The sequence below is a fragment of the Cloacibacterium rupense genome, from assembly GCF_014645495.1.
Taxonomy (GTDB): Bacteria; Bacteroidota; Bacteroidia; order Flavobacteriales; family Weeksellaceae; genus Cloacibacterium; species Cloacibacterium rupense.
This window is the reverse complement of record NZ_BMLV01000006.1, coordinates 1-57,671: the sequence shown is the minus strand read 5'-3', so window position 1 is coordinate 57,671 and position 57,671 is coordinate 1. Positions and strand designations below refer to the sequence as shown.

General features: G+C 34.0%; 48 protein-coding genes (1 of these 48 running past the window's edge). 28 read left to right on the top strand and 20 right to left on the bottom strand.

The genetic code is table 11. The annotated features are described in order from the left end of the window. Positions 1–197, top strand: the 3' portion of a protein-coding gene (locus IEW40_RS12125; protein ID WP_188618375.1) for an efflux transporter outer membrane subunit. 1,210 nt of this gene lie to the left of the window's left edge; 197 of the gene's 1,407 nt are visible here — the last part of the coding sequence; its start codon lies off the left edge, out of view; its stop codon occupies positions 195–197. Between the two features lie 720 nt (positions 198–917). On the opposite strand, the gene IEW40_RS12120 is transcribed toward IEW40_RS12125, so the two are convergent. After that, on the bottom strand, positions 918–1,631 hold the full coding sequence (locus tag IEW40_RS12120) for a fibronectin type III domain-containing protein (protein WP_188618374.1): 714 nt from the start codon (positions 1,629–1,631) through the stop codon (positions 918–920). Between the two features lie 6 nt (positions 1,632–1,637). After that, positions 1,638–4,199, bottom strand: a complete 2,562-nt coding sequence (locus tag IEW40_RS12115; RefSeq protein WP_188618373.1) for a S8 family peptidase — start codon at positions 4,197–4,199, stop codon at positions 1,638–1,640. 128 nt (positions 4,200–4,327) lie between these two features. On the opposite strand from IEW40_RS12115, the gene dnaE reads away from it, so the two are divergent. Both dnaE and IEW40_RS12105 read left to right on the top strand, forming a co-directional pair. Next, positions 4,328–8,929 (top strand): DNA polymerase III subunit alpha, encoded by a 4,602-nt coding sequence (dnaE, locus tag IEW40_RS12110; protein ID WP_188618372.1) that lies wholly within the window; start codon positions 4,328–4,330, stop codon positions 8,927–8,929. A gap of 225 nt (positions 8,930–9,154) precedes the next feature. Further along, a complete protein-coding gene (locus tag IEW40_RS12105; protein WP_188618371.1) occupies positions 9,155–9,799 on the top strand; it encodes a LuxR C-terminal-related transcriptional regulator in 645 nt (214 codons plus the stop codon). Between the two features lie 94 nt (positions 9,800–9,893). On the opposite strand, the gene IEW40_RS12100 is transcribed toward IEW40_RS12105, so the two are convergent. The 7 genes from IEW40_RS12100 to IEW40_RS12070 form a co-directional block, all read right to left on the bottom strand. Next, a complete protein-coding gene (locus IEW40_RS12100; protein ID WP_188618370.1) occupies positions 9,894–11,393 on the bottom strand; it encodes a carboxypeptidase-like regulatory domain-containing protein in 1,500 nt (499 codons plus the stop codon). Between the two features lie 2 nt (positions 11,394–11,395). After that, positions 11,396–12,754, bottom strand: coding sequence for a CsgG/HfaB family protein (locus IEW40_RS12095; protein ID WP_188618369.1), 1,359 nt, complete (start codon positions 12,752–12,754; stop codon positions 11,396–11,398). A gap of 1 nt (position 12,755) precedes the next feature. After that, on the bottom strand, positions 12,756–13,163 hold the full coding sequence (locus IEW40_RS12090) for a curli production assembly/transport component CsgF (RefSeq protein ID WP_188618368.1): 408 nt from the start codon (positions 13,161–13,163) through the stop codon (positions 12,756–12,758). A 20-nt stretch (positions 13,164–13,183) separates the two neighbouring features. Then, complete coding sequence (locus tag IEW40_RS12085) at positions 13,184–13,483, bottom strand: CsgE family curli-type amyloid fiber assembly protein (protein ID WP_188618367.1); 300 nt, start codon at positions 13,481–13,483, stop codon at positions 13,184–13,186. Positions 13,484–13,512: 29 nt separating this feature from the next. Next, complete coding sequence (locus IEW40_RS12080) at positions 13,513–13,911, bottom strand: hypothetical protein (RefSeq protein ID WP_188618366.1); 399 nt, start codon at positions 13,909–13,911, stop codon at positions 13,513–13,515. A gap of 10 nt (positions 13,912–13,921) precedes the next feature. Further along, entirely contained in the window at positions 13,922–14,347 is a 426-nt protein-coding gene (locus IEW40_RS12075) for a hypothetical protein (RefSeq protein ID WP_188618365.1), read from the bottom strand. Between the two features lie 113 nt (positions 14,348–14,460). Beyond that, a complete protein-coding gene (locus IEW40_RS12070) occupies positions 14,461–15,411 on the bottom strand; it encodes a curlin (protein ID WP_188618364.1) in 951 nt (316 codons plus the stop codon). Positions 15,412–15,669: 258 nt separating this feature from the next. Here IEW40_RS12070 and IEW40_RS12065 point away from each other — a divergent pair, with 258 nt between their 5' ends. The 6 genes from IEW40_RS12065 to IEW40_RS12040 all read left to right on the top strand — a co-directional run bounded on the left by IEW40_RS12065 (position 15,670) and on the right by IEW40_RS12040 (position 24,288). Beyond that, positions 15,670–16,275, top strand: a complete 606-nt coding sequence (locus IEW40_RS12065) for a TetR/AcrR family transcriptional regulator (protein WP_262891257.1) — start codon at positions 15,670–15,672, stop codon at positions 16,273–16,275. Then, entirely contained in the window at positions 16,268–17,596 is a 1,329-nt protein-coding gene (locus IEW40_RS12060; RefSeq protein ID WP_188618362.1) for a TolC family protein, read from the top strand. Before IEW40_RS12065 ends, IEW40_RS12060 begins: the two co-directional genes overlap by 8 nt. An 11-nt stretch (positions 17,597–17,607) precedes the next feature. Next, complete coding sequence (locus IEW40_RS12055; RefSeq protein WP_188618361.1) at positions 17,608–18,897, top strand: efflux RND transporter periplasmic adaptor subunit; 1,290 nt, start codon at positions 17,608–17,610, stop codon at positions 18,895–18,897. Between the two features lie 73 nt (positions 18,898–18,970). Continuing rightward, positions 18,971–22,456 (top strand): efflux RND transporter permease subunit, encoded by a 3,486-nt coding sequence (locus IEW40_RS12050; protein WP_188618360.1) that lies wholly within the window; start codon positions 18,971–18,973, stop codon positions 22,454–22,456. Between the two features lie 532 nt (positions 22,457–22,988). After that, positions 22,989–23,777: a threonine/serine exporter family protein gene (locus IEW40_RS12045; RefSeq protein ID WP_188618359.1), complete on the top strand. Its 789-nt coding sequence runs from the start codon at positions 22,989–22,991 to the stop codon at positions 23,775–23,777. A gap of 4 nt (positions 23,778–23,781) precedes the next feature. Further along, positions 23,782–24,288 carry a threonine/serine exporter family protein gene (locus tag IEW40_RS12040; protein ID WP_188618358.1) on the top strand — a complete coding sequence of 169 codons (507 nt, stop codon included), beginning with the start codon at positions 23,782–23,784 and terminating at the stop codon, positions 24,286–24,288. Here IEW40_RS12040 and IEW40_RS12035 read toward each other — a convergent pair. The 7 genes from IEW40_RS12035 to IEW40_RS12005 form a co-directional block, all read right to left on the bottom strand. Next, a complete protein-coding gene (locus tag IEW40_RS12035; RefSeq protein ID WP_188618357.1) occupies positions 24,285–24,980 on the bottom strand; it encodes an ABC transporter ATP-binding protein in 696 nt (231 codons plus the stop codon). The genes IEW40_RS12040 and IEW40_RS12035 overlap by 4 nt on opposite strands. Positions 24,981–25,125: 145 nt before the next feature. Next, positions 25,126–25,365: a DUF8828 family protein gene (locus IEW40_RS12030; RefSeq protein WP_188618356.1), complete on the bottom strand. Its 240-nt coding sequence runs from the start codon at positions 25,363–25,365 to the stop codon at positions 25,126–25,128. Positions 25,366–25,475: 110 nt separating this feature from the next. Further along, positions 25,476–26,366, bottom strand: coding sequence for a 3-hydroxybutyryl-CoA dehydrogenase (locus tag IEW40_RS12025; RefSeq protein ID WP_188618355.1), 891 nt, complete (start codon positions 26,364–26,366; stop codon positions 25,476–25,478). Continuing rightward, a complete protein-coding gene (locus IEW40_RS12020) occupies positions 26,367–26,771 on the bottom strand; it encodes a hypothetical protein (RefSeq protein WP_188618354.1) in 405 nt (134 codons plus the stop codon). Positions 26,772–26,802: 31 nt separating this feature from the next. Further along, positions 26,803–27,714: a class A beta-lactamase, subclass A2 gene (gene bla, locus IEW40_RS12015; RefSeq protein WP_188618353.1), complete on the bottom strand. Its 912-nt coding sequence runs from the start codon at positions 27,712–27,714 to the stop codon at positions 26,803–26,805. Between the two features lie 77 nt (positions 27,715–27,791). Next, the gene (locus IEW40_RS12010) at positions 27,792–29,516 is read right to left on the bottom strand and encodes a cellulase family glycosylhydrolase (RefSeq protein WP_188618352.1); all 1,725 of its coding nucleotides are present in this window, start codon (positions 29,514–29,516) and stop codon (positions 27,792–27,794) included. A gap of 108 nt (positions 29,517–29,624) precedes the next feature. Further along, positions 29,625–30,590 (bottom strand): Gfo/Idh/MocA family protein, encoded by a 966-nt coding sequence (locus IEW40_RS12005; RefSeq protein ID WP_188618351.1) that lies wholly within the window; start codon positions 30,588–30,590, stop codon positions 29,625–29,627. 217 nt (positions 30,591–30,807) lie between these two features. Between IEW40_RS12005 and IEW40_RS12000 the strand changes: the two genes are divergently transcribed. Together IEW40_RS12000 and IEW40_RS11995 are read left to right on the top strand one after the other, a co-directional pair. Further along, positions 30,808–31,458: a protein-L-isoaspartate(D-aspartate) O-methyltransferase gene (locus IEW40_RS12000; RefSeq protein WP_188618350.1), complete on the top strand. Its 651-nt coding sequence runs from the start codon at positions 30,808–30,810 to the stop codon at positions 31,456–31,458. Beyond that, the gene (locus IEW40_RS11995) at positions 31,458–31,850 is read left to right on the top strand and encodes a DUF1801 domain-containing protein (protein WP_188618349.1); all 393 of its coding nucleotides are present in this window, start codon (positions 31,458–31,460) and stop codon (positions 31,848–31,850) included. The genes IEW40_RS12000 and IEW40_RS11995 overlap by 1 nt, the downstream gene beginning before the upstream one ends. Before the next feature lies 1 nt (position 31,851). On the opposite strand, the gene IEW40_RS11990 is transcribed toward IEW40_RS11995, so the two are convergent. Then, the gene (locus IEW40_RS11990; protein ID WP_188618348.1) at positions 31,852–32,589 is read right to left on the bottom strand and encodes a DUF2490 domain-containing protein; all 738 of its coding nucleotides are present in this window, start codon (positions 32,587–32,589) and stop codon (positions 31,852–31,854) included. Between the two features lie 173 nt (positions 32,590–32,762). On the opposite strand from IEW40_RS11990, the gene hutU reads away from it, so the two are divergent. The 6 genes from hutU to IEW40_RS11960 all read left to right on the top strand — a co-directional run bounded on the left by hutU (position 32,763) and on the right by IEW40_RS11960 (position 40,919). Beyond that, positions 32,763–34,748 (top strand): urocanate hydratase, encoded by a 1,986-nt coding sequence (hutU, locus tag IEW40_RS11985; RefSeq protein WP_188618347.1) that lies wholly within the window; start codon positions 32,763–32,765, stop codon positions 34,746–34,748. Between the two features lie 156 nt (positions 34,749–34,904). Next, positions 34,905–35,522: a hypothetical protein gene (locus IEW40_RS11980; protein WP_188618346.1), complete on the top strand. Its 618-nt coding sequence runs from the start codon at positions 34,905–34,907 to the stop codon at positions 35,520–35,522. 500 nt (positions 35,523–36,022) lie between these two features. Next, on the top strand, positions 36,023–36,751 hold the full coding sequence (locus tag IEW40_RS11975) for a nitroreductase family protein (RefSeq protein WP_188618345.1): 729 nt from the start codon (positions 36,023–36,025) through the stop codon (positions 36,749–36,751). 45 nt (positions 36,752–36,796) lie between these two features. Beyond that, positions 36,797–37,222: an SRPBCC domain-containing protein gene (locus IEW40_RS11970; protein WP_188618344.1), complete on the top strand. Its 426-nt coding sequence runs from the start codon at positions 36,797–36,799 to the stop codon at positions 37,220–37,222. Positions 37,223–37,479: 257 nt separating this feature from the next. Continuing rightward, positions 37,480–38,433 (top strand): fasciclin domain-containing protein, encoded by a 954-nt coding sequence (locus IEW40_RS11965; RefSeq protein WP_188618343.1) that lies wholly within the window; start codon positions 37,480–37,482, stop codon positions 38,431–38,433. 101 nt (positions 38,434–38,534) lie between these two features. Continuing rightward, positions 38,535–40,919, top strand: coding sequence for a TonB-dependent receptor (locus IEW40_RS11960; RefSeq protein WP_188618342.1), 2,385 nt, complete (start codon positions 38,535–38,537; stop codon positions 40,917–40,919). A 50-nt stretch (positions 40,920–40,969) separates the two neighbouring features. Here the strand turns inward: IEW40_RS11960 and IEW40_RS11955 are convergent, their stop codons facing one another. After that, positions 40,970–42,490, bottom strand: a complete 1,521-nt coding sequence (locus tag IEW40_RS11955; protein WP_188618341.1) for a S41 family peptidase — start codon at positions 42,488–42,490, stop codon at positions 40,970–40,972. A 215-nt stretch (positions 42,491–42,705) separates the two neighbouring features. Between IEW40_RS11955 and katG the strand changes: the two genes are divergently transcribed. From katG to IEW40_RS11935, 4 genes are all read left to right on the top strand, one after another. Continuing rightward, positions 42,706–44,958: a catalase/peroxidase HPI gene (gene katG / locus IEW40_RS11950; protein ID WP_188618340.1), complete on the top strand. Its 2,253-nt coding sequence runs from the start codon at positions 42,706–42,708 to the stop codon at positions 44,956–44,958. Positions 44,959–45,076: 118 nt separating this feature from the next. Continuing rightward, positions 45,077–45,577, top strand: a complete 501-nt coding sequence (locus tag IEW40_RS11945; RefSeq protein ID WP_188618339.1) for an RNA polymerase sigma factor — start codon at positions 45,077–45,079, stop codon at positions 45,575–45,577. Next, positions 45,567–46,151 (top strand): hypothetical protein, encoded by a 585-nt coding sequence (locus IEW40_RS11940; protein ID WP_188618338.1) that lies wholly within the window; start codon positions 45,567–45,569, stop codon positions 46,149–46,151. The genes IEW40_RS11945 and IEW40_RS11940 overlap by 11 nt, the downstream gene beginning before the upstream one ends. Further along, positions 46,148–46,636 carry a hypothetical protein gene (locus IEW40_RS11935; protein WP_188618337.1) on the top strand — a complete coding sequence of 163 codons (489 nt, stop codon included), beginning with the start codon at positions 46,148–46,150 and terminating at the stop codon, positions 46,634–46,636. Before IEW40_RS11940 ends, IEW40_RS11935 begins: the two co-directional genes overlap by 4 nt. 231 nt (positions 46,637–46,867) lie before the next feature. Here IEW40_RS11935 and IEW40_RS11930 read toward each other — a convergent pair whose 3' ends face one another. Both IEW40_RS11930 and IEW40_RS11925 read right to left on the bottom strand, forming a co-directional pair. After that, complete coding sequence (locus IEW40_RS11930) at positions 46,868–48,139, bottom strand: hypothetical protein (protein WP_188618336.1); 1,272 nt, start codon at positions 48,137–48,139, stop codon at positions 46,868–46,870. 360 nt (positions 48,140–48,499) lie between these two features. Continuing rightward, positions 48,500–50,716, bottom strand: coding sequence for an NADP-dependent isocitrate dehydrogenase (locus tag IEW40_RS11925; RefSeq protein WP_188618335.1), 2,217 nt, complete (start codon positions 50,714–50,716; stop codon positions 48,500–48,502). Between the two features lie 142 nt (positions 50,717–50,858). Between IEW40_RS11925 and tpx the strand changes: the two genes are divergently transcribed. The 7 genes from tpx (at position 50,859) to gcvP (ending at position 57,360) form a co-directional block, all read left to right on the top strand. Then, positions 50,859–51,356, top strand: coding sequence for a thiol peroxidase (gene tpx, locus IEW40_RS11920; RefSeq protein WP_188618334.1), 498 nt, complete (start codon positions 50,859–50,861; stop codon positions 51,354–51,356). Between the two features lie 116 nt (positions 51,357–51,472). Beyond that, the gene (locus IEW40_RS11915) at positions 51,473–51,865 is read left to right on the top strand and encodes a VOC family protein (RefSeq protein WP_229663447.1); all 393 of its coding nucleotides are present in this window, start codon (positions 51,473–51,475) and stop codon (positions 51,863–51,865) included. Between the two features lie 5 nt (positions 51,866–51,870). Continuing rightward, positions 51,871–52,242 (top strand): DoxX family membrane protein, encoded by a 372-nt coding sequence (locus IEW40_RS11910; RefSeq protein WP_188618333.1) that lies wholly within the window; start codon positions 51,871–51,873, stop codon positions 52,240–52,242. A gap of 105 nt (positions 52,243–52,347) precedes the next feature. After that, positions 52,348–52,800 (top strand): nuclear transport factor 2 family protein, encoded by a 453-nt coding sequence (locus tag IEW40_RS11905; protein ID WP_188618332.1) that lies wholly within the window; start codon positions 52,348–52,350, stop codon positions 52,798–52,800. A gap of 66 nt (positions 52,801–52,866) precedes the next feature. Next, a complete protein-coding gene (locus IEW40_RS11900; RefSeq protein WP_188618331.1) occupies positions 52,867–53,280 on the top strand; it encodes an SRPBCC domain-containing protein in 414 nt (137 codons plus the stop codon). A 128-nt stretch (positions 53,281–53,408) separates the two neighbouring features. Next, positions 53,409–54,053 (top strand): J domain-containing protein, encoded by a 645-nt coding sequence (locus IEW40_RS11895; RefSeq protein WP_188618330.1) that lies wholly within the window; start codon positions 53,409–53,411, stop codon positions 54,051–54,053. Positions 54,054–54,501: 448 nt separating this feature from the next. Beyond that, positions 54,502–57,360, top strand: coding sequence for an aminomethyl-transferring glycine dehydrogenase (gene gcvP / locus IEW40_RS11890; protein WP_188618329.1), 2,859 nt, complete (start codon positions 54,502–54,504; stop codon positions 57,358–57,360). Positions 57,361–57,671: the final 311 nt, after the last annotated feature.

Below are 57,671 nucleotides of genomic sequence, written 5' to 3'. Positions count from 1 at the left end.
AAAAGGAAATGGAGGCTTATAAAAAATCTGTAGATTATTCTCAAGAGTTGGTGAACTATGGCATGGCTAATTATATAGAAGTATTAAATGCTAATGTTAACCAATTGAACGCAGAGCTCAATATAGCCAATGCAGAATACGCAAAATTGCAGTCAGGTGTAGAATTATATAGAGCACTTGGCGGAGGTTGGAAATAAATATTTGTTACACACCCCTATTTTTAATAGGGGTGTATTGAAAAAAAACATATAAATATTAATTTAATGTTAATTTTAATAGGGGGTGTTTGTTTAAATTTGCATATTTAGAATAAAACGCCTTATATTTGTCTCGGGTAATAAACAATAATTGGTTATTGAAACAAAAACGATGGATGATTGCTTTTACTCAGAGAGGTGATTTTTGACGAAATAGTTTTTATTTTTTAGAAGAAACAATCAGAATATATTTTTTTAATTTTTCTTTATGAAAGAACAATGAATAGATTTTACTACAGGTAATCTTCTGTTCTCATTTTGCTCATATTTTGTTCTTTTATTGAAAAATTTTTTGTGATTTTAACATTGTTGCAATTATATTTTTCTGTATTGTTTTTTCAATATTTTGAGATTTTTTTTAACTTTTCTTAAATGTTTGTTTACAAGATAAAGAGGATTGTTTTTCTTCCCTTTTATTTATACAGTGAAGTTTTGGTTGACTTCGGATTGTCATTTTTATCTTGATTGAAAAGTTTTCATTTTATAAGTCATGATTGCTGAATTGAATGTAGGAGTAATTATCATCGTTTTGTTATTAAGAAAATTATTATCCTATCTATGAGGTTAGATAGAATTAAAAAGAATAAAATTTAGGATTAATATGTAAAAAGCCTTTCAGAGATTTTCTGAAAGGCTTTTTCAATAGTTTTTGATTAGGTTTTAATTGGTTTTAAAGCTCCATATTTGGCCAATAGTTTCTCCACCTTTGTTATCTTTTACCACCACTCTCCAGAAGTAAGTAGTAGTAGCTTGTAAGCCAGTAATTTGTGTGGTTTTGGTCGAAACATTGGTTTTTGAGTTTGTAAGATTGGTTTTGCTAGTTCCCCAATAAATATCATAACTCAAAACATCTGATGTGTCAACATCTGATGCATTCCATTCTAAATCTACTGTGGTATTGACATTAGTGTCTTGAGCAGGTTTTACCAATTGAGGCATAAATGGCAAATGGTTGGTTGTGGCGTTTGCTTCGGTGTATAAACTATTTGTAGTGGAAAATTCACTAGAAGCATTTTTGCTATCGATAGCCTTTACTCTCCAATAGTAAGCTTTTCCTTTATCTAAAGTAAATGTATAAGAAGTAGAGTTTACGGTAGAGCTATTGATTATCTGGGTAAATTGATTGTCAGTAGCAATTTGTATTTGGTATGTAATGGCATCATTTTGTGCGTCTGTAGAGGTGTTCCAATTGAATGTTAACGCATTGCTAATACAAAGGCTTTGGTTGGTAGGTGATATCAAACTAGGAACCGTAGGAGCAGAATTAGGTGTTGGAGTAGGAGTAGGATCTACGCCTCCGCCGTTTCCACCACTACCACTACAAGAAATTATGATTAAACTTGGGATAATTAATTTTAGAATATTGTTTTTCATCTCTTGTTATTGTTTTTTGATGATTTTAATGTTTACTGGGTTTTTCAAAGAAACTTTTGCGATGTAAATACCATCATTTAATTTTGATACATCTACTTTAGCCTCACCATTTGATACGGTATATAATTGTTTACTAGCTAATTTACCATCAGCAGCATATAATTCAATTTCTACTTCTTTTTTAGAAGATGGGATGGTAATATAAACAAAGTCTTTTGCAGGATTAGGATATGCGGTTGCTTTATCTAATAATAATTCTATTTTTTTAGAAACTATACCTTCACAGGCTAGAGCGGTTTTAACTTCTATTAAATCTCCTTGACTAGCTTCAATAGAAAAATTATTGTCTGTGGTTTCTAGTTTTTGAATTCCATTTACAAAAATTTTAAAAGGAGCGGTTCCTTGTTCTACATTTACAGAAATTAAATTAGACGTGCTGTTGGTAGCAATTCTTGCACTGGCGGTAACCCCTTTAGGAATGGTAATATTGAAGCATTGTTCATAATTAATGCTAGCCACAGAGATGCAAACATAATAATTGCCAGGAGCCAAATTTGCAATATTCAATTTGTTATTGGTAAAGCTCAGGGAGTTGCCATTGTTAATTTTTGCTGAATAATTGAATGATTGATTCGCCGAGATATTAATTTCTCCATTGTTTTTGCCTGAACAAGTTTCTGATTTTGCTTCAATGTTAAAATTGTTAAAAGCAATTTCAGCTAGATTAGATGCTTCTAAGCCAGTTACTATAAGTGCGTAATTCTGAGGTGAAGCTGTACCACCATCATCAACAAGAGTTCCTTTATTTGAAATTTCAATTCTATATTTTCTTCCAGCTACAGGAGTATTTAATAAGACTTGTTCTACATTATCAACCGTGTTATCTCCTTGAGTAGCAGCTGCCATAGGATTTATAGCATTTAATTTCCAAGGATAATATATGGTATTGTTTGTTGTATCGATGATTCTTAAATCTATATCATTTACTAACTTAGAAGAGGTATTGTTTTGTAAATCATTATCTGAGGTAAAAGGTATACCAGCAGGATCTACCCAAGAAATAGTAGCTTTCAGAGGTTCTGTTCCGTTTGCAGTAATCTCTTTAGTGAATTTTACACCTGAGGTTAATAAGTTTCTTTCGAAAATAACTTTGTTATTATTTTTGTCAACTACTATTTGAGCTGCTTTTTTTGCATCTGCAAACCCCCAACCATACCATACATCAGGACCAGGATTGCTACCTGCTTCATTAGCTGAGTGAATAAGAAGCGCTTTCATTTCATCAGCCTTGTAGGTGAAGCTAGAGTTTCCTGTGATGCTTCTGTTAACTTGTGTAATAGCTCCTGCTATTCCAGAAATTACTGGTGCAGAATAAGATGTTCCGCTTCCTACATAATAACTGTTATATTTAGTGTCATTTTCGTAGCCAGCTATTAGCATGTTAGTTCCAACAGCAGATATGTCAGGTTTTATAGCACCATCCTTTCTTGGACCTGCACTACTATAATCAGATTTTACGACATCAGTAGAATTAGTATATAGATTATCAACTGTTGTTAATTGGTCGGCAGCGCCTACTACTATAATATTTTTTGCAAGTGACCCCCAGCCTATACAATTGTATCCTTGACTACAATTAGCAGGAGGAAGTTCATCACTATCAGCAAATGGAACATATTTATCGGTTGCATTATCATATTTAAATTTTGGTTTAGTAGGGTCTTCGCTAGGGTGAGTGCCAAAATAATTACCAGCTGATTTGATTACAATTTGATTAGGGTTTTTATAGACAATTTTATCAAAATTAGCATCTTGGGTGTAATAACTGCCATTGTAAGTGTCTTTGTGATTTAGTTCATAGTTTCCTATCCAATAGTAACCAATTTCAGGGTAGGTAGTGCTGGTAGAAGAAACATAATTCCAGCCTAAATTAATTCCGTAAGAATGATTAGATATATTTGCATTAGCCGCTTCAAGTTTTTGGTAATTTGTGCCTGATGTTGTAGTAGTAAAAGCGTAACTGTCAATTGTCACATTTGGTAAAACTCCTTTTGCTGCAGCGTTTCCATAAGTAGTAAAATTACCATATCCAATAGCACCGATAATACCTGCTACGTTAGTAGGATGGTTAGAGTAAGAGGTATTACCATTTTCTTTGTCAAAAATTCTAGGATTGGTAACTATACCTGAAGCATCAGCTCCGAATTCTCTGTGTTTGTCAAAAACTCTTCCCCCATCCATTACTAGAATATTAAGGCCAGAACCTGTGATATTAGTTCCAGTTAAAAAGGTGCCATTTTGTAAAGGAGTTATATTAGCACTAGCATTGGCTCTGGTGTCGTCACCTGTAAGAAAAAGAGGAATGTTACCAGCGAATCCAGCTAATTTACTTTTCATTTCAGAAATTTGTGTTTCTGATAGTTTAGTGTTGATGTTTTTAATGTAACGTTCAAATTTCTTTTGGTTGTTGATGTTCTCATCTCTAAAGTTCTTTTGTAATTTTTCATTATTTTGTGCATTTACATAAAGAGATGCTACCCCCAAAAAAAATAGTACTGTTTTTTTCATTTGTTAAGTATTTCTGCAAATATATTGATATCAAATAAAATTCTATTAAATAATTTGATAATTCTAAATTCTTTTTTCTATTTTTTTATTAACTAATTTCGATTAAATTTGAACAAATTTTCTAAAGAATGTACTTAGTTTTTGATACTGAAACCACAGGTTTACCACAGAATTTTAACGCACCGCTCTCAGATTCAGATAATTGGCCTAGAATGGTGCAGATTGCCTGGCAATTGCACGGTGAAGATGGTAAATTAATTGAAAATCAAGACTATATCATAAAACCAGAAGGTTATGACATCCCCTTCAATGCGACTAGAATTCACGGAATTTCTACCAAAATGGCGATGGAAGAAGGTAAAGATTTGGCTTGGGTGTTAGAAGAATTTAAAAAAGCATTAGAAAAAACCAAAGTAGGAGTCGGACACAATATTATTTTTGATTACAATATTGTAGGAGCAGAATTTTTTAGAAAAGAAATTGAAAATAATCTTCAAGAAATTCCCAAAGCTGATACGATGGAATTGGGTACCGATTTTTGTGCTCTACCAGGAGGAAGAGGAGGAAGGTATAAATCTCCAAAATTGGGTGAACTTTTTGAGAAGTTGTACGGTTATCAATTTGATGAAGCGCATAATGCAGCAGCCGACGTCAATGCAACGGCGCAGATTTTCTTCGAAATGGCAAGGCAACGCATTATTCCAGCAGAAAAAATGCTTTGGAATGATGAGCAATTTCAAAATTTCCAGAAAATTTGGAGTGAACCCATAAAACCTTTTGATATTGTTATCAGAAGACAAGTTGCAGATTCTAAAAAGAAAAAATCTACGGTAGATTTTGGCGATACAGATGAGGTAGAGATAGGCGATTATTTCAATTTTCATAATCACACCATTTACTCTACGCTTTCCGCAACCTCTCATTTCAATGAATTGATAAAAGCTGCTGCTGAAAACGATTTCAAAGCAGTTGGAATGGTGGATTTAGGAAATTTGATGGGTGCTTTTAAATTTGTTTCGGAAGTTGAAAAATACAATGGAGATATTAAAAAGAAAAAAGCCGAAGCCGAAGAAAAAGGCGAAGAGTTTACCAAAACTCCATTAATTCCTGTTTTGGGTTGTGAATTTTATATTTCAGAAAGACCAGAGCAAAAACAATTTACCAAAGATGATCCCGATAGAAGAACAAATGTGGTTCTTTTGGCAAAAAATTTCAAAGGCTATAAAAATTTAGCCAAACTTTCTAGTTTAGGTTTTACCAACGGTTTTTATGCAGGAGTTCCAAGAATTTCTAAAAAGCAAATTGCAGAATTTAAAGAAGATTTAATAGCAGTAACTTCAGGGATTTACGGCGATGTTCCGAATGCGATTCTCAATTTTGGTGAACAAAGAGGTGAAGAGGTTTTCCTTTGGTGGAAAGAGCAGTTTGGAGATGATTTCTATGTTCAAATTCAAAACCACGATTTACCAGACGAAGAGCATTTAAACGAAGTTTTACTCGATTTGGCAGATAAACACGAGGTGAAGATTTTGGCGCAAAACGAAACTTTTTATACCAAGAAAGAAGATTCTAAAATTCAAGATATCATCACCTGCATCAAAGACGGAGAGAGAGTTTCTACACCAATTGGTAAAGGTTTTGGGAAAAGAAAAGGATTGGCAAATGACCATTATTTTATTCAAAATCCTGAGGAATTGAAGAAAACTTTTCGTCAGTTTCCAGATGCTTTCGAAGCTTATACTGAATTTTTACAAAAATTTGAACCTTATACTTTAAAGCGTGATGTTTTGCTTCCAAAATTTGATATTCCTGAAGAATTTCAAAGTGAAGAAGATGAAAAAGACGGAGGAAAACGTGGCGAAAATGCCTATTTAAGACATCTCACGTATGAAGGTGCAAAGAAAAAATACGAAGAAATTACCGATGAAATCAGAGAAAGATTAGATTTTGAACTAGAAGTTATTGCCAATACAGGTTATCCTGGTTACTTTTTGATTGTTCAGGATTTCTGTAACGAAGCTAGAAAAATGGGCGTTTCAGTTGGGCCTGGTCGTGGTTCTGCGGCAGGTTCTGCCGTTGCATATTGCATCGGGATTACCAATGTAGATCCTATTAAATATGATTTACTTTTTGAGCGTTTCTTGAATCCAGAGCGTATTTCGATGCCCGATATTGATATCGACTTTGATGATGAAGGAAGAGATGCCATCATAAAATGGGTAATTGAAAAATACGGACAAATGAACGTGGCTCAGATTATTACGTACTCTGTTTTGGGAGGGAAATCTGCCATTAAAGATGCGGGAAGAGTTCTGGATGTTTCCATTCCTGATACCAATGCCATTGCGAAATTGATTCCTGAAAGTCCGGGAATGAATATTGCGAAAGTTCTCAACAAGCCAGAAAAATTAAAGCCAGAAGATAAACCTTTAGCCGAAGAAATGAAAGCCATTTTAGCCAATCCGAGTGATTCTCGTCATCAAGTTTTGGCTTCGGCGCAAAAAATGGAAGGTTGCATCAGAAATACAGGAATTCACGCTTGCGGTGTGATTATTACGCCAGAAGATATTTCGAATTTAGTTCCGATTTCTATTGCTGCGAAAGATGCAGGAATTTTGGTTTCTCAGTTTGATAACTCTGTTGCAGAAAGTGCTGGTTTACTAAAAATGGACTTTTTAGGTTTAAGGACTTTGACCATTATCAAAGACGCGATAAAACTCATCAAACAACGTCACGGAATTGAAATCAATACCGATGAAATTCCGTTGGATGATAAAAAAACATACGAACTTTTTAAAGAAGGAAGAACGATTGGGATTTTCCAGTACGAAAGTGCGGGAATGCAGAAATATATGCGTGAACTGAAACCTACGGTTTTTGCAGATTTAATTGCGATGAACGCTTTGTATAGACCGGGACCAATAAAATACATCCCTAATTTCATCAATAGAAAACACGGTTTAGAGGAAATTGTGTACGATTTACCAGAAACAGAAGAATACTTAAAAGAAACCTACGGAATTACGGTTTATCAGGAGCAGGTGATGTTGCTTTCTCAGAAATTGGCGAATTTCACTAAAGGTGAAGCCGATACGTTGAGAAAAGCAATGGGTAAAAAGCAGAAAGACGTTCTGGATAAAATGTACCCGAAATTTCTAGAAGGTGGTAAGAAAAATAATCTAGACGAAGAAAAACTCAATAAAATCTGGAAAGACTGGGAAGCGTTTGCAGAATATGCGTTTAACAAATCTCACTCCACTTGTTATGCCTTAATTGCGTATCATACCGCATATCTAAAAGCCAATTATCCAGCGGAATATATGGCGAGTGTAATGAGTAATAACATCAACAATACCAAGCAAATTACGCTTTTTATGGAAGATTGTAGAACGATTGGAGTAGATGTTTTGGGACCAGATGTTAATGAATCTCAGTTTCAGTTTGCGGTGAACGAAAAAGGGCAAATCAGATTTGGTTTGGGAGCAATAAAAGGAATGGGAGAAGCGCCTTCTGAAGCGATTTACTTGGAAAGGCAGAACGGAAGATTCAAAGATATTTATGATTTTTTTGAAAGAATGCCTTCATCGCAAGTTAATAAAAGAGTAGTGGAAAGTTTGGTAATTGCTGGTGCTTTTGATGAATTAGATACTTATCACAGAGCGCAATATTTTGATGTAGATAATGCAGGAAGAACCAATATAGAAAGGCTTTTGCGTTATGGGCAATCGTTCCAAGATAATAAAAATTCGGTGGAAAATTCACTTTTTGCTGATTTTGCAGATGAAGTTCAAATCGAAAGACCAAAACTTTTACCTTGTGCAGAATGGCAAAATATGCATAAACTGAACCGTGAGAAAGAAATCATTGGTTTCTATCTATCAGCGCATCCTTTAGATGAATATAAATTCCAATATCAGTTTGTGAATGGCGAATTTTCTAGAAATTTTGTTCTAGATGACAAAAAGAAAGAAGATGTTGAACATCAAAACGATATCGCTTCTAAAATTTTAGAAGAAGCAGATGATGAAGAAATTGATTTAAGTCTAGAAGTTTCTGAGGAAGATGAATTGGTAGAAGAAACACCTCTGAAAAGAGCTGAGCCGAAGGGAAATTTCAATTTCTTGAATTTGGATGAAGTAGATGCTTATAAAGAACAGGCATTTCCTGCGGGAAATCTTTTTGAAGCGCCAAAAGATTGGAAAGAAAGACAAAAACAGTTTGATAATGCTAGAGAATACACGGTTTCTGGTTTGATTACGGAAATGGTTTTGCGAGATGGGAAAAATTCTGGAGAAAAAATCTGTTTTATTACCCTTGAAGATTATACAGGAAGTTACAGCTTCAGATTGGGAGATAGAGATTATATGAAACTCCGTGAAAAAATTGCTAAAGACCGTTTTGTAATTGTGAAGATGAAGTTTACGCAAGGTTCAGAAGGAAGAGTTTTTACCAACGTTACTGATATTTTAGATTTAAAAGATGCTTTCGAAAAGTATGCTAAATCACTTTCTTTGGTCATTCCTATCAATGAAATTAATAAAACGGATTTAGAATTTTTTAAAACCCAATTATTAGCAGAAAAAGGCGAACATAAACTGAATGTTTACCTCAAAAATCCTTTGGATAATAGTTTTATAGAAGCTAGAGCCATGCAGCAAAGCATTAATATTAATTATCAACTCATCGAAAAAATTCATGAATTTGGAAAATTTGAAATTTATTTGAATTAAAAATAAGTGACCGAGATTTAGTCTCGGTTTTTTTTATAATGATTTATTATTTTAATTAGATAATGAATTTCTTATTATAAAAGTTTAAGTTTTTATCATAAAGACATTATCTTAATGAAATGTTAAATGTGTATACGTAATTTGTATGATTTTTTAGTTGTGAGGCTGTTTTGATTTTTTTTTTGTTGTTTAAGTTTTAATTTTGTCTTTAAACATAGAACACAAATGATTACGAAAATTTTCATCTACGAAGAGCAGCAGCTTTTCAGTGAGACTCTGCAGTTTTTCATTAATTCTCAACAAGAATTAGAAGTCGTAGGAACTTCTAATGATGATGAGTTTTTGATGGAGTTTTTAAGAGTAAATGAGGCTGATGTTATTTTGTTTGGGACAAGCAAAATGAATACAAAACCCTATTTTCTTTTGGATGAATTGAGAAGAGAGTTTGAGCATTTAAAAATAATTGTTTTAAATGACGGTCTAGAAATTAAGGAAGTAAGGAAATTATTCAAAAACGGAGTTAATGGTTTTGTAGAGAAAAATTCTCACAATTCTGAGCTTTTGAAATGCATCACTTCTGTGGTAGAAGGTAATATTTATGTAGATACCGCGATTAGAGAAAGACTATTTTCTGATTTTTTTGAAACGGGTAATCACAAACCGAATCAAAATATATATCAAGAACTGACCTCAAGAGAAATTGATGTATTAAAGCTTATCTGTGAAGGATATAATAGTAAAGAAATAGCCGAAGAACTTTTTATAAGCATAAATACGGTGGAAACACATAGAAAAAAAATAATTCAAAAATTCAATGTAAAAAATTCGATAGGAATCGTAAGGTATGCTATGCAGAATAACATGATATAGAAAACAGCAACAGCACTCTACATATTAATGGTTTTTACCAAGCAAAGCCTTTCAGAATCCTGAAAGGCTTTGTTGGTTTAATTGAAATTCTTTATTATTGCCAATCTGGCATTTCTGCATTGATAAATAGGGTAGTTCTTTGTAAGCTTTGTAGAGAAAAATCTAAGGTTATTTTCATCACATTTTTCTGGGATATTCCATCATTAGAAGTATTGGTAAAGATTATTTCTGCATTATTTGGAGAAAATCTAGGGTCAAGGTCATTGCTTCCAATAGGTTTTTTACTAAGTTCTGACAAATCTGTAGAAGTAGCAGCAACAATGTCATACAAGAAAATATGAGTGTCTAGTTGTCTGTAATTTTGGTCTTGGTAGTTAGAAATGTCTTTGCAATACAAGAGTTTTTTGCCATCTACAGAAAAATTAATTCCACCTAAAGCACCTGTACTATTTGTAACTACGGTATTTAGAATATTTCCTACCATGTTTATAATTCTAATATTTCCATTATATCCGCTAAGGTTATTGGTTTTAATGGCAATTTTAGATTCGTCATAACTCCAGTCGCATTCTGTGATAAACTCTCCAGAAGGGGCAGTATATAGGAGTGTAGTTCCAGTACCATCTTTGTTTACTTTGTATAGTTTGTCAAAGTTAGCATAGATAATTTGGGTTCCTTTCTGATTCCAAGAATAGTCTATTTCTTTGGCATTGAATCCTGCAATAGGTATTTTAGTTATTTTAAATTCAGAAGAGCCATCTAATTTACTGCTAAATATATGAATGTCTCCGCCAACGTTTTTAAGGTAGGCTAAAAGATTAGCATTGTTATTTTTTCTTGGTCTCCAAGCATTCTCGTGAAGGTTGAATAGATTGTTATTCTCTAGATTGTTAGAAACTAATGTAAATACTCCGTTGTTATTTTGTACATAATGGAATCTATTAAGAGGCGAATTGGTGGTTGTAAATTTGTTAGTAGAACTATATACAGCATTATTTACGCCATCATTGGCAATAATTTGCCAGAAATAGGTGTAACCATATTTTAGATTTTTTAGTTCATAATTTTTTGCTGTAATATCTTTTATTTCGATAACATCATTATTTGAACTGTTTTTTACAACAAGATTAAATTTTAAGATGTCTTTAGTGTCAGCATCAGTACAATTCCATGTAAAGTTAATATTTAATGGTTGATTGGTTGAGTTATCTGCTGGAGTAACCAATTCAGGAACACTAGGGGGGGAGTTAAGAGATAGGTCATCTACCAATTCAATGGTCATAGAGTTGACTTGTCCCTCGTTTTTAACAGAAATGCCTACAGCTTTAGTAACATACCCATCTAATTCTGCTTTTAAAGAATAATCTCCTAATGGGATGTTTTTGATTTCAAAATTTCCACTATCATCTGTAAAGACAGTTTCTGTGATTGGTGCGGTAGAGACTTTTACTTTAGAAAGAGGCACGCCTGATTCTTTGCTGGTGATCATTCCTTTTATGGTTGCTGTTTTACTTTTTGCTACCAATTCTTCTCTACAAGAAATTAGGCTTAAAGTAAGTATAAAAAGGGCGATTATTTTTAATAAATTTTTCATAGTTATTGTTTTTTTCTGAAATGGTAAGATATTCCAAAACCTATTCTTAGAGCTCTATCATTCAAATCTCCATTCACAAAATCGTCCCAATCATCATCAAAGCCCAAATCGTATTGGCCTTGAAGCCTAAACGAAAAATCTTTTATAAAATATTCAAAGCCTCCTCCAAGTTGATATTTGAATTTTAGAGGTTCTCTATTGGCAATAAAACCACCTCCAGCGAAAATGAATGGAGAGAATTTATTGGCAGGAAGCATCAGGTATTCTATATTAAGGTCAGTTGCTTGATACCTTTTTCTGATAATCTCTTTGTTTTCTAAGGTCATAAATGCAGAACTGAGATTGATGTTCCAAAATCTATTCAGGTGATATTTAACGCCAAATCTCACTCCAGGAGTTAGTACTGGAGATTCATAATCACCTTGTATAGCATTGGCTTCTGCCATTCCAAAAACAGAATAGTGTTTTCCTTTTACATCGTAATATTTCGCTTTTTCGGCTAAGAAATCTACTTGTTTTTGTTCTTCTTTTATTGCATTGATGGCAGCTTCGGTATCCTTGGTGTATTTAGGGTCTGGTTCCCAAATTTTATCTTGAATACCATCAATAATTAGTGCTTGCACTGCTTTTTCTATCGCTTGTTTTACGGCAATTTGGACAGGTTCGTTTTGGGTAATTCCAATTTCTGATTCTAGTAATCTTTCTGTATCTACATATTTAAAAATGCTACCATTTACTGTAGTAGAAAGTATGGTTTTGTCTACGTATACAGATTTTAAAATTTTTCCGTTGAGGGTAGATACAGCTCTTAAGTAAACCGAAATTCTGTCTTGTCTGTATTGTGTAGAAGCGCCTATTCCAAAGTATCTAGCACCCAATCCGCCAGTCATTACATTGGTATCATAAGAAATTACCCCTCCTTCTAGCAAAACCCCAGCAAACAATAATGGTGGAAGAGGTTGATTGTTGTTTTTGTTATTGCTTTGGGCATATTCTTGTTTGGTTGTTCTTATAATTTGTCTTTCATTCAATAGGTTAGAGACATTTTCTCTTTCAATTGGGATAAACCAATCGCTATCTTCTAAAGCTTTGATAAGTATAGAAGTAATCCCCTGAGGAATGGCGGTGCTGAAACTGCTTCCATTTTCTGTGGGTTTGTATTGTCCGGTTTGGTCTCTAAACTTATATACCCCAACTACAATTTTTTCTTTTGGGGGTGGTAGTTTTTTAATCTTGAATTGTAAATTGGTTTTTTCGCCCATTTGCGGGGCAGAATTACCATTAGGGATTTTCAATAATGTAGCACAATTGCTGAGCAAAATGGCTACTGCGGATAGTAAGATGACTTGTAACCATTTCATATTATTGCGGTATAAAGATTTCTGATTGTTCTCCAGTACTGGTATTCAGGATGTTCACATAGAGGCCTCCAGTAACACTGGTGATTTCAATGTACAAGGAGCCAAAATTGTAAGTTCCGGGTTTAAGTTCTCCTGTGCCAAATTGCTCTTGAAAGATTTTTTGAGATAATTGACTTAAAATCTGTCTATTGAGAGAATCTGTAAAATTGTCTAGGGTGCTGGTTCCTCTTAAATTAAGCAAATCATTTTCTCTATTATCAAAGGGATTTTGAGCATTTGCAGAACTTAATAGCATTTGATAATTGAAGGTGTCTCCTCCAAACATTGGGTTTACGGGTTTGTAAACAAATTGCTGAGAATATACTGCTAATGAAAAAAGCAAGCATATTAAAGTGGGTAATTTTTTCATTTTGCGTTGTTGTGTTTTTTTTAATAAGATTTTTCTTTTTCTATGTATGCTTCTTTAGCAAAAATATCATCAATTAACATAATCGTAAAACTAACTTGACCTTCTAAAAATTCCTCTGAGGGATTTAATATAAATTGGTTAATCATTCTGTCTTCTAAGAATACTTGTATTTGAGTGTTTCTACCCATGGTAGGAAGTTCTATAATTGAAATGGTTTTTTTATATTTTTTATCCATTTGGTTAATTTTCAAATACAACATATCATAAAAGTCTTTTCCTGCTCTAGTTTTGGTTTCGTCTATGGTAAGGTTGTTGAGCAATATGTCTGGGTCTTTGTTTTCAGTTGGTTCTAGGACTTTTTTTTTACATTTACTAAGAGGCTATCTTTACTAATCAGTGTCTTAGTGGTTTCGTCTTTTAAATACAAGTAGCATTTTAGTTCATCATCTTGGCCTAAATTAATGGTGGTTTCTGATAATTTTTGAGTGCTTTTCGGCGAAAGAGAAAATTTACCAGATTGTTTGTTAGAAGAAATATTGCCTTGTTTGTTTTTTTTAATGCTGATGAATAAATATTCTAACTCTGAGTGAATTTCTGATTCATTGATGGCATTGTTCTCAATAAATACAAAGCCATTGTGCTCCTTATGAGAAATTTTAGCTTTAATGTTTTCTATCATTTCTTGCGCATTAAATAGTTGTACAGGAAGCATAGTAAAGAAAAATAATATGAATGTTATTTTTTTCATGATTTTCTCATTAATAATTTCTTACAAAAATCATTTTATCATTTCCAGTCGTTTTGATAGTCATTCCGTCAGAAATGCTATTACTTCCCAATACTTCAATATAGTTTCCATTTCCAACAGCGTTTACATTAAGTTCTGGGTTAGATTTTGTGTTGAACAAATCTTGATAGATGAAAGTGTTTTGATCTCCTTTTTGTAAAGAAGATATCTTAGTGTCATATAGTAAGTTTACACTTGCAAAATTCTCATTTCCTATTTGTAAAAGCAAAGTAGAACTATTCTGAGGTTTTTCTGCAATGAGCGAATTGAAAGTATTAGTATCTAAATTAGAGATTAGATACAACGTTTTACCACTGTCTATTGTATCGAAATTTATATTTTGTGAATATAATATCTCAATAAACAGCATAAGAACAGTTATGAGTATCTTTTTCATGATTATTTGTGTTAGTTTTTGTAAATTTAGTAAAAATTTTTCATAAAAAATGAAAAAAAATAAAAAATGAGAGACCGAGGTCTCTCATGGTAAAGATTTGGTAGTATTTGGTACTAATTAGATTGATAAACAAACATAGTGTTGCTATTACCAACTTGAGTTCCAAGGTGATAGTGGAAGTCACCAATTTGAGTTACATAACTGAAGTTATCATTACCTAATTGGATGTCTTTAGCCCAGTTACCAACTCCCCATTGGAATTGATCAGCATAGTTACCATCACCAACTTGTCTTACTCTAGCTTCGTTGTCGAAACCATATTGTAATTGGATACTGTAGTTGCTATCTCCTACTTGTCTTGCTCTAGCAAAGTTACCATCACCATATTGACCTTGGCCAGCATAGTTGAGGTCTCCATTTTGTCTTACTCTAGCGGTATTGTCATCACCAATTTGTTCTTGTTGAGACAAGTTACCATCTCCAGTTTGTTTAGCTCTAGCAAAGTTGTCGTTTCCAGTTTGCCATTGATAAATAGAGTTGGATTCTCCATCTTGAATAGCTCTTGCAGTGTTGTCGTTACCATCTTGCATTTGATAGCTGTAGTTTGATACCCCCATTTGGTCTGTAGAAGCAGAGTTTCTGTTACCAGTTTGGTATTGTTCGCTAGCGTTTAAGAATCCTACTTGATCAACTTCTGCTTTGTTTCTGTTTCCTAATTGGTCTATGTAGCTGGTATTGCCTACTCCGAATTGGTCTACATCTACTTTGTTTCTGTTTCCAACAGAATAAGATTCATTAGTATTTCCAAAACCAACTTGGGTAATTATGGCTTCGTTTTTGTTGCCCCATTGTAATGCATAGTTTCCATTGAACCATCCATTTTGAGAAACTGTAGCGGTGTTTTCATCTCCATATTGGTCTAATACATTACTGTTAAGAAAACCTACTTGGGTTACGTTTGCAAAGTTAAGGTTTCCAACTTGTGTAGTAACGTCTGAGTTGGCTTGTGCGAATAAAGTTGCTGAAGCTAATAGTGCAAAAGCACTTGATACTAATTTTTTCATGGTGTTTAAAGTTTTATAGGTTAACGGTACAAATGTATAGCGTAAAAACATGACAAAAATCATTTGATTTGATGATTTTATTTAAATCACGGTTTCTGGTTACTACATTTGTAGTATTGGACATCAAATTCATTTTTTTAAATTTTACCATTTTTTAAAGTAAAATAGAGGGTTATACGTCATAATAAATAAAAATATAAAAAACCTGGAAACTTATTTTGTTTTTTAGTTTCCTCTTTTGTACATTTGCACCACTTTATGGAAAACAAAAAGTGTTTTTTAGATAAATTATTCACTTTGCTTCGCACTTATGGGGCAAAAACATTGACAATGGATGACATTGCCAAAGAATTTTCAATGTCTAAAAAAACATTATATAAGCAATATAAAAACAAAGAAGACCTTTTGTATGAAGTTCTAGAACACATATCTCAGGAGGCATTAGCAGAAGTAGAAAAAGTGAGAAAAGAATTTGCCTGCCCTATGGAAGTGCTCTTTATCTCTGGAAATCGTATAGATGAAGTGACTTGTCACGAAAAAAACGCTTTTGTATTTCAATTGCTTAAATATTATCCAGAGGTTTTTAATGCACATCAAAAATCTATTTCCGTAAAAATTATTGATATTATTAAGAATAATTACGGAAAAGGAGTAGAATTAGGTTTTTTTAGAAAAGATGTACCTATAGATTTATATATCAAATTTTTAACAACCTTATTGTTTTCAGTAGATGTTTCGCCACTTTTTGAGGAAGAAAAAGATAAAAAATCTATTTCAATAGCCATGAAAGTGTTTTATTTAGAGGCCATCGTAACAGAAAAAGGAAAAAAACGACTAAACGAATTAAAGACAAAGTATGAATAAATGGATTAAAATTTTTGCCATTACTGCCATCTCTACACAGATGCATGCACAGCAAAGCTTTACAATGGAGCAGGCGTTACAATATGCCTATGAAAATAATGTAAATGTGAAAAAAGCCAAGATAGACCAAACCATTGCTGATAAAAAAGTAAAAGAAACGATTGGGATAGGTCTCCCTCAGATAGATTTAAATGGTTCTTACAATTATTTTTTAAACATTCCCGTTCAGTTATTGCCTGGTGAATTGGTAGGTCAGCCTGCTGGAACGTATATTCCTGTTCAGTTTGGGCAAAAACAAAGTGCTACAGGAGGTGTTTCGGTTTCACAATTATTGTTTAATGGTTCTTACATTGTAGGTTTAGAAAGTTCTAGAGCGTATAGAGAGATGTCTGCATTAGCGACAGAAAAAACTGTTTTTACCATTAAGGAGGCTATCATGATGTCTTATGCAGCAGTTTTAGTAACAGACGAAAACATCAAAACGCTTGAAGAAAACAATAAAGTATCTGGTAAAATTTTAAATGAAACTAGAGAAACGTATAAAGCTGGACTTATTGAACTTCAAAATGTAGAACAATTAGAATATTCTTATAAAAATCTAGTAACGAATCTAGAAAATTTGAAAAGAACCAAACAAAAGTATGTCAATGCTCTAAAGTATCTTATTGGTTATCCACAAGATGAAGAATTGCAGCTCTTAACCTCTATGGAAGAGTTGATTCAAAAAAACCAAATCTTGGTAGATCATTCTGCACAAGTAGACCTCACCAACCATATCGATTTAAAATTAAAAGAGAATGCTCTTAGAATAAGTGAATTGCAATTGAAATACCAAAAATCAAAATCATTGCCATCGTTATCTGCTGCATTGTCATCTAGCTATAATGGTTTTAGCAATAAATTCACATTTTTTGATAGAGAACAGCAGTGGTTCAATACTTCGGTTTTTGCATTGCAATTGAATGTACCTGTTTTCAGCGGTTTGCAAAGAAGTTTCCAAACTCAACAAGCAAAACTAGAAGTTGAAAAAGCAAAATTAGATAAAGATGATGCCGAAAAACAATTGAAAAGTGATTATTTTGGGAAGGTAAAAGATTACGAAAATGCTTATGATAGTTTCAAGACATCTCAAGATTTGGTAAAACTATCTTCTGAAATCTACAGAAAACAAAATGTGAAATTTAAAGAAGGTTTAGGGACCAGTTTTGAACTTTCACAAAGCGAAACTCAATTATTCCAAGCGCAGTCTCAGTTTTATTTGTCAGCACTAGATTTGGTAAAGGCTAAAATAGCACTAGACAAAGCAAAAGGTACACTTTAAAAAAACATCAAATGAAATCAAATAGACAACCATTTTTAATGAATAAAGAAAATACGATGATAAAGAAAATATTTTTACCAGTGGCTGTTGGTTTATCATTGGTAGCTTGTAAAAAAGAAGCTTCAGATGATCGATTAGCAGATTTAATTGCCAAAAAAGACGTAAAAGGTCTTCAGGCTTACCGTGATCAACAACAGAAAAAAATTGATAGTATTAATGCTGTTATGGCTTCTGTAGACCAAAATCTTTCTGGTTTTGGCGTGAATCAAACTCAAGGTTTTGTATCGGTAAAACCATTAGCATTAGAAAATTTCTCTCATTATGTAGAAATTCAGGGAAATGTAACCACAGACCAAGATGTACAAGTGCAACCTCAGTTGCCGGGCACCCTTAGTTTGTATGTAAAACAAGGGCAAAGAGTAGCTGCAGGTCAGGTAATTGGTAGGGTAGCAGATGGAGGAATAGCAGACCAATTAAAACAAGCTCAGATACAAGTTTCTGCGGTGAGTGCTCAGCTGCAACAAGCAAAAGCAGCATTAGATTTGGCTAAAATTACTTATGAAAAGCAAGCCTCTCTTTGGAAGCAAAAAATAGGTTCGGAGATTCAATATTTACAAGCCAAAACCAATTATGAATCTAGTGCAAAACAAGTAGCAGCAGTACAAAGTCAGGTAGCTGCTACTCAAAAAGCAGCAGATGCTGTGGCAGCTAACTTGGCCAAGACAGCTATCAGAGCACCATTTTCTGGTGTTGTAGACCAAGTTTTACAACAGACAGGCCAGATTGTTGCACCAGGGATGCCTATTGTTAAATTGATAAGCCTTGGCCTAATGAGAGTAGAAGCTAAAGTTCCGGAAACGTACATCAGCAAAATAAAAGCAGGAACTAATGTTTTGGTGGAATTTCCTATGCTTAATAAAAAAGTGAATTCTAGAATTAGATTGACTTCTAACTATATAGAACCTACCAACAGAACTTATACTATACAAGTGCCAATCAGCAATCCAGATGGACTGATCAAGCCTAATTTATTGGCAAAAGTAAAAATAGAGGACTATCTCAATCCTAATGCTATCGTAGTTCCGTCTCAGTATATTTATGAAGATGCAGCGTATAAATCTTTTGTATTTGTGGCTAAAAATATCAATGGTAAAGAAGGTATAGCTAAGAAAGTGTATGTAACTAAAGGCGAAAAAGCTGAAAATTCAGTAGAAATTTCTCAGGGATTATCTAAAGGGGATATCTTGATTACAGATGGTTCTAAAACTTTAACAGACGGACAAAAAATTAAAATTCAATAATCTATGGATACGAGATACGAGTTCTGAGAAGCATCATAACTCGAACCTCTAATCTCGAAACACGAACAATAATATGAGTCATAACAATCATAAAAAAGAGTTTTTCTTCTCTAGCTGGGCAGTAGATAACCGTGTTACGGTCTATCTTTTGACCTTCATTATTGTGGTTTTAGGAATTGTAGCTTACTTTTCTATGCCCAGAGAAAGTTTCCCAGAAATTGTTGAAAACAAAGTATATATTTCTACCATCTATCCTGGTAACTCTGCTGAAGATGTAGAAAAACTAATCACCAAAAAACTAGAAGATAAATTCAAGAATGTTTCTGGTGTAGACAAAGTAGAATCTAATTCGTTTCAAGATTACTGTTTAATCATAGTAACTTTTGATGAAAAAGATGACATCAACCTTGCCAAACAAAAAATAAAAGACAAGGTAGATGAAGCCAAAGGAGATACAGACTGGCCTAATATGGACAGTGGTTCGCAAGTAGAACCTTCTGTTTTCGACCTTAATATTTCTGAAGAAGTACCCATTCTGAATGTAAACATCAAAGGTAATTATCCGAAGGAAACCCTTAAAAAATATGCAGAACAAATAGAGGATGATATGGAAGATATCTCTCAAATCAAAGATGCAGTTGTATTAGGGGTAGATGATAACGAGGTAGAAATTGCTTTGGATTTATATAAAATGAATGCGGCTCAGGTCAGCTTCGACCAAGTAATTTCTGCTGTGAAAAATGAAAACATTACTATTTCAGGCGGTAATCTTACGACTGATGGGTATAGAAACAATGTAAGAATAAAAGGGCAAGTTACCAATCCTAATGAAATAGAAAATTTTGTCATTAAACAAAATGTAAGAATAAAAGATGTAGCCAAAGTAAGCTTCAAAGAAAAGGAAAAAACCACCTACGCCAGAGAAATGGGACAAGATGTGGTGATGGTGAATCTGAAGAAAAGAGCAGGCTCTAATATGATAGATGCCATAGACCAAGCCAAAGTAAAACTAGAAAAAGCTAAGGAAACCTATCTTCCAAAAGATATAGAAATTACAGCCACCTCTGACCAATCTGTACAAGTAGAGCACCAAGTCAATGAATTGGCCAATCACATTATCATAGGGATTTTGTTGGTTATGGCGGTTTTAAGTTTCTCTATGGGGATGAAAAACTCACTTTTTGTAGGTACAGCTATTCCGCTTTCTATGCTCATTGCTTTTGCGGTATTGCATGCTTTTGGGATTACTCTGAATACCATGGTGCTTTTTGCAATGGTAATGGGACTTGGGATGTTGGTAGATGATGGTATTGTAGTGGTAGATAACGTCTATGCCAATATGGAAAAAGGATTGTCTAGAACAGAAGCTTCTAAGTTTGGTATTGGTGAAATAGCATTTCCGGTAATTACTTCTACGTTGACTACTTTGGCAGCATTTGCGCCAATGTTGCTTTGGCCAGGGATTATGGGAGCATTTATGAAATATTTTCCTATTACCATTTCGGTTACGCTTTCTGCTTCATTATTCGTAGCTATGATAATCAATGCTTCGATGACTGGAGGTAGTATGACCTTGGAAGACAAAAACTTAACCACAGAAACCAATAAAAAATTAACCATCATTTTTACGGTAGTGGGTATTTTAGGATTGGCTTTTGGACTTATTTTTAAGAACAAATCATTCTTTGCGCTTTCTACATTATCTGTTTTGGCGATTGCTGCCATTTGGTTGTACAAGAACTATTTCTTCCACAAAATTCAGCATTTCCAAACTACATTCTTCCCTAATCTTGAATTAAAATACCAAGATTTCTTAAGAAAATTATTAGATGGTAAACCAGTAAAAGCCTTACTAGGAGTTTTTGGATTGCTCATTGCTTCTTTCGTGATTATGGGAATTGCTTTTGGGACGAAATGGACTAAAGTGCTTTTCTTCCCAGATACTATGCCACAGCAGATGTATGTATATATGGATTTTCCACAAGGAACAGACATTGGTAAAACCAATCAAGCTACTAAGTTGATAGAAAAAGATATTCTAAAATATTTAGAAAAATACAAAGATTCTAAAACTGGTGAAAATTTCTTGATTGAAAGTATGATTACCCAAGTAGGAAAAGGAGCTATCAATCCTCAGGTAGATGCGGGTTCAGAAGCTGATACCCCTTATAAATCTAAAATAACCATTAGTTTTGTAGAATATGCAGAGCGAAGAGGTATTAACACCACAGATGTATTAGAAGATATAAGAAAGGTGGTTCCTCAGATTCCTGGGGCCTCTATTACAGTAGAAAAACAAGCAGATGGTCCGCCAGTAGGTTATCCTATTTCTATTGAATTAAAAGGTGATGATTATAATAAATTGCTGTCAGAATCTAGCAGACTAATCAGCTTTATTAATTCTAAAAACATCAAGGGTATAGAGAAATTACAAACAGATGTTAATAAAGACAGTCCAGAATTAATTATTGATATCGATAGAGAAACCGCAGGAAATCTTGGTGTTTCTACCGCCTATACTGGTCTTACGCTTAGAAGAGCCATGTTCGGACAAGACATCTCTACCTTTAAAGACCTAGATGAGGATTATCAAATTGCGGTAAGGTTACAAGAGGATCAACGCAGAAACCAAAGCGCACTCTTTAATCAACCGATAACTTTCCAAAATAATAGAGGAGAATTAATGCAAATCCCAATCTCTACTTTTGCTAGATTTAATCAAGAAAAAACTTTCAGTAAAATCAAGAGAAAAGATAATGTAAGAACCCTTATGGTGTATTCTAACATTACAAAAGATGCCAATGCCAATGAAATTGTACAAAAACTTCAAAAAGATATGAAAAATTATCAGCTTCCTGACGGAATTTCTTATAAATTTGCAGGGGAGCAAGAAGAACAAGGCAAAAATCAGAACTTTTTATTCTTGGCTCTATTTTTAGCCATGGCAATGGTGACGGGTATTATCGTATTTCAATTCAATTCGATGTCGAAAACCCTTATTATTATGACTACCATTTTATTGAGTTTCAGTGGAGTTTTCCTAGGATTAACGATATTTAAAATGGATTTCGTAATTTTGATGACCATGATGGGGATTATTTCCCTAGCTGGGGTAGTAGTGAAGAACGGAATTGTATTAATGGACTTCTTTGTACTGCGTTTAGATGAGAAAATTGCTGAAAAAGGAGTGGAAACTCATGATGATTTATCTATAGAAGAAGTAGAAGAAGTCATTATAGAATCTGGTAAATCCAGACTGAGACCGGTTTTATTGACCGCAACTACAGCAGTTTTAGGGTTAATACCATTGGCAGTAGGTCTTAATTTTGATATATGGAGCTTCCTTACTACGCTTAATCCACACTTCTCTTTGGGTGGTGATAACGTAGCATTTTGGGGGCCACTAGCTTGGACGATCATTTTTGGTCTGACTTTTGCTACCTTTTTAACCTTACTTATAGTACCCGTAATGTTCTACTTAGTAAGTAAGTTGAAAATAAAAAGAAGAGCAAAAAAGCTAGAAAAAATCAGAATGAAAGAGGAGTTGAGTAGTTTATAACTGCTTGATTACCCATTTCATAGTTTTGTTTTAATAGTTTATTTTGAAATTCTCACTCTTTCATTAGAGTGAGGATTTTTTTTGCAAATTATATTGAAAAATTGATAAAGGATATTAATATTTTGTACGAATTATTTATCAATAATGAAATACGTAATTTGTATTATTGTTGAAAATCAATTCTTGTTGTAATTTTGAAAAACAAAACACAAAATAATGATAGCAAGTACTGATTCTAGTTGTATAGAATCATTTCTTTTTAAAAAAAAGATTCTACCTTTTTATGGATATTTCATCCATCACGCTATTTATATTGCTTTTTCTTGGCTGAGTTTTTTTATATATTTCATTTGTGTTTATGGCCGTCAATTAGGGTGATATGAAGGATGTAAAATTCATATATATGATTAGTAATTGAGTCAACTTTAATTGGCGGCGTTTCTCTAATTCTGCATTTATGACATATAATAGGTTTTATTCGTAGATTTAGTTTTTGGTATTTTGTAAATTTGCACACACAAATAAAAAAATAATGGAGATTGATGCAAGAGAAAAACCACAGATTGAAAAATACAATGAGTTGCTTTTAGACATAGGTTCTACCTTGATGATTTCTGGTGCCAATTGTGGTAGAATAGACAGAAATATCAAACGTATTGCAGATGTATTAGGATTAGACATAGAGTCTTTTTTTTCATTTAATGGCATTATCTTAACCACTAAAATGAAAGATAATCCCTCCGAGAAAGCTACCCATTACAAAAGACTTCCTTCTCACGGAGTTCATTTTGGGATACTTACAGAGACCAGTTTGCTTTCTTGGCGTGCGGTGAGTGATGGACTCAGCTACGATGAAATTTACCAAGAATTTGAAAATATAAAAAAAATAAAACATCATAATAGGTATCAGACCCTTATTTTGGTGGCGCTAGCTTGTGCCTCACTCTGTCTTTTGGCTGGTGGCGACATTATAGATGCTAGTTTCGCATTGGTAGGTTCTTTTTTAGGATTATTTACCAGACAAGAATTAATAAAGAAGAAGTTTAATCTTATGATTGCTATTATTTTAGCATCATTAGTAACTTGTGTAGTATGTTCTGTAAATGTTTTTTTTAACATAGGAGCCATGCCCGAAAAAGGATTGGCTACTGCTGTTTTATATCTTATTCCGGGGGTTCCTTTGGTCAATGGGGTTACAGATTTTATTGAAGGATATGTAACTACAGGCCTTGCTAGAGGTTTTCATGCCGGGTTTATATTGCTTTGTATAGCAGTTGGAATGGCGATTAGTATTTTAATTTTCGGTATTGATAATTTTTAAAATTATGGAATTATTACTTCACTTTTTAAAAGATTTTTTCTTTGCTTTTTTTGTAGCAATAGGTTTTGCTAGTTTATTTAATACACCCAAAAAAGTATTGCTCATTGCTGGATTGTTGGGGAGTTTGGGGCATTCACTCAAGTTTTTATTGCATGATGGTTTAGGCTTCGGGCTTATTACCGCTACCTTATGTGGTACTGTGCTAATTGGTCTTCTAGGAATTGTTTTAGCACATAGAGTACATACCCCACCTGTAGTTTTTACCATGCCTGCTTGTATCACCATGATTCCCGGATTGTTCGCTTATAAAACCATGTTGGGATTTATCAAACTAACAGACGAAAGTGGCCTGTCTAGGTCTCCTCAAGATTTAGAAAATACTTTTCACTATTTAGTGCTCACGGCTTCACTTCTTTTTACATTGGCGATAGGAATTTCTATTGGGGTACTCCTTTTCAGACAGGATAGTGTGAAAATGCTGAAATTTGCAAGTAGAAAAAATAAAGCTTAAGCGGTATAATTAGAGAAAGCTTCTTCTAGATTTTTAAATTTCCCTTTGAAGTTTACAATGTCGGTATCTTGTACTACTTTTCCTTGATGAATCAAGATAACACGGGTACAGAGTGCCTCTACCTCTTGCATAATATGAGTAGAGAGAATTACTGTTTTTTCTTTTCCAATCTCTTTAATTACATTTCTAATTTCTATGATTTGATTAGGGTCTAGTCCATTAGTTGGCTCATCTAGAATGAGTAAATTTGGCGAGTGTATTATCGCTTGTGCTAATCCTACTCTCTGTTTATATCCTTTAGAAAGTTGAGAAATTTTTTTAGATTTTTCGGGGCTTATGCCTACCAAATCGATGATTTCATCTACTTTTTCATGCGGTACTTGGTGAATATTGGCTACGAATTGCAAATACTCTTTCACGTACATTTCTTGGTAGAGCGGATTGTTTTCAGGTAAAAATCCCATGCTTTTCTTTGCAGAAATTTCATCTTCTGTGATGTCTTTTCCGTCATAGATAATTTGTCCTTCCTCTATTTTTAGAGCACCTACTACAGATTTCATCAGGGTAGATTTACCAGCTCCATTAGGACCAAGTAGCCCTATGATTTCGTTTTTATTAATCTGAATATTGACGTTGTTTAAAGCAGTTTGTTCACCGAATTTCTTCGTGAGGTTGATGATTTCTAAAGACATAGAGTTTTTGAATTACAATTTTCGATTTACGTTATAATCTCAACGCAAAAATAGAGATATTATTTAAAAAATCTCTATTTAAAAACTGTTTATCAGAATAAATTAGAAATAAAAAAATCCTGAGAAATTTCTCAGGACTTATTATTTATTCATCTTCTTCGTCATCGTACTTAGCTAATTCTTCATCGCACCATTTGAAAGCTTCTTCTACTACTTTCGTAGCTTCGTTAGCTATGGTTTCTTCATCATCACCATCTAAGTCATCTAGCCATTCTACTTCTTCTTCTTCTACGTTTAAGATAAACCTAGGATATTCTGTGTGTACTACAAACAAATCTTCTGGAAACTCAGAATTGTCTGCCATCAAAAATTTTGGGAGTTTCATATTTTTAAGTTTTAAATAATTTCTCTTTACAAATTTAGTAAAATAAAATTATCAAAAGTTAATTTTAATAAGATAACTTTAAATTAATCAATTAAATTTAAGAAACTCACTTATTTCATAAACATTTTGGCTACTTTTTCAGCCTTTTTAGATTCTGAATAATCATAAAACCCTTCACCTGATTTCACGCCTAATTTACCAGCGGTTACCATATTTACCAACAATGGATTTGGGGCGTATTTTGGGTTTTTGAAACCATCATACATTACATTGAGGATTGCAAGACAAACGTCTAATCCTATAAAATCTGCCAATTGCAATGGCCCCATCGGATGAGCCATTCCCAATTTCATTACCGTGTCTATTTCCTCTACACCTGCTACACCGTTGTAAAGTGTTTCAATCGCTTCGTTTATCATTGGCATCAGAATTCTATTCGCTACAAAACCAGGATAATCGTTCACTTCTACCGGAACTTTCCCTAAAATTTTAGACATTTCAAAAATGGCATCAAACGTTTCTTTTAAAGTAGAATAACCTTTGATGATTTCTACCAATTTCATTATTGGAACAGGATTCATAAAATGCATTCCAATTACTTTTTCTGGGCGTTTCGTAGCTGCAGCAATCTTGGTGATAGAAATCGATGAAGTATTGGTTGCTAAAATGCAATTTGCGGGAGCCAATTCATCCATTTGTTTGAAGATTTTCAACTTCAATTCTTGGTTTTCTGTGGCGGCTTCTACAATAAGTTCTGCATTTCCGCAAGCATCAGAAAGTTGCGTGAAAGTTGAAATATTTCCTAAAGTTTCGGCTTTTTGTTCTTCGGTAAGGTTTCCTTTGGCAATAATTCTGTCTAGATTTTTAGAAATGGTAGAAATACCTTTTTGTAAAGCTTCTTCGGAAACATCTACCAAATTGACTTTAAAACCAGTCTGTGCAAAAGTATGGGCAATTCCGTTTCCCATAGTTCCAGCTCCTATTACTACGATGTTTTTCATTTATATAATTACTTTTAAATTTTTACTTTTTGATGAAGATATGCTATCAGCTTTTTTTCTGATTTTGTCAAAATAATTGTATCCAAATTTTCCTTTAATTAAAATATTCATCATTTGTTCATAACAAAATTTATTTTCTTCAATTTGATTTTTTTTATCAACTAGGTCTGAGATAGGATAGCTAGTTTTGAAAATAACTTTGATATTATTATCTTTCAAAATTTCACTAAATTCTTCATTAGAACTTTTATCATCCGTTAAAAATTGATATTCATAATAGAGATATTTACCTTTTTTGAAATCAGATTTGGCGATTTCTCTTACATCTTGACAGTTTAAATGTTCTTTTTTCTTGCAAGTTAGGAGTAGAACTAAAAATGGTATTATTTTTATTAAGTTTTTCATTTTTTAATTATTAATAATTTTAATTTCAAACTTACTTCAAATTAAAAAAGAACCCATTTTTCGGATTACTCAGCTCATCATAAACCGCTTTAGAAATATCAGAAATCATTTTACAGTTCACCTCAAAAGTTTCCATTGAATCACTCACAAAAACTGAAATAGCGTAATGTTTTCCGTTGGGCAATGTAATGATGGCAATATCATTCTCAGCACCAGTTAGTCCGTCTTTGTTTTTACCAGAAGAACCTGTTTTGTGAGCTATTTTGACATTTTTTGGCAATTGTTCTATCAATTTATTTGTGCCTGTAGAAGTAGAGTAGAGCACACCCATTAGAAATTGAGTTGATTTTTTAGATAAATATTTACCTTGATAGAAATCTTTTAAAATTTTAGAAGAAGACCTCATGGTCAGATAATTTTCGTATTGGTTTTTCCAAGCGCTTTGCATGGTTTCTTCGTTATAGACAATTCTGAAATTTTTAGCGCCTTTAGAATCCATATATTTTTGTACCACCTGTGTTCCTCCAATCAATCTCAACAAAACATCACAACCCACATTATCGCTCTGCGCAACAGTATATTGAATTAATTCAGAAATAGGCATTTCGAAATTTCCTTCAGGATTTTTTTCTCGAATTGGGCTCCAAGTATTGGGCAATAATTCCGATTTTTTGATGAAAACTTTCTGGTCTAGACTCAGTTTTCCTTTGTCCACCAAATTCAAAACCGCCATTGCAATGTGAAATTTAAAAACACTTTGCATGGGTAATTTTTTATCAGCATTGGCATTATTATAACTTAATGGAAAATCAATTCCCAAGACCGAAACACCTACAGTAGCATTTTTTCCTTTGGTGATTTCACTAATTTGAGCGTCAAGATGGTATTTTTGACTCAATAGAAGTGCTGGAATGAGCAGTAATATTATTTTTAAAAATTTCATAATCAGGTATTTAAAATAAAACCCCATAAGTAAAAACCTATGAGGTTTGGATAAATCCAAATATATGAAAAACAACTTTATTTTATTTCAAAATATTCTAAATTAACACCGCCATCTTCAAAAATAATTCTGATTTTATTTTCTCCTTTTTTCAGTTTTATATTTTTTGCAATGGCAGTTTGCCATTTGGTATAACTTCCAGTAGTTGGCAAACTCACACTTCCTAGTTCTTCGCCAGAATCGGTAACTAATTTTAGTTTAGAAGTTTTATTAGGATTGGCGTATTTTAAGGTTACAGTATAGTTTTTTGCAATTTTATTATTCACCGTAAATTGCAACCATTCTCCAGCTTCGGTTTTACCAACATAGTATTGATTGTTGTCTTTGTAGATATCTACGCCATCATTTCTCAATTGATTGCCTTCATTCCATTCAGACCTTTTATTAGGGTCACTTACCCAAAGATTTTGAAAATCTTGATCAGAGTAGGCTTCGTTTATTTTTCCTAAATCATATTCGTAAGCGTAGATTTTACCAGGAAGTTGATGTTTTTTGAATGGTTTTGTCGTATTATTATTGATTTGTCTGAACATGGCATCTATAACATCTTTTTTTACTTCTACATTTTGTAATTTGTAGTGGTCAGCAATTTTCATTAATGCTTTTTTAGAAAAATCATAAGAGGGTTTTTCTCCTCCTTTTGTCCAATAATCAAGTAATTTTTGATATTCTGGAGTAATTTTCACGTTGGTAACTCCCGCAATATTGTCGATTTTTTTCATCGGCCAAAATGCCCAACCTATATTATTTTTGTCTAAAAGTTCTATGATTTCGGTGAACCAAACGTTTGAGTTTTCGCCAGTTTCGCCCAACCAAACAGGTACGTTGTATTGTTTTCTGAGATCTAAAATTTGTTGTATAGCACCTTGATTATTGTAAGTCCAATATTTATGAAAACTCAAGACCATGTTATCATCCCAAAGAGGGAACATTCCGTTGTAGTTATTTCCCCAACCATTTCCTTCGATGATGACCATGTGTTTTTGGTCAACTTCTCGTATCGCCTTAGTAATTTCAATAGATAATTTTCTTAAAGGTGCATTAGAAGTTTCGTCTGTACCATTTGGGTTTTTGCCGGTAAATGCCCAGTTGGGTTCGTTAATGATGTCATAGCCACCAATCCAAGGTTCATTTTTATATCTTTCTGCTAATTTTTTCCAAAGAGCTACCGTTTTTTTCTGATTTTCTTCGCTTTCCCAAACGGATGGTTTACTAGGGTCATAATCAGAAATATTGGCATCTTTTCCTTGTCCGCCAGGTACCGCATGTAAATCTAAAATAAGGTACATTTTATTAGCAGCACACCATTTTAGCAAATCATCAGTCATTTTAAAACCTTCATCTAACCAAGTGTTCTCTCCTTTTACAGGTTCTTTTTCTATAGGTAAGGTGTAAAGATTATAATGCATTGGCAATCTGATAGAATTGAATCCCCATTTTGCTAAGGAATCGATATCAGCTTTTGTAATTCCGTTTTTGTGGTACGCTTTGTAAAATTCGTTTTTACCCTCTTCGCCTATCAATTCAGCAATTTTTTCTTTGATTTTATACTGTGGACCTGCAAAATCAGCAGTCTTTAGCATATAACCTTCTTGTAGCATCCAGCCTCCTAAACCAAGACCTTTCAAAGCTACATTTTCTCCTTTTTCATTGACGATTTTTTGTCCTTCAGCTTTTAAAAAACCTTGCGAAAATACAAGTTGAGTGCATAGAAGCAGTGAAGAAATAGCGAATTTTTTCATTGTTGAAATTTTTGTAAAGATATAAAATATTTCATTGTCTCAAAATGAGATTATGAAAAAATATGAAAAGATTTAGCTATTATGTTTAAAAGGTCGATGAATAGGCTTTTATTTAGAAATCAATTTCATGATTTCCAACGCCACTTTCAGGGCTTCGGTACCGTCTTCCAAAGAAACTTCTACATTTTTATTTTCTGTAATAGCATCTGCAAAGGAATTCAACTCATCCAAAATAGCATTGTTTGGTTGTATAGTAGGATATTCAAAAATAATTTGATTTTTTTCGCCATCAGCATTTTCAATAATCATATCAAAATCGGTAGGGTGTTCTGGCGCTTCTTTCATTCTGATTACTTCTGCTTTTTTCTCTAAAAAATCTACAGAAATATAAGCGTCTTGTTGGAAAAATCTAGATTTTCTCATGGCTTTCATCGAAATTCTAGAAGTGGTCAAATTCGCAACACATCCATTTTCAAACTCAATTCTAGCGTTGCAAATGTCTGGTGTTTTAGAAACCACACAAACTCCACTTGCATGGATGTTACTTACTTTAGATTTTACAATGGAAAGCAAAATATCTAAGTCGTGAATCATTAAATCCAAAACCACAGAAACATCTGTTCCTCTAGGATTAAATTCTGCCAAACGATGAATTTCTATAAACATCGGATTGTTAATGTAATCTTTAGCGCCAATAAATGCAGGATTGTATCTTTCTACGTGTCCTACTTGTGCTTTTATACCATTTTCTCTACATTTATAAAGAATTTCTTCCGCTTGTTGAAGGGTTTGCGTCACAGGTTTTTCTATGAAAAAATGAAGCCCTTTTTCTATCGCTTTCATGGCATAATCATAGTGATAAATGGTAGGCGTTACAATGTCCAGCATCTCTATTTGCTCTAACATTTCGTCAAAATTTTCAAAATATCGATAACCGAACTCGGCTTCTAGTTTTTTTCCGTTTTCTACATCTTTATCATGAAAACCTACCAATTCGTATTTATCTGATTGATTTAGAAGTCTTAAGTGAATTTTCCCAAGGTGGCCAGCACCTACCAAACCTGCTTTTAACATAGAAATTTTTGTTTTTGTAAATTTACTTCTTTAGCGCAAAGGCGCAAAATTAATTTTAAAAATATTACGCTTTTAAGACGCAAGGTTTTGCGAACAAAGTTCACAAAAATTAAAATGTGTCAAATTTGAAAATCTTTGATTTTTTTGCGCCATAAAAACATCTTCAATAATAAAAAATTTCATTGCGCCTTTGCGTTTAAAATGCTATTTTTGTGAAATGCACGATTCATTTGTTCACAAAGGAAAAAGAAAAATTCTCGTAGAATATCTTCGAGAAAAAGTAGGGATTTCAGACGAAAACGTTTTGAAAGCCATCAACCAAGTTCCGCGTCATCTTTTTTTAGAAAGTGTTTTCGAAGATTTTGCGTATGAAGACCGTGCTTTCCCAATTTTGGCGAAGCAAACCATTTCTCATCCTTCTACAGTTGCCGAACAAACCGAACTTTTGGAAGTGAATGAAAAAGAAAAAATTCTAGAAATTGGCACAGGAAGCGGTTATCAAACTGCAGTCTTAGTAGCGATGAATGCTTGGGTTTATACTGTAGAACGCCAAAAAGAGTTGCACGATTTTGCTCAAAAAAAATTGCGTGAACTGCATCTTCGTCCGAAATTTCAAAGTTTTGGAGATGGTTTTGCAGGGTTGCCTACTTTTGCTCCTTTTGATAAAATTTTGGTGACTTGTGGAGCAGAAATTCTTCCGACCGAATTGTTGAAACAACTGAAAATTGGCGGTAAAATGGTAATCCCGATGGGGAAAACAGACCAACAAATTCTCTACAGATTTACGAAAATTTCTGAAACTGAATTTGAGAAAGAAGAATTTGGGGCGTATAAATTTGTGCCAATGTTGAATAACACCAATAAATAATGAACCCAGAAATTCAAAAATATAATCTAGAGCTTTCAGAAGAAGATGCTAAAATTGCTAATGAATTGTCAAAAATCATCAATGAAAATCTTCCTGAAGCAGAAAATAAGATTTGGCATGCTCATCCTGTTTGGTTTTTAGAAGGAAATCCGATTGTTGGTTACAGCAAGCAAAAAGCAGGAGTAAGATTAATGTTTTGGAGCGGTAAAACTTTTGAAGAAGAAAAACTCAATATTTTACGTGGAAAGTTTCAAGATGCTTCTATTTTTTATAATTCTGTGGAAGAAATCAACGAAAATGACTTGAAAATCTGGCTTCAAAAGTCCCGAGAAATTCAGTGGGATTATAAAAATATCGTGAAAAGAAAAGGTGAACTTCTTCGCCTAAAATAAATTATTTGTCTCTTATAAGCTCATCTGTTCCTTTTTTTGACTTAAAATTATGATTAATCCAAAGTGTTAGTCCATGGTAATGCTTGTAGGTATTGGCAGCACTTTGCGGCACAAATCGGTACATATAACCCAACTGAAAAGTCATATTATCGTAGGTTTTCCCTAGAAGCAAACTTGCTCTAAATTGGTCTAGGTTATTCTTGGTGATTTCTTTACCGAAATTCACCAAAATCTCATTATTCAAAGACAAAAATGTAGATTGGCTATTGAATGGTTTTCCGTCTAAAGTTTTTCTGATGTTGAACATATATCGCAAACGGTGGTTGAAACCATATTCACCATCTACCACTTCTCCATTTGCAATTTTTTCTCTAAATCTGGCATCATATCTTACTCTTTGTTGGGTTTGCCAACCTTCCCCAAGATTAGAGGTAAACATAATTTGTGCCCAAGGTCTTTGTTCGTTTCTGCTAAGTTTTTCAGAATTGGTAGTTGATAAATAGCCCCAAGCATAACCACCCGTTATGGCGACTTGTTTGCTGAGGTGATAGGTAATTCCGTGTCTTGCGATAAAAAAATTATCAGATGCCCAATGAAAGTCATTCCAAAGTGAAAAATCTTTGTTGAGTTTTACGGAGGTCATGTACCCCAACCAAACTTGTCCTTCGTTTTGATTGATTTTTTCTTGTGAAAATAGAGACAAACTAAAGAATAGTGCCCAAAAATACATTTTTTTCATCTTCATTATTTTGAAGTTGCAAAGTTATGATTATTTATTCTATTGCAGAAAATGAGACTTGTCATCTACATTATAAATACAACAACTGTATGAGAGGTTTTTTTCTATTGTGAAATTTTGACAAATTCAATATCTTTCAACTCTCAATTTTTGAACTTTCAATTTAAGTAAAAATGACTTTCCAAGAACAAATCCAGCAAGGAATTCCTACAGAATTACCTCAACCAAAACCATACGAATCCCAAATTAATCATGCGCCAAAACGCAAAGAAATTCTGAACGAAGAAGAGAAAAAATTGGCTTTGAAGAATGCCTTACGTTATTTCGAACCAAAATTTCATGCAGAATTGTTACCTGAATTTAGGGAAGAATTAGAGAAATATGGCAGAATTTATATGTATCGTTTTCGTCCAGATTACGAAATGTTTGCAAGACCAATTTCAGAATATCCAGGAAAATCTTTGCAAGCAAAAGCAATCATGTTAATGATTCAAAATAATTTGAGTTATGCAGTGGCGCAACATCCTCACGAACTGATAACTTATGGTGGAAATGGAGCTGTTTTTCAAAATTGGGCGCAATATTTATTGACGATGAAATATTTGTCTGAAATGACAGACGAACAAACTTTGGTGATGTATTCTGGGCATCCAATGGGACTTTTTCCGAGTCACAAAGACGCACCAAGAGTGGTAGTAACGAACGGAATGGTAATTCCTAATTATTCAAAACCCGATGATTGGGAAAAATTCAACGCTCTAGGCGTTTCGCAATACGGACAAATGACGGCAGGAAGTTATATGTACATTGGCCCACAAGGAATTGTACACGGAACAACAATTACAGTTCTCAATGCTTTCAGAAAAATTAAAAAATTGCCAAAAGGTGGTCTGTTCGTAACTTCTGGTTTAGGTGGAATGTCTGGAGCGCAACCAAAAGCAGGAAATATTGCTGGTTGCATCACGGTTTGTGCAGAAGTAAATCCTAAAATTACCAAAATTCGTCACGAACAAAAATGGGTAGATGAAATTCATGAAAACCTTGATGAATTGGTTTCCAGAGTGCGAAAAGCGCAAGAAAATGAGGAAGCCGTTTCTTTGGCTTACCTCGGAAATGTGGTAGAAGTTTGGGAAAAATTTGACCAAGAAAATCTAAAAATCGATATTGGTTCCGACCAAACTTCGCTTCACAATCCTTGGGCGGGAGGTTATTATCCTGTCGGAATTTCGTTTGAAGATTCTAATACTTTGATGGCCGAAAATCCTGAATTATTTAAACAAAAAGTTCAAGAAACGTTAAGAAGACACGCTGCTGCCATCAATAAACATACAGCAAAAGGAACCTATTTCTTCGATTACGGAAATGCTTTTCTCCTCGAATGTTCTAGAGCAGGAGCTGATGTTTTGGCTGAAAATCCTACCTTGGGAAGAGAGTTTAAATATCCTAGTTATGTTCAAGATATTATGGGCCCCATGTGTTTTGATTATGGTTTTGGACCGTTTCGATGGGTTTGTGCATCAGGAAAACCTGAAGATTTACAAAAAACCGATGATATAGCTTGTGAAGTTTTAGAAGAATTGATGAAAAATTCTCCTTCTGAGATTCAACAGCAAATGCAAGACAATATTACTTGGATTCGTGGTGCGCAAGAAAATAATTTGGTAGTCGGTTCACAAGCCAGAATTTTGTACGCCGATGCAGAAGGAAGGATGAAAATTGCTGAAAAATTCAATCAAGCCATCAAAAATGGAGAAATAGGACCTGTAGTTTTAGGTAGAGACCATCACGATGTTTCGGGAACAGATTCGCCTTATCGTGAAACTTCTAATATTTATGACGGAAGCAGATTTACAGCAGATATGGCCATTCACAATGTAATTGGGGATAGTTTCCGAGGGGCAACTTGGGTTTCTATTCACAATGGTGGCGGTGTTGGTTGGGGCGAAGTGATTAACGGCGGTTTCGGAATGTTACTTGATGGAACTGAAGATGCAGACAGAAGACTAAAATCCATGCTTTTTTGGGACGTAAACAATGGAATTTCCCGCAGAAGTTGGGCAAGAAATGAAGGTGCAATTTTTGCGATAAAACGGGCGATGGAAGCAGAACCGAATTTAATGGTTACTCTGCCGAATTTTGTGGATGAGAGTCTGTTTTAATCCTTGGAATGAATTCCAAGGTATAGATAATGCTTCGTCGCTCTGCGACTCGTTGTAGAGAGTTCCATAGGAACGAACGATTTTATAGGATTGGAATTTATTCTAATCAAAAAAATAAATTTTGTAAATGAAGGTTTGTTTTAAGAAGAGTATGTAATGTGGCCAAAAAAAAAGTATTTTTTGATAGTTAATTTGTATAACCTTTTAATTGGGGCTTTACTTTTATCTATTATATATTTATTGATTTTAAAGTTTCAAAATGGAATTTCTACATTATGGATTTGTGGGGTTTTAGGTATTTTTACTACACTTTTATTTTTAAACAACAGCAGAATTTTAAATTATTTTCATAGTAAGATTCGATTTAAAAACTTAATTTCTGAGATTGAATTTATGCTTAAAAAGCAGAAACCTTATATGTTTAATAAATCTGTTTTTGATGAAATTAAAGAAATTAGCATTGATGATTTCGTAAAAAATGAGGATTTGAAAATTGAATATGTAGGGAAATTTTTTGGACAAAAATTAAGTACATTGAGATTTAGTATAGATTCTGTTTATGTTAATAAATTGGAATATTCTATTTCCAAAATTACAAATTGGGGATTAATTTTTAACCCAAGAGATAAGAGGAGTTCAATTGTTAAACTATATTTTGGCTCAGAAGATAAATATTCGGAATTTATGTTATCTGATTTTAATATTAGTGAAACAGAATTTTTTGTTTTGTTATTGTTTTGTAAAATAAAAAGTGATTTTCTAAAAGATAAATAATCTTTTTATAGATTTTTTCGTTTCGTAGGAACGAAAGGTTTGTAGGAAAAGATAACCGATAAAAAAAGAGTTCCGTAGGAACGAAAGAAATGAATATTCATAATCAATTTACCTTTAACCATTTTATTGTTTTTTCAATCATTTTTCTGGTTGCAAATCTTTTGATTTTTAAATTCAGAAAAAGAGATTGGAGAGAATTGTTCAATTGGAAATTGATTTTATTGGCTTTAGCTTTTACCTTTTTGGGATTATTTTATTCTGAAATTTCACATTCAAAAGATTGGATTGTAAAAACTTATGGTTTTCCCAAATTTTTTTATTTAGAAAAAAGACCTTTTGGAGGACCATTTTGTATTGAGATTTTCATTCAAGAATTTAAATATCTTAATTTTATTCAAGATTTCATGTTATTTTACTTGTCCTTAAATTTGATTAAAACAATATTTAAATAATCTTTAAAGTAAAACTCCCACTCATTCGTCTTTAGAAAAAATAAACCTATGAATTTACAAGAAGTTTTAGAATTTCGTCGTTCGGTTCGTGTGTATGATGAAGCGCAAAAAATAGATACACAAGTTGTAAAAAAATGTTTGGAGCTTTCTACTTTAGCACCAAGTTCGTCTAATATGCAACTCTATGAATTTTACCATATTACCCATCCCGAAACACTGAAAAAGCTTTCTGTAGCGTGTTTCGACCAAACGGCGGCATCTACGGCGCAAGAAATGGTGGTTTTTGTGGTGAGACAAGATTTGTACAAAAAACGTTCTCAAGCTGTTCTCCAATTTGAAAAAGAAAATATTCGCAGAAATAGCCCTGCTGAAAGACAAGAAAAACGCATCAAAGACCGTGAACTCTATTACGGAAAAATAATGCCGTTTTTGTACGCTCGTTTTTTTGGAGTTTTAGGTTTTTTTAGAAAATTGATAGCTGTTCCTGTCGGTTTTTTTAGGCCGATGATGTTGCAAGTTTCTGAGAGCGACGCTAGAGTAGTAGCACACAAAAGTTGTGGTTTAGCTGCACAAACCTTTATGATTGCGATGGCGAATGAAGAATATGACACTTGCCCGATGGAAGGTTTCGACAGCAAAAGAGTGAAAAACATCTTGAATTTACCCAGTGGTGCAGAAATCAACATGATAATCTCTTGTGGCAAAAGAAAAGGTAACGAAGGAATCTGGGGAGAGCGATATAGAGTTCCTTTTGAGGAGGTTTATAAGAGAATTTAAGTTCTATTTATTTTTATTAAATTTCGGAAACATAAAATTAATAAAATGAAAAAACTACAATTCACCATCGAAATTTATACAACCAAAGAAAAAGTTTGGGATGCACTTTGGGAAGACCAAAATTACAGAAACTGGACTTCCGTTTTTCACGAAGGTTCTCATTACGAATCTGATTTGCATGAAGGAAGCGAAATTCTTTTTCTAGGTCCAGAAAAAAGTGGGATGTATGCTAAAATAGAAAAATTAGTTCCCAACGAAAAAATGCATTTTCTGCATCTTGGCGAATATAAAGATGGCGAAAAACAAGAAGGAAGCTTTGGTGAAGATGCAATAGAACAATACGATTTGGTAGAAAAAGAGGGGAAAATTGAACTCACTGTTACAATGAATGTTCCCGAAGATTATATCCCGTATTTTGCTGAAGCTTTCCCAAAAGCTTTAGAAAAAGTAAAAGAATTGGCAGAAAAATAAAATTCAACTCCTCATTATTTGAGGATTTTTTTATAATTATTTTTTTTAAAAATAAAAATAAGATCAGTTTTGATATTTAATAAGGAAAGAATTAGTGTGACCATATTTTAAACTTAATAAGAAAATTTACATTCATAATGAGACTGTTTTAGTCTCATTATTTTTATCTATAAATTATATAGTAATATATTATACTAATTGTTGTGATATTGGTTAATTAACTTACTAGATTTGGACAACCAAAAAAATTAAAAATTATGAAAAATTTGTTTCTAAATCTAGTGATGGTTTTCTCATCTATGTTTTTATTCATTTCATGTGATGATAATGATGATGATACAATGGTAATGCCTAAAACCGTATACGAACAAGTAGCTGCTGATTCGGATCTTACCTCTCTGAAAGCTGCTATAGACAAAGCAGGATTGTCTACAGTTTTAAGCAACAATGGTGCTTTTACCGTTTTTGCCCCATCTAATGATGCATTTACAAAATTCTTAAAAGACAGTGGATTTGCCAATTTAGACGCTGTTCCTACTGCAGTATTAAAAGAAGTTCTCTTGAACCATGTTTTATCTACCAAAGTGATGGCAGCACAAGTTTCTACAGGTTATGTTTCTACTTTAGCCAAAGGAGCTGCTTCTTCTACCAGAAATCTTAGCATGTATATTGATGCAACTTCAGGTGTCAAAATCAACGGTGTTTCTACGGTAACCCAAACAGATATAGGGGCTACTAACGGTGTAATTCATAAAGTGAATGCTGTTATCGGCTTGCCTACCATTGTTACTCATGCTGCTGCTAATCCTAATTTTTCTACTTTAGTTGCTGCTCTTACCAGAAGTGATATGCCTAATTTTGTAGGAATTTTAAGTGGCACTGCCAGTTCACCATTTACTGTTTTTGCTCCTACCAATAATGCATTCGGAGCGCTTTTAACAGAGCTTAAGTTAGCCAACTTAGCTGCTATTCCTACAGCTACCCTAGAAAATACTTTGAAATATCACGTTGTAGCTGGGGCTAATGTAGCTTCTTCAGACTTGCCTGCTAGTTTACAGGTTACTACTTTCCAAGGGGGTAAATTTACCATTACCACTACTGGCGGAGCCAAAATTACCGATGCCAACTCTAGAGTAGCCAATATTGTTGCTACAGATGTACAGTGTGCCAACGGAATAATCCATGTCTTAGACAAAGTCATATTACCTTAAAAGTTTATTGTTAGTTTATTCAAAGGCGTTTATTTTTTGAACGCCTTTTTTTCTTTCATATTAAGGATTACATTTATACATTTGCAAAAAGTGAAAAAAGAATGAAAAAATTACTCAGTTACTTGTTTTTATTGGTTTCTACGTTGGTGTTGGCACAAGTAGGTTCTGTAACCATCAATGTGTTTGATGACTTTTCTAAAAAGCCAATTGCTGCAACCATTAAAATTCAAAACATAGAGCAAACTTATACCGGAAATGGAAGCGTCTCAGTGACAGATTTAATGTCCGGAAATTACAATTTCGAAATTTCTTCTGAGGGCTATGACGTGGGTTTTCTTAATGATATTAATGTGGTTCCGAACCAGAATCTTACCTTCTCCATCGGGTTAAATAAGTCTGCTAAGCAAATTCAAGAAGTCACCATTTCTAAAAAATTATACAAAACAACGGCTGAAAGTCCAGTTTCACTAAGAAATATCACCGCCGAAGAAGTGCAAAAAAATGCAGGTTCTAACCGTGATGTTTCTAAAGCCATTCTCAGTTTTCCAGGTGTAGGGAGTACTGCAACTTTTAGAAATGACCTTTTTATAAGAGGTGGTAGCTCTGCCGAAAACAAATTTTATATCGATGGTATCGAAATTCCTGTCATCAATCACTTCCAAACGCAAGGTGCAAGTGGTGGCCCTAGAGGGATTATCACCGTAGATTTTATCAAAGATGTAGATTTTTATAGTGGTGCGTTTCCTGCCAGAAGAAATGGTGTATTGTCTTCGCTTTTTGAATTTAATCTAAAACAAGCCCGTAAAGACAAAATTGGGTATAAAGCGATTATTGGTTTAGACGATTTACAATTGATGGCAGATGGTCCGCTAAGCAAAGACCAATCATGGAGTGGACTTTTCAGTGTGAGAAAATCTAATTTACAATTGCTCTTCAAAGGACTGGGCTTACCTTTTTTACCGAGCTACTATGATGCTAATTTTAAAGTTTCTAAAAAATATAAATCTGGAGACGAATTGTATTTCATCGGTTTAGGAGCTATTGATGATTTTAAATTCAATACAGATGCCGAAAAAACACTTTACAACCTTACGCTCATCGATAGACTGCCAAAGAATTCTCAATGGAATTATACCTTTGGTGCGGGCTATAGGCATTTGGTAGAAAACGGAAACTGGTTGTTTACCCTCAGTCGAAATATGCTAGACAACAAAGCGATTAAATATTACAGAAATATAGAAACCCCCGCCAATTTATTAGCTGATTATGACTCTAAAGAAGCGGAAAATAAAATTAGAATTGATAGAAATCTTAGCTTTGGAGAATATCAATTGAGTGCAGGTGCCAATATCAATTTTGCAAAATATTACAACAGGTCTATTGTAAAACAAGTGAATCAAGGAGCGATTGATTTTGATAATTACCTATCCGAAATCAATTTTATGCAATACGGTTTATACCTACAATCTGCCAAAAAATATTTCGATGACCTTCTTCAGGTTTCTTTAGGAGCTAGAATAGATGCCAGCAATTATTCAGACAGAACCAACAATCCTCTAGAGCAATTTTCACCAAGAATTTCTTTAAGACTGAAATTAAATGACGCTTTTGCATTGAATATGAACAGTGGTATTTATTACCAACTGCCACCTTATACTTCATTAGGATTTCAGGTAAATGATGTTTTGGTGAATAAAAACACATTGAAATACATCAGAAATTCTCAGATTGTGGGTGGAATAGAATTTAACGGAAAAGATAATCTTAGAATTACCGCAGAAGCCTACTATAAGAGATATTCTAATTATCCGTTCTCACTTAGAAATCAAATTTCTTTAGCCAATTTAGGCGGAGATTTCGGTGTCGTAGGTGCAGAACCAGTAGATTCTAGAGGGAAAGGAAAAACTTACGGACTTGAGTTTTTGGTACAGAAGAGAACCATCAATAATTTCTACGGAATTGCAGCTTATACTTTTGGATATTCTAAATTTTCTGATGTCAATAATGTATTTTCTCCTTCCAGCTGGGATTCTAGACACATTCTTACCCTTACTGCAGGTAAATATTTCAAGAGAAATTGGAACCTTAGTGCTAGATTTAGAATGCAATCTGGTCTGCCAGAAACTCCGTATGATCTGAACAGAAGTGCTTTGGTGGATATTTGGAACGTAGCAAATGGCCCCGTTCAAGATTATACATTACTTAATACGCTCAGAGGAAACACCGCTCATCAGTTAGACATAAGAACAGAAAAAAAATGGATTTTTAAAAAATGGCAGTTAACAGCTTATATGGATGTGGTAAATGTCTATGGCTCTAAAAACCCTTCCGCGTTGCCAGTGGTGAATCTGCAAAGGGATGCCAATGATAACGGAATTATTGCCAATCTTTCTGACCCGCAAAACCAACAGTATTATCTATTAGATATAGGTACTGCAGATAGAAACATTCCGCTTCCTTATTTCGGATTTATCTTTGAGTTTTAACAAAATACAAACCTTCAAGGGCTCTTAATCCTTGAAGGTTTTTTGATGGATTATTTTTTAGTGCTAATATCTTTCAAAACCCAATCCAACTGTACATCTTTTTTCCTTAAAATTTCATCTAAAGTAGGGATGATTTCTACATTGGGAGTTACGCCTTTCATGGTGTTGGTCATTTCGATATTCGGTTGAATCAAGAAGAGCCCAATCGGAAGTTTCATTTTAGAATTGGGGAGTTTTTGTGTAGAATAAATTCCAGCTACGGTTCCATCATTTGCACCACCAGTTTCTTCGCCTACCAAAGTGGCCAATCCATCCGCTTTAAATTTTGCAGAAATGATAGAAGATGCCGAAAAACTACTTCCGTTAATCAATACATAAGTCTTTCCATAGAAAGCATCGGCTTTTGGTTTTTTAGAGGGAAATAAATCCATAAGATAATATTTTCCGTCTTTTTTCTTAGTGCCAATCACCGAAACCAACATGTAGATAGGATAAGAAATGACTCCCAAAGGTTTAGTAACCGTGGGGAAGTTTTTTAGATAGTCCGTAGTCAAAATAGAAGTTCGGCTGCTGACTTCTATATCTTTTATAAACTTGAATTTTTCTTTGGCAAAGTAACTGTACAGATTATTAATTTCTACCAATGAGCCACCCAAATTATCTCTAATGTCTATGATAAGGGTTTCTGTTCCTGCTTTTTTTAAAAGAGCAAAGCTGTTCTTATAAAACTTTTTAGAGTAAGTCCCAGAAAATGTCTTAATTTTCATGTAAGCAATACTGCTGTCTTTATCCAAAAATTGTAAATCTCTATTGTAGCTTTTGGTAACAGGATTATAGCCTTTGGTCTTCTTTTCTTCGGTGAGTTTTTGGTCTTGTTTTTCCTTTTTCTTTTCGGTCTTTGTTTTGGTTTCTCTTTTCAGAACAATGGTTTTCAGACTGTCTTTGTGCTGGGCCTCTACCTTTACACTATCCAAAATCCCATATTCTAAGCTGAAAAAAGTATTGAACCTTCTAGCCAATGAATATTTGTGATAAGTCGTATTATAACCATCACTGGTCACTAGTGGTCTGTATTTTTCTAATATTTGGGTTACAGGTATATCGTTTATCTTCAAAATTTCGGTGCCTACTTTTAGATTTCCTATTTTTTCGGCATTGTCTTTTATGTAAAGGCGGTGGTCTTCTATCACATAATTCAATCTTCCCAGAGTTCCTTTTTGGTTTTTAAGCCTTTTGGTTTCTTTCTTGGTCAATTTCTTTTCTAGAGGAACCAGTCTTAGGTGGCCTTCTTTTACATCCGCAATCACAGGAGCAAGTTTCAAGAAAAATTCACTGGGTTTTAGAGGTTGGTTAATGGTTTTCTTCAAACTATCGAATTTATAATCCAGTTTTTCTTTAGAGACATACCAATACAATTTTGGATGTAGTTTTTGTAGCTTTTCATAAGCAAAATCTACATCTTTTTTTAATTGTTGTGGTGTAATTGGTGTTTCTAGTTTCTTGTTGTGTTGTTCTACAGAAACACAAGACCAAAGGATAAGAGAAATAATTAGGAATAATGTTTTTTTCATAGTGTCTTTCATCATCCAAAAATAGCAAAAATATGCTTTGTTTTCATTGAAGGATTCTTTCAAAATAGAATAGATTAATAGATTTCTTAAATTAAGATAAAATTATCAATATATGTTATCTATAACGAGTATCAATTTTTTAAGTCTAAATTTTTAATGTCAAATGATTTGTTATCATAACTTTGAAATCATTAATAACAACTAAACAAACTTTTATGAGTACATCAGAACAAGGAAAATGCCCTTTTCCACATCACAGTGAGTATAATGATTCTCACAATGCAGGTGGTTTTTCGAACACTCAAAGTTCAGGAAAATGCCCTGTAATGCATGGTGCTAACACAGGAACAGACCAATCGGTTATGAGTTGGTGGCCAAAAGCCTTGAATTTGGATATCCTTCACCAGCACGATAAGAAATCCAATCCTTTAGGTGAAGAATTCAATTATGCCGAAGAATTCAAAAAACTAGACTTAGAAGCCGTAAAATCAGATTTAAAAAATCTAATGACCGATTCTCAAGACTGGTGGCCTGCAGATTGGGGGCACTATGGTGGTTTAATGATTAGAATGGCTTGGCATGCAGCCGGTACTTACAGAGTAGCAGACGGAAGAGGTGGAGCTAATACCGGAAACCAACGTTTTGCACCGCTCAATTCTTGGCCAGATAATGGTAATCTAGACAAAGCCAGACGTTTGCTCTGGCCAATTAAGAAAAAATACGGAAATAAACTCTCTTGGGCAGATTTAATGATTCTCGCGGGCAATATGGCGTATGAATCTATGGGCTTCAAAACCTTCGGTTTTGCTGGCGGTAGAGAAGATATCTGGCATCCAGAAAAAGATATTTATTGGGGCAGCGAAAAAGAATGGCTGGCGAAATCTGGCAGCGAAGGCAGTAGATACTCAGGCGAAAGAGATTTAGAAAATCCTTTGGCAGCCGTAATGATGGGATTAATTTATGTAAATCCTGAAGGTGTAGATGGCAACCCAGACCCACTGAAAACTGCAAGAGATATGAGGGTAACCTTCAAAAGAATGGCCATGAATGACGAAGAAACCGTGGCGCTTACTGCGGGTGGTCATACCGTAGGAAAAGCCCACGGAAACGGAGATGCTTCTACACTGGGTGCAGACCCTGAAGGGGCTGGGATAGAAAACCAAGGTTTTGGATGGATCAACCCTAAAGGTGGTGCCGGAAATACCGTAACTTCTGGGGTAGAAGGAGCGTGGACAACCAACCCTACAAGATTTGACAATGAATATTTCGATTTGTTGTTCAAATACGATTGGCAGCTTACCAAAAGCCCTGCTGGTGCATGGCAATACGAACCTGTAAATATTGCTGAAGAAGACAAACCTATAGACGCTCACAACCCTAATGTTCGCAGAAATCCGATGATGACCGATGCTGACATGGCACTGAAAGTAGACCCAGAATATAGAAAAATAGCTGAAAAATTCCATCAAGACCCTGCTTATTTCCAAGAGGTTTTTGCAAGAGCTTGGTTTAAACTGACCCACAGAGATTTAGGACCGAAATCTAGATATCTTGGCGCAGATGTTCCGTCTGAAGATTTAATATGGCAAGACCCAATTCCTACTGTAGATTATACACTTTCTGAGGCGGAAATAGAAGATTTAAAAACTAAAATTTTAAACTCGGGATTAACCAGAACAGAACTCATCAATACCGCTTGGGATTCTGCAAGAACCTTCCGTGGCTCTGATTTCAGAGGAGGAGCCAATGGCGCTAGAATAAGACTAGAACCAATGAAAAATTGGGAAGGAAACGAACCTGAAAGATTGAAAAAAGTGCTAGACGTTTTAGAAATGATTCAATCTAATTTAGATAAAAAAGTAAGCATCGCAGATTTAATCGTTCTAGGGGGTAGTGCAGCAGTAGAACAAGCAGCAAAAGAGGCTGGCTTCGAGGTGAAAGTTCCTTTTACACCTGGTAGAGGAGATGCTACCCAAGAACAAACCGATGTAGAATCTTTCGCGGAACTAGAACCGCTACACGATGCCTATAGAAATTGGCAGAAAAAAGATTATATAGTATCACCAGAAGAAATGATGCTCGATAGAACCCAATTGATGGGACTTACCGCTCCAGAAATGACCGTTCTTATAGGGGGAATGAGGGTGTTAGGGACCAATTATGGTGGTACTCAACACGGCGTTTTCACCGATAAAGTAGGTGTTTTAACCAATGACTTCTTTGTGAATCTTACCGATATGAGCTACCAATGGAAGCCTGCAGGAGAAAACCTGTATCATATCGTAGATAGAAAATCAGGAGCTACCAAATGGACTGCCACTAGAGTAGATTTGGTTTTCGGGTCTAATTCTATTCTCAGAGCTTATGCCGAGGTGTATGCGCAAGATGACAACAAAGAAAAAATGGTGAAAGATTTCGTACGTGCTTGGACGAAAGTCATGAACGCAGACCGTTTTGATGTAAAATAGTTTTCTCTCTAATATTTTTTCGGTATCCTTCAAGGTTTTTTAAACTTTGAAGGATTTTTTTTTCAATTAAATTGTAACAATTTATTTACTTTTATACTAACTCAGTAGAAACAACAAAATGGAAAATCTACAACAAGAATTTTTAGAAAAAATAGAAAATCATAAAGGCATGATTTTCAAAATTTCTAAAATGTATGTAGACAACCAAGATGATAGAGAAGACCTCTACCAAGAAATTGTATTTCAGCTGTGGAAATCTTACCAAAAATTCGAAGGTAAAAGTCAGTTTTCTACATGGTTGTACAGAGTAAGTCTAAACACAGCCCTTACTTTTCTGAAAACCGAAAAAAGAAAACCAGATAATGCCTTTTTACACGAAAACCTAGAACTGCCAGAAGAAGAAACCCAACAAAAAGAAATACAAATAGATTTTCTGTATAAAGCTGTTCAAGAACTTAATTCTGTAGAAAAAGCTTTGATTTTTTTGTTTCTAGAAGGTCAAAGTCATAAAGAAATTGCTCAAAATCTAGGGATTTCTGAAGTGAATGCAAGAGTAAAACTCAATAGAACCAAAGAAAAATTACAACAAATCATTAAAAAATACGGTTATGAATTTTGATGAATTACAAAAAAAATGGCAAAGCGAAGAAGTGTCTGCTCCAGAAATTTCTCTCGACCATCAGCACAAAATCAATAATCCTCTACAGAAGATTAGAAAAAATATGAAAATGGAATTTTGGAGCAACATGTTTACATTTATCATTATTTTCTTTTTAATCTTCACTATTGATAATTTGAAACTAAAAACTTATGCTGTTATTCTTACCCTTACAGCAGTTTTGGTATCTGCATTTTATTACCTTAAATTCTTTTCTTTGTACAAAGAAATTATTTTTCAAACCTTCAATACCAAAGATTCTCTAAAAACATTAATGCATCAGTTTGAACTCAATAAACAATATTACATTTCTTATTACATTGCATTTGTGCCAATTATTGTGAGCTCTTATATTGTATTATTTGAATATTTGCCCTCTTACAAAAATCACAATGATATGGTTTTTATATTGATGTTTGGCCTTACCGTTCTTTTAGGAATTACATTTTTATACCTTATTGGGAAATGGTGGTTCAATTATTTTTATGGAAAATACATCATTCAAATTGATAAGATTTTAAAAGAATTATTATGAAAACCCTTATCGCAAAATCAATCAATTCAAGGAATTTCGAGCTTTTTGATGAAAACGAAGTTCTCCTAGGAAATATTGTTTACCCAAAATGGTATTCTACCAATGCAGAAATTCATACAGATGCTCAAACTTATAAAATAAAAGCCAAAGGTTTTTGGACCACCTCTATAGAAGTTGTTAAACAAGAAAATGTACTTATGAAATTCAAAATGAGCTGGTCTGGGAATATTGTTGTAACTGATTTCAACAATGGGGAAAGGCATTTTCAAATTAATAAGGAAAAATGGTACAATGATATTTTTGAAATGAAAGATGAAACCGAAAAAACTATTCTAAAAATCAAAAGAAATTTCAAATGGAAAGATTTTAAATATTATTATGAAATTGTTTTGGAAGATGACGCTCTTTTACCAATTACCATTTTAGGAATCCTACACGTGGTTAATTATTTCAATGCCAGCTCAGACACCGCAGCCTATGCTTAAGAAATCTTATATCTTATATTGTTCTCAATAATTTTTTAGAAAGCCTCTTTTTTGTATTTTACAACCATTGTATCTCTAGGAATGTGAAAAGATTGTGGTAGATTTTGTAAAATGTTCAGAAGGAACCCAGTGGGTGTAAAACAAGTTAACCTTAGCGTTGGGACAATGTCTTTTTAGCAGAAATGAATTTAACGTAAAGAGACTGTCTTAAAAGACAGCCTCTTTTTTAGATTACTTATCAAAAATCTCAATAATGAGATCTTTTGGTGTATTGTCACTATAATAATCACCAGCATAAAAAGAGTTGGTAGAACTTAAACTGATAATCTTATTCCCATAACTAAAGACACGAAAAGGGTATCTAATGGTATTAATTGATTTTATCCTTAAATAAGAATTGATGTCATAAAAATCAATTGTTTTACTCATAGTACCTGCAATAATATAATTGCTGTCAAAACTAAAAGAGGTAAGCTCTGAATTACCTTTTGGTAATCCAGATACAACTTTTAGTTTGTCGTCATAGATCGTTCCTGTATTAGAAGTGATCATTCTTTTACCATCTGGAAAATTTTCAAAAATTCTATGATTTAGTGGGTAGTCACCATGATAACTGTCCGACATTTTATCAATAAGATTTCCGTTTGCATCAAAATTGAATAAACCTAAATCGGTAGGCGATATTCCTGAACTAATCCAGAAAAATTTAACCTGAGTGTTATTTAATCTTTTTAATCGGCCTGATTGGTAAAAACCAGATTCTGAGATGATTTGCTTGGTACTTCTACTGATACTTTTAATTGATTTATTACTAATGTCTTTTGTTGCTCCATATAGTACATTGTTATTATAAACAACACTTTCAATTTCTGATTTGAAACTGATTTGATCTATCAGATTTAAATTGTTGGCATCATAAACATAAACCCAACCGTCATTTCTTGGAACATACAATTCTTTTTTTCCATTGTAGGTGCCAAGATCAGCAAAACCTAATTTTGCATTGCTGCTAATGCTAAGAGTGATTTTGTTTTGGGCTATATTGTAAAGGTGTATTCCTCCATTCAAATCAAAAATATAGATGTTTCCTAATTCACTATCCATAATAGCGTCTACTGGTTTTATTCCGAGTAATTTTATTTCTGGTCTTTTGTACGTTACCAGATTACTCAAAATTTGTTCGCCCGTCGTTGTATAACCTAAAATTTGATAATCCACATAAGGAATATATTCTACTTTATCGTCAATTTTGATAAATGTTTTCCCATCAACTTGATTCAGATAGGTTGCGCTTCCTTTTTCAGAAGTTCTTTTTAATATTTGAAAACTTTGATAATTTTTTAATCCTGTCGTTGTCCAATTGAGTTGTATCGTATTTTCATTGATAACAATAGGAGAATTGAGTGTAATTTTTTCAATAGGAGTTTGTTCAGGCTCTGGACTAGATTCATTTCTACAAGATAAAATAAACAGTAAGCTGAATAATAGAATAATGTTTTTCATGGTTTTTGTTAAGTGAAAATTTTGTCAAAAATAAAAAAAACTTCAATTTAATTTGAAATTTTTATATGATTTATATTGTAAAATTAATTAATCATAGAATTTAAAGTAATATTTATCTTCATAGCAGTATATTTTTGCCTTCATCATTCAAAGTATTGAAGTTTTTCTATGGAAATCATCAAATTAATTCGTTCAATAAGAAAAGACTTTATCCAACTTAAATAAGATAGAAAATCCATTGATTTTAGCCAATACATAACAAACTCCCGAAATTTTCGGGAGTTTGTTATGTATTTAGGTAACCACCCCGTCTTCAAAAATTATAAATTTTTGAATCCACCCCTCCAAAGGAGGGGAATTTTATAGAGCATCTACAATTGCATTCAGTGTAGCAGAAGGTCTCATTGCAGCATAAGTTTTTGCTTCATCAGGTCTGTAATAACCATCAATGTTTTGAGCATTTCCTTGTGCGCCAATCAATTCTTCATTGATCTTAGCTTCGTTCTCTAGCATAGCATTTGCCACTGGAGCAAACTGAGCAGCCAATTCTGCATTTGCTGTTTGTGCAGCCAAAGCTTCTGCCCAATACATCGCCAAATAGAAATGAGAACCACGGTTGTCTATGCCACCCAATTTTCTAGCTGGTGATTTATCAGTAGCCAAGAATTTAGCATTCGCTTCGTCTAAAGCATCTGCCAAAACTTGAGCTTTTTTATTATCTTGTGTTTGAGCCAAATGTTCTAAAGAAGCTTGAAGTGCTAAAAATTCACCCAAAGAATCCCATCTCAGATAACCTTCTTCTAAAAATTGTTCGATGTGTTTTGGGGCAGAACCTCCCGCTCCAGTTTCAAAAAGACCACCACCATTCATCAATGGAACTATAGAAAGCATTTTAGCAGAAGTTCCTAATTCTAAAATAGGGAAAAGGTCTGTCAAATAATCTCTCAATACATTTCCAGAGACAGAAATGGTGTCTTTGCCTTCTCTAGCTCTTCTTAGCGTTTCGGTCATGGCATCTTTTACGTCTAGAATTCTAATGTCTAGACCTGTAGTATCATAATCTTTAAGATATTTCTCTACTTTTTTAATGATTTCAGCATCGTGAGCTCTTCCTTTATCTAACCAAAAAATAGCAGGCGTATCAGACAATCTTGCTCTGTTTACTGCTAATTTTACCCAATCTTGAATAGGCGCATCTTTGGTTTGGCACATTCTGAAAATATCACCATTTTCTACTTTTTGAGAAAGAAGAACGTTTCCGTTTTCGTCTTCTACTTTTACTTCTCCTTCACCAGAAATTTGGAATGTTTTGTCATGAGAACCATATTCTTCAGCTTTTTGAGCCATCAAACCTACATTCGGAACAGAACCCATTGTAGTAGGGTCTAGCTTTCCGTGGGCTTTCATATCATCGATACAAGCTTGGTAAAAACCAGCATAAGAACGGTCAGGAATAATACAAACGGTATCTTCTTCTTTACCTTCTTTATTCCACATTTTACCGCCACCTCTTACTAGTGCCGCCATAGAAGCATCTACAATAATATCACTTGGAACATGGAAGTTGGTAATTCCTTTGTCAGAATTCACCATCGCCACTCTTGGTCCGTTTTCTAATGCTTTTTCTAGGTCTGCTTTTATTTCTGCTTCCTGAGGAATACCCGCAATCTTATCATACAAATTTGCCAAACCATTGTTCGGGTTAATATCTAAAGAATTGAAAATCTCTGCATATTTTTCAAAAACTTCACTGAAGAAAGTCTCTACTATAGCCCCGAAAATAATAGGGTCAGAAACCTTCATCATCGTAGCTTTTAAATGGGCAGATAACAATACGTTTCTATTTTTAGCCTCTGCAATCGCTTCTTTTACAAATGATTTCAAAGCTTTCACATTCATCACCGATGAATCGATAATTTCACCAGCTTTTAATGGGGCCAAGTCTTTTAATAATTTTACAGAACCATCATTTCCATAGAAAGTGATTTTGAATTGAGTAGCGGTTTCTACCGTAGTAGAGGTTTCTGTTCCGTAGAAATCTCCACTGTTCATGTGTGCTACGTCTGTCTTGCTATCTTTAGCCCAATCTCCCATTCTGTGCGGATTGGTTTTAGCATAATTCTTAACAGCTTTAGGTGCACGTCTGTCTGAATTTCCTTCTCTCAACACTGGGTTTACAGCACTTCCTAAAACCTTAGCGTATTTTGCTTTAATGGCTTTTTCCTCTTCGTTTTTAGGCTCTGCAGGATAGTCTGGAACGGCGTAACCTTTAGCTTGTAACTCTGCAATAGCAGCTTCTAACTGTGGAGCTGAAGCAGAAATATTAGGGAGCTTGATGATGTTAGCATCAGGCTGAGTGGCCAATTGACCCAACTCTGACAATGCATCACCTACTTTTTGGTCTTCATTTAAAAATTCTGGGAAATTCGCTAATATTCTTCCAGAAAGAGAGATGTCTGGCACAGCAATTTCTATAGCTGCGGTCTTAGTAAACGCTTTTACGATTGGTAAAAACGAATGGGTTGCCAACATCGGGGCCTCATCTGTAAGAGTGTAATAAATTTTAGATACAGACATTTATTTTTCAGTTTTTATTTGTTTAAAATTCAGAAGTTAGCAAATTTACGGTTTTTATAGAAAATATGAAAACAACCTATTTATAAATACTGTTAATTATTTTGAATAAAAAAATCTATCTTTGGCTAGTAAAATATAAAATATGGCAAACATTACATTAAAAGGTAACGAAATTCATACTACAGGTAATTTACCAGAAGTAGGTTCAGAAGCTAAAGGCTTTACATTAGTAGCAGAAGATTTATCAGAAAAATCTCTTTCTGATTTCGCAGGAAAAAAAGTAGTTCTTAACATTTTCCCAAGTATTGATACAGGCATTTGTGCAGCTTCAGCAAGGAAATTTAACGAAGAAGCCAGTGCTTTAGAGAATACAGTAGTGGTCAATATATCTAAGGATTTACCATTTGCTCTTGGTAGATTCTGCGCATCAGAAGGACTTAAAAATGTGATTAATTTATCTGATTACAGAACTAACTTCGGTGAAACTTATGGTCTTACCATCACAGATTCTCCATTGCAAGGATTATTAAGCAGAGCCGTAATTGTTTTAGACGAAAACGGAACCGTAAAATATACAGAACAAGTACCAGAAATTGTACAAGAACCTAATTACGAAGCTGCTTTAGAAGCCGTGAAATAATAAGCAATTCGTAATATTTACCAAAAATATCAACCTTTTCATTCGTGAAAAGGTTTTTTTATGGAATATGCAATACAATTATTTGTTATATTTGATGAAATTAAAAACACAAAATTATGGAAACTTACAAAAAAATGAATCCCGTAGCGTGGTTCGAAATTTATGTAGATGATATGCCAAGAGCAAAAAAATTCTACGAAGAGGTTTTTCAAATGGAAATGTTCCCCATGCCAAATCCTACAACAGACGAACTAGAAATGGTGGTTTTTCCTTACGAAATGGGTAGCCAAGACACCGCAGGTTCTTTAGTTAAAATGACAGGTGTAAATGCTGGGGCCAACAGTACCATCATCTATTTTGCCAGTGAAGATTGTACCACCGAGGAAAATAGAGTAGAAGCGGCTGGAGGCAAAATCTTTAGACCCAAAATGTCGATTGGTGAACACGGTTTTGTGACTTTGTTTTTTGATACCGAAGGAAATATGATAGGTTTACATTCAATAAAATAAATGATATGAAAATTTTTAAAACGATTCTTTTTGTGTTATTTGGCTTGATGTTTATTAATGCCGGATTAGATAAATTTTTACATTATATGCCAATGCCTCCAATGGAAGATGAGATGAAAAAGATTTTTGACGCCATTGTTACTTTAAAATGGGTAATGCCATTAGTGGGTTTTGTAGAATTATTGGCTGGGATTTTAGTGCTGTTTCCTAAAACCAGAACCCTTGGCGCTTTAATGATTTTCCCAGTTTTAATAGGGATTTTATGTCACAATGCTACCTTTATGCCAGAAGGCCTAGCGATTGCTGGGGTATTGTTTCTAATCAATATTTGGATGATGGTAGACAATTGGACTAAAATTAAAGGTGTTTTGAATTAAATAAACGGAGAAAGATATCTTTTGTTACATTTCACCTCGTCTAATCTTCGATTTGGGGTTAGAAATAGTTTAAAAAAAAATAGTCATGTACTAAAATTAATTGTTATGAAAAACATTTTTTTATTTGCATTGGTCTTTACCATCGTTTCTTGCAAACAAAACGAAGAGAAAACCATCATTCCGGAAAATAATTTCACCCAAAACGAAAAAATAGCCAAAGAACTTTTTGTGCATTTTAATAACCACGATTGGCGAAAAATGGCAGATTTATATACAGAAAATGCAGAATTCAAAGAACCTTCTTCTGGAATGGTAGCGCATCAAAAAACAAAAGCTCAAATCGTAAAAGAATATACAGAATTACAAAATCAGTTTCCCGATGTGCAAGATTCTGTGGTAGCTGTTTATCCTTCGGGAGAAAAAAACGTAATTGTAGAATTTGTTTCAAAAGGGACTCTTCCAGATCAATCAACATTTGAACTTCCTATTTGTACCATTTTCACCATAGAAAACGGCAAAATCACTAAAGATTACACGTATTTCGACAACTCTAAATAACTTTTTTAATATTCTTTTGAATCAATCATCAATCATCACTCATCACTCATCACTCATCACTCATCAATGGAACCCCTCATCGTCACAGCCACCATCAATGCTCCCGTAGAACATGTTTGGGAATTATTTACCCAAGCAGAACATATCACCAACTGGAATTTTGCCCACGAAAGTTGGCATTGCCCAAAAGCCGAAAATAATCTAGAAATTGGCGGTGAATTTTTCTACACCATGGCAGCAAAAGATCAATCTGCAAGATTTGTTTTTCACGGAACTTATACAGAAATTGTTCTGCATCAGAAAATTGAATATCATATAGAAGATGGTAGAAAAGTGGAAGTTTTTTTCAATGCCATTGATGAAAATACCACAGAAATTTTCGAGCGCTTCGAACCAGAGCATATCAATGCGCTAGAAATGCAAGAACAAGGTTGGCAAAGCATCTTAAACCAATTCAAAGAATATACAGAAGGGAACTAAAAAGTTTCCTTTTTTATTTGATAACTTGTTCATCCTTGCACTCTATTAATCTATTAAATGTATAGATGCTTTAAAAAATAAATTTTCCTATTTTTGTCCTCAATCAATCATCAATCATCATTCATCCATTGAAAGACTATTATTATTTTCTCGGGATTAAGCCAAACGCTTCGGAAGACGATATCAAAAAAGCGTACAGGAAACTCTCATTCAAATACCACCCTGATAAAAACGAAAATGATGATTTTTTTACCCAAAGGTTTAGGGAAATTCAGGAAGCTTACGAAACATTAATTGATACAGAAAGGCGCAGAATTTATGACCAAAGTTTTGGACAATTCCTTAGAAGTCAAAAATCGGTGCTTCCTCCTAAAATAAAGAACTTTCACGCCAGTACAATAAGAGCCGAAAAAGGCACTGAAATTACCTTGTATTGGCAAACGTATGATGCAGATTTGGTGAAGATTACGCCTTTCGGATTAGAAAAACCTCAGGGCGAAAGAACTTTCAGAATCAAAGAATTTGATAAGGAAGGGAAATTCCAAGTCATTTTGCATGCTACCAATACTTTCTTGAATAAAACGGTTGTGCAAGGCATCACTATTTTCGAAACTTCTAAAGAAAATATCAAGGTCAATCCTCAAGAATTTTCTGCCGCTAATACCCAAGCAAAACCAGAAATACCTACCCATGAATTTTCAAAAAGATGGTTCGTTTTTTTAATACTTCTCATCATTGCGGCCATCGCCATTTACTTCTCTGAAAAAGCTTAATACCTTTTGCGATTTATCACCATCTTTTTCATCCCGCTAATAAATGGGTAAGAATTTCTTGTTCATCAGAGTCAATAACATGCTACATTTAATTACCTGTGCATTTGCAATTCCATAGGAACGCAATGTGTGTAGCAAAGTAAGCATACAACTAAGAGCGTTCCATAGGAACGCAATGTCTTTTTGCTTTTGTAAATATCACATAATTCGACTGTTTTTTTAGAAACTTTTCATTATTTCTTACTTATTCTCCCATCGACCAAGAAAACAATTATTCACAATTTCTGAAAAAATCCTCTTAAAAAATCAATTTTTTACCCCTATTATTATTTTATTTTTCTATCAATCAAACCATTTGTTATCAATGTTCTAAATTTGAGCATTACATAAAGTTTTTGTATTTTTACGGACCCTAATAAAAGTAAAAAATCAACACTTAATTAATTCTATGAACACACAGCAGTTTGTAAATCGTCACATTAATCTAAATGATGCAGACAAAGACGCTATGCTTTCTAAAATTGGCGTTTCTTCTATAGATGAACTCATCTCCCAAACCATTCCAGATGCTATCAGACTTTCTAAAGATTTGGATATTCCAGAACCTCTTTCAGAGTACGAAATGCTTCAGCGTTCTAAGGAATTGGCAGAGAAAAATTTAGATTACGACACCTATATCGGTTTTGGCTATCACAACAGTATTTTACCAAGTGCTATCCAAAGAAATATTCTAGAAAATCCTAGTTGGTACACCGCTTATACCCCTTACCAAGCAGAAATTGCTCAAGGGAGATTAGAAGCCTTACTCAACTATCAAACTTTAATCACCAATCTTACAGGCTTCGCTTTGGCTAATGCTTCTTTGTTAGATGAATCTACTGCAGCTTCAGAAGCCATGAGCATGTTCTTCAGCAATAGAACCAAAGACCAGAAAAAAGCAGAAGCCAATAAATTCTTCGTTTCAGAATTGGTACTGCCTCAGACCATTGCCGTGCTTACCACCAAAGCAGTGGGACTAGGAATTCAAATTGTAGTAGGAGACCACGAAACCTTCTCTGCAGAGACAGACTTCTTCGGTGTTCTGTTGCAGTATCCTGGTAAAAACGGAATCGTTTTAGACTATACAGATTTTATCCAAAAAGTAAAGTCTCAAAACCTTCAAGTAGCCGTTGCTTGCGACCCTCTAGCTTTAGTTAAATTAAAATCTCCAGCAGAGATGGGTGCAGATTGTGCCATAGGAACTACCCAAAGATTTGGGATTCCTCTAGGATATGGTGGACCTCACGCTGCTTTTTTTGCTTGTAAAGAAGAGTATAAACGCGATATCCCAGGTAGAATTATCGGGGTTTCTCAAGATATGTATGGCAAACGTGCCCTCAGAATGGCATTGCAAACCAGAGAACAACACATCAAACGTGAAAAAGCGACTTCTAACATTTGTACTGCACAGGTTTTACTATCTGTTATGGCGGGTATGTATGCCGTTTATCACGGTAAAGCAGGTTTAGAATATATCGCAGACCAAATTCATTATAAAACCAATGCTCTAAGAGAGGCTCTCCAAATTTTAGGTTATGATGTGGTTAAAGAACCGGTTTTTGATACCGTTAAATTTAATTTCTCAGAATCCGAAAAACTAAACCTTAAGAGATTCTTATTAGACCATAAAATTAATTTGAACTACTTCTCAGAAGGAGTGGTGAGTATCTCTATCAATGAGACTACTACCATAGACAAGATTAATAAATTGGTGAACTCTTTAGCGCATTACAAACAAAAACAAGGATTCAAAATCATCCTTAAAGAAGAATATGCTATTCCTCAAAATTTATTGAGAAATGACGAAATCTTAACCGAAGAGGTCTTCAATAAATACCATACAGAAACAGATTTGATGCGCTACATCAAACGTCTAGAAAGAAAAGACCTTAGTCTTACCCATTCTATGATTTCTTTAGGTTCTTGTACCATGAAGTTGAACGCGGCTACGCAGATGATTCCTCTTTCGTGGGAAAATTGGGGCGCTATTCACCCTTTTGTGCCAGTAGAACAAGCACAAGGTTACCAAAGATTAATCAAATCTTTAGAAAAATACCTAGCCGAAATCACGGGCTTTGCGGGAACTTCCCTTCAACCCAATTCTGGGGCACAAGGAGAATATGCTGGGCTAATGGTGATTAGAGCTTATCAAAAATCAATCGGACAAGGTCACAGAAATATCTGTCTTATCCCTCAATCTGCTCATGGTACCAATCCAGCTTCTGCCGTTATCGCAGGACTAAAAGTGGTGGTAGTGAAAAATCTAGAAAACGGCGAAATAGATTTCGAAGATTTAAAAGCTAAAGTAGAAGAGCACAAAGACAATTTATCTGCTTTTATGATTACCTATCCTTCTACCTATGGTTTCTTTGATGCCAACGTAAAAGAAATTACAGACCTTATCCACGAAAATGGTGGTCAAGTCTATATGGATGGTGCCAATATGAACGCTCAGGTAGGCTATACTTCACCAGGAAACATCGGTGCAGATGTTTGTCACCTTAATTTACACAAAACTTTTGCCATCCCTCACGGTGGTGGTGGCCCAGGTGTTGGCCCAATCTGTGTGGCTAAACACCTAGTGCCTTTCTTGCCGAAAAACCCTAATATTCCTACAGGTGGTGCACAAGGGATTGATGCCATTTCTTCAGCGCCTTATGGCTCTGCATTAGTACTTAATATTTCTTATGCTTACATCAAAATGCTAGGAACAGATGGACTTAAAAAATCAACAGCCCACGCCATTTTAAATGCCAATTACCTGAAAGAAATCTTGGCAGAACATTTCCCTATTTTATACGCCAACCAAAACGGTAGAGTAGCCCACGAATGTATTGTAGATTTCCGCCAGTTCAAACCACTTGGTATAGAAGTAGCAGATGTAGCCAAAAGATTAATGGACTATGGTTTCCACGCGCCAACCGTAAGTTTCCCTGTGGCTGGTACTTTGATGATAGAACCTACAGAATCTGAAAGCAAAGAAGAACTAGACCGTTTTGCAGAAGCTTTAATTTCCATCAAATCAGAAATAGAAGAGATTGCAGAAGGTAAAGCAGATGCACAAAACAACGTCTTGAAAAATGCACCACACACCGAGCAAGTGGTAATTTCTGATACTTGGGACAAACCTTACAGCAGAGAAAAAGCAGCTTATCCTCTAGAGTGGGTGAGAACTCATAAATTCTTCGCTTCGGTGTCTAGAGTAGAAGAAGCCTACGGAGATAGAAACCTAGTGTGTACTTGTGAACCAATAGAATTTTATCAATAAAAATTCTTACCTATATTGAAAAAGTCGCTAAAAGTAATTTTAGCGACTTTTTTTATGTGTTAAAGATAAAAACAAGGCCACGAACTTACCATAAAGACTAAAAAATAACTGTTTTAATTGAAAGTGACAATCAACTTAGCGAAGCATTGATGCCTTAGCACCCTTAAATATGCATGCACCAAAAGAACCTTTGCGTTTAAAACCTTCCCATTCGATAACTTTAATGATAAAAAAAAGAATAAATTTCAAAACAGGCACTATTGATAAAACGTTGAGCTTAGCGAAGCATTGATGCCTTAGCACCCTTAAAT

Excerpts from the sequence above, each read along its gene's own strand:
- IEW40_RS12120 (WP_188618374.1), bottom strand. The coding sequence starts at position 1,631 with ATGAAAAACAATATTCTAAAATTAATTATCCCAAGTTTAATCATAATT.
- IEW40_RS12115 (WP_188618373.1), bottom strand. The coding sequence starts at position 4,199 with ATGAAAAAAACAGTACTATTTTTTTTGGGGGTAGCATCTCTTTATGTA.
- dnaE (WP_188618372.1), top strand. The coding sequence starts at position 4,328 with ATGTACTTAGTTTTTGATACTGAAACCACAGGTTTACCACAGAATTTT.
- IEW40_RS12105 (WP_188618371.1), top strand. The coding sequence starts at position 9,155 with ATGATTACGAAAATTTTCATCTACGAAGAGCAGCAGCTTTTCAGTGAG.
- IEW40_RS12100 (WP_188618370.1), bottom strand. The coding sequence starts at position 11,393 with ATGAAAAATTTATTAAAAATAATCGCCCTTTTTATACTTACTTTAAGC.
- IEW40_RS12095 (WP_188618369.1), bottom strand. The coding sequence starts at position 12,754 with ATGAAATGGTTACAAGTCATCTTACTATCCGCAGTAGCCATTTTGCTC.
- IEW40_RS12090 (WP_188618368.1), bottom strand. The coding sequence starts at position 13,163 with ATGAAAAAATTACCCACTTTAATATGCTTGCTTTTTTCATTAGCAGTA.
- IEW40_RS12080 (WP_188618366.1), bottom strand. The coding sequence starts at position 13,911 with ATGAAAAAAATAACATTCATATTATTTTTCTTTACTATGCTTCCTGTA.
- IEW40_RS12075 (WP_188618365.1), bottom strand. The coding sequence starts at position 14,347 with ATGAAAAAGATACTCATAACTGTTCTTATGCTGTTTATTGAGATATTA.
- IEW40_RS12070 (WP_188618364.1), bottom strand. The coding sequence starts at position 15,411 with ATGAAAAAATTAGTATCAAGTGCTTTTGCACTATTAGCTTCAGCAACT.
- IEW40_RS12065 (WP_262891257.1), top strand. The coding sequence starts at position 15,670 with ATGGAAAACAAAAAGTGTTTTTTAGATAAATTATTCACTTTGCTTCGC.
- IEW40_RS12060 (WP_188618362.1), top strand. The coding sequence starts at position 16,268 with ATGAATAAATGGATTAAAATTTTTGCCATTACTGCCATCTCTACACAG.
- IEW40_RS12055 (WP_188618361.1), top strand. The coding sequence starts at position 17,608 with ATGAAATCAAATAGACAACCATTTTTAATGAATAAAGAAAATACGATG.
- IEW40_RS12050 (WP_188618360.1), top strand. The coding sequence starts at position 18,971 with ATGAGTCATAACAATCATAAAAAAGAGTTTTTCTTCTCTAGCTGGGCA.
- IEW40_RS12045 (WP_188618359.1), top strand. The coding sequence starts at position 22,989 with ATGGAGATTGATGCAAGAGAAAAACCACAGATTGAAAAATACAATGAG.
- IEW40_RS12040 (WP_188618358.1), top strand. The coding sequence starts at position 23,782 with ATGGAATTATTACTTCACTTTTTAAAAGATTTTTTCTTTGCTTTTTTT.
- IEW40_RS12035 (WP_188618357.1), bottom strand. The coding sequence starts at position 24,980 with ATGTCTTTAGAAATCATCAACCTCACGAAGAAATTCGGTGAACAAACT.
- IEW40_RS12030 (WP_188618356.1), bottom strand. The coding sequence starts at position 25,365 with ATGAAACTCCCAAAATTTTTGATGGCAGACAATTCTGAGTTTCCAGAA.
- IEW40_RS12025 (WP_188618355.1), bottom strand. The coding sequence starts at position 26,366 with ATGAAAAACATCGTAGTAATAGGAGCTGGAACTATGGGAAACGGAATT.
- IEW40_RS12020 (WP_188618354.1), bottom strand. The coding sequence starts at position 26,771 with ATGAAAAACTTAATAAAAATAATACCATTTTTAGTTCTACTCCTAACT.
- bla (WP_188618353.1), bottom strand. The coding sequence starts at position 27,714 with ATGAAATTTTTAAAAATAATATTACTGCTCATTCCAGCACTTCTATTG.
- IEW40_RS12010 (WP_188618352.1), bottom strand. The coding sequence starts at position 29,516 with ATGAAAAAATTCGCTATTTCTTCACTGCTTCTATGCACTCAACTTGTA.
- IEW40_RS12005 (WP_188618351.1), bottom strand. The coding sequence starts at position 30,590 with ATGTTAAAAGCAGGTTTGGTAGGTGCTGGCCACCTTGGGAAAATTCAC.
- IEW40_RS12000 (WP_188618350.1), top strand. The coding sequence starts at position 30,808 with ATGCACGATTCATTTGTTCACAAAGGAAAAAGAAAAATTCTCGTAGAA.
- IEW40_RS11995 (WP_188618349.1), top strand. The coding sequence starts at position 31,458 with ATGAACCCAGAAATTCAAAAATATAATCTAGAGCTTTCAGAAGAAGAT.
- IEW40_RS11990 (WP_188618348.1), bottom strand. The coding sequence starts at position 32,589 with ATGAAAAAAATGTATTTTTGGGCACTATTCTTTAGTTTGTCTCTATTT.
- hutU (WP_188618347.1), top strand. The coding sequence starts at position 32,763 with ATGACTTTCCAAGAACAAATCCAGCAAGGAATTCCTACAGAATTACCT.
- IEW40_RS11980 (WP_188618346.1), top strand. The coding sequence starts at position 34,905 with ATGTGGCCAAAAAAAAAGTATTTTTTGATAGTTAATTTGTATAACCTT.
- IEW40_RS11975 (WP_188618345.1), top strand. The coding sequence starts at position 36,023 with ATGAATTTACAAGAAGTTTTAGAATTTCGTCGTTCGGTTCGTGTGTAT.
- IEW40_RS11970 (WP_188618344.1), top strand. The coding sequence starts at position 36,797 with ATGAAAAAACTACAATTCACCATCGAAATTTATACAACCAAAGAAAAA.
- IEW40_RS11965 (WP_188618343.1), top strand. The coding sequence starts at position 37,480 with ATGAAAAATTTGTTTCTAAATCTAGTGATGGTTTTCTCATCTATGTTT.
- IEW40_RS11960 (WP_188618342.1), top strand. The coding sequence starts at position 38,535 with ATGAAAAAATTACTCAGTTACTTGTTTTTATTGGTTTCTACGTTGGTG.
- IEW40_RS11955 (WP_188618341.1), bottom strand. The coding sequence starts at position 42,490 with ATGAAAAAAACATTATTCCTAATTATTTCTCTTATCCTTTGGTCTTGT.
- katG (WP_188618340.1), top strand. The coding sequence starts at position 42,706 with ATGAGTACATCAGAACAAGGAAAATGCCCTTTTCCACATCACAGTGAG.
- IEW40_RS11945 (WP_188618339.1), top strand. The coding sequence starts at position 45,077 with ATGGAAAATCTACAACAAGAATTTTTAGAAAAAATAGAAAATCATAAA.
- IEW40_RS11940 (WP_188618338.1), top strand. The coding sequence starts at position 45,567 with ATGAATTTTGATGAATTACAAAAAAAATGGCAAAGCGAAGAAGTGTCT.
- IEW40_RS11935 (WP_188618337.1), top strand. The coding sequence starts at position 46,148 with ATGAAAACCCTTATCGCAAAATCAATCAATTCAAGGAATTTCGAGCTT.
- IEW40_RS11930 (WP_188618336.1), bottom strand. The coding sequence starts at position 48,139 with ATGAAAAACATTATTCTATTATTCAGCTTACTGTTTATTTTATCTTGT.
- IEW40_RS11925 (WP_188618335.1), bottom strand. The coding sequence starts at position 50,716 with ATGTCTGTATCTAAAATTTATTACACTCTTACAGATGAGGCCCCGATG.
- tpx (WP_188618334.1), top strand. The coding sequence starts at position 50,859 with ATGGCAAACATTACATTAAAAGGTAACGAAATTCATACTACAGGTAAT.
- IEW40_RS11915 (WP_229663447.1), top strand. The coding sequence starts at position 51,473 with ATGGAAACTTACAAAAAAATGAATCCCGTAGCGTGGTTCGAAATTTAT.
- IEW40_RS11910 (WP_188618333.1), top strand. The coding sequence starts at position 51,871 with ATGAAAATTTTTAAAACGATTCTTTTTGTGTTATTTGGCTTGATGTTT.
- IEW40_RS11905 (WP_188618332.1), top strand. The coding sequence starts at position 52,348 with ATGAAAAACATTTTTTTATTTGCATTGGTCTTTACCATCGTTTCTTGC.
- IEW40_RS11900 (WP_188618331.1), top strand. The coding sequence starts at position 52,867 with ATGGAACCCCTCATCGTCACAGCCACCATCAATGCTCCCGTAGAACAT.
- gcvP (WP_188618329.1), top strand. The coding sequence starts at position 54,502 with ATGAACACACAGCAGTTTGTAAATCGTCACATTAATCTAAATGATGCA.